The organism is Paraburkholderia sp. JPY465, from assembly GCF_050436725.1.
Lineage (GTDB): Bacteria > Pseudomonadota > Gammaproteobacteria > Burkholderiales > Burkholderiaceae > Paraburkholderia > Paraburkholderia youngii.
The window spans coordinates 1,780,780-1,838,450 of sequence record NZ_JBNDMT010000003.1 but is presented as its reverse complement, the minus strand read 5'-3'; the positions used below and the strand labels follow the sequence as shown (position 1 = coordinate 1,838,450).

The 57,671-nt window shown below is 60.6% G+C and carries 48 protein-coding genes, 5 pseudogenes and 1 other annotated feature (1 of these 54 running past the window's edge); of the genes and pseudogenes, 32 read left to right on the top strand and 21 right to left on the bottom strand.

What is annotated here, in order from left to right:
• Positions 1-95: 95 nt before the first annotated feature.
• Positions 96-350, top strand: a complete 255-nt coding sequence (locus QFZ94_RS23180; protein ID WP_429459813.1) for a hypothetical protein — start codon at positions 96-98, stop codon at positions 348-350.
• Positions 351-497: 147 nt separating this feature from the next.
• On the opposite strand, the pseudogene QFZ94_RS23175 reads toward QFZ94_RS23180, so the two are convergent.
• A pseudogene (locus tag QFZ94_RS23175) lies at positions 498-759 on the bottom strand (transposase domain-containing protein); the annotation flags it as partial.
• 124 nt (positions 760-883) lie between these two features.
• Between QFZ94_RS23175 and QFZ94_RS23170 the strand changes: the two are divergent.
• Genes QFZ94_RS23170 through QFZ94_RS23160 form a run of 3 tightly spaced genes read left to right on the top strand, consistent with a single transcriptional unit; the run spans position 884 to position 4,052 of the window.
• Positions 884-2,116 carry a site-specific integrase gene (locus QFZ94_RS23170; RefSeq protein ID WP_429459811.1) on the top strand — a complete coding sequence of 411 codons (1,233 nt, stop codon included), beginning with the start codon at positions 884-886 and terminating at the stop codon, positions 2,114-2,116.
• Complete coding sequence (locus tag QFZ94_RS23165; RefSeq protein ID WP_429459809.1) at positions 2,113-3,060, top strand: tyrosine-type recombinase/integrase; 948 nt, start codon at positions 2,113-2,115, stop codon at positions 3,058-3,060. Before QFZ94_RS23170 ends, QFZ94_RS23165 begins: the two co-directional genes overlap by 4 nt.
• Complete coding sequence (locus QFZ94_RS23160) at positions 3,057-4,052, top strand: tyrosine-type recombinase/integrase (RefSeq protein WP_429459807.1); 996 nt, start codon at positions 3,057-3,059, stop codon at positions 4,050-4,052. Before QFZ94_RS23165 ends, QFZ94_RS23160 begins: the two co-directional genes overlap by 4 nt.
• 124 nt (positions 4,053-4,176) lie before the next feature.
• Here the strand turns inward: QFZ94_RS23160 and tnpC are convergent.
• The 3 genes and pseudogenes from tnpC to tnpA form a co-directional block, all read right to left on the bottom strand.
• Positions 4,177-5,571: pseudogene (gene tnpC / locus QFZ94_RS23155) on the bottom strand (IS66 family transposase); the annotation flags it as partial.
• A 98-nt stretch (positions 5,572-5,669) separates the two neighbouring features.
• On the bottom strand, positions 5,670-6,023 hold the full coding sequence (gene tnpB / locus QFZ94_RS23150) for an IS66 family insertion sequence element accessory protein TnpB (RefSeq protein WP_069269393.1): 354 nt from the start codon (positions 6,021-6,023) through the stop codon (positions 5,670-5,672).
• The gene (gene tnpA / locus QFZ94_RS23145; protein ID WP_429459804.1) at positions 6,023-6,502 is read right to left on the bottom strand and encodes an IS66-like element accessory protein TnpA; all 480 of its coding nucleotides are present in this window, start codon (positions 6,500-6,502) and stop codon (positions 6,023-6,025) included. Before tnpA ends, tnpB begins: the two co-directional genes overlap by 1 nt.
• A gap of 194 nt (positions 6,503-6,696) precedes the next feature.
• Here tnpA and QFZ94_RS23140 point away from each other — a divergent pair.
• A pseudogene (locus tag QFZ94_RS23140) lies at positions 6,697-7,737 on the top strand (IS256 family transposase); the annotation flags it as partial.
• A 32-nt stretch (positions 7,738-7,769) separates the two neighbouring features.
• Here QFZ94_RS23140 and QFZ94_RS23135 read toward each other — a convergent pair.
• Positions 7,770-9,005, bottom strand: a complete 1,236-nt coding sequence (locus tag QFZ94_RS23135; RefSeq protein WP_429459802.1) for an IS110 family transposase — start codon at positions 9,003-9,005, stop codon at positions 7,770-7,772.
• A 246-nt stretch (positions 9,006-9,251) separates the two neighbouring features.
• Here QFZ94_RS23135 and QFZ94_RS23130 point away from each other — a divergent pair.
• Positions 9,252-9,488: pseudogene (locus QFZ94_RS23130) on the top strand (IS256 family transposase); the annotation flags it as partial.
• 238 nt (positions 9,489-9,726) lie between these two features.
• Here QFZ94_RS23130 and QFZ94_RS23125 read toward each other — a convergent pair.
• The 3 genes from QFZ94_RS23125 to fdhA all read right to left on the bottom strand — a co-directional run bounded on the left by QFZ94_RS23125 (position 9,727) and on the right by fdhA (position 12,795).
• Entirely contained in the window at positions 9,727-10,317 is a 591-nt protein-coding gene (locus QFZ94_RS23125) for a dimethylsulfonioproprionate lyase family protein (protein ID WP_429459800.1), read from the bottom strand.
• Between the two features lie 35 nt (positions 10,318-10,352).
• A complete protein-coding gene (locus tag QFZ94_RS23120; RefSeq protein WP_429459798.1) occupies positions 10,353-11,282 on the bottom strand; it encodes a DMT family transporter in 930 nt (309 codons plus the stop codon).
• 310 nt (positions 11,283-11,592) lie between these two features.
• Entirely contained in the window at positions 11,593-12,795 is a 1,203-nt protein-coding gene (gene fdhA / locus QFZ94_RS23115; protein ID WP_429459796.1) for a formaldehyde dehydrogenase, glutathione-independent, read from the bottom strand.
• 426 nt (positions 12,796-13,221) lie between these two features.
• On the opposite strand from fdhA, the gene QFZ94_RS23110 reads away from it, so the two are divergent.
• A complete protein-coding gene (locus QFZ94_RS23110; RefSeq protein ID WP_429459793.1) occupies positions 13,222-14,073 on the top strand; it encodes an N-formylglutamate amidohydrolase in 852 nt (283 codons plus the stop codon).
• A gap of 76 nt (positions 14,074-14,149) precedes the next feature.
• Positions 14,150-15,151: a LysR family transcriptional regulator gene (locus QFZ94_RS23105; protein WP_429459791.1), complete on the top strand. Its 1,002-nt coding sequence runs from the start codon at positions 14,150-14,152 to the stop codon at positions 15,149-15,151.
• A 10-nt stretch (positions 15,152-15,161) separates the two neighbouring features.
• On the opposite strand, the gene betI is transcribed toward QFZ94_RS23105, so the two are convergent.
• Positions 15,162-15,812 carry a transcriptional regulator BetI gene (betI, locus tag QFZ94_RS23100; RefSeq protein ID WP_429459789.1) on the bottom strand — a complete coding sequence of 217 codons (651 nt, stop codon included), beginning with the start codon at positions 15,810-15,812 and terminating at the stop codon, positions 15,162-15,164.
• A gap of 22 nt (positions 15,813-15,834) precedes the next feature.
• On the bottom strand, positions 15,835-16,152 hold the full coding sequence (locus QFZ94_RS23095) for a hypothetical protein (RefSeq protein WP_429459787.1): 318 nt from the start codon (positions 16,150-16,152) through the stop codon (positions 15,835-15,837).
• 294 nt (positions 16,153-16,446) lie between these two features.
• On the opposite strand from QFZ94_RS23095, the gene pruA reads away from it, so the two are divergent.
• From pruA to QFZ94_RS23060, 7 genes are all read left to right on the top strand, one after another.
• Positions 16,447-18,057 (top strand): L-glutamate gamma-semialdehyde dehydrogenase, encoded by a 1,611-nt coding sequence (gene pruA / locus QFZ94_RS23090; RefSeq protein WP_429459785.1) that lies wholly within the window; start codon positions 16,447-16,449, stop codon positions 18,055-18,057.
• A 32-nt stretch (positions 18,058-18,089) separates the two neighbouring features.
• Complete coding sequence (locus QFZ94_RS23085; protein ID WP_429459783.1) at positions 18,090-19,166, top strand: ABC transporter ATP-binding protein; 1,077 nt, start codon at positions 18,090-18,092, stop codon at positions 19,164-19,166.
• A gap of 212 nt (positions 19,167-19,378) precedes the next feature.
• Entirely contained in the window at positions 19,379-20,638 is a 1,260-nt protein-coding gene (locus tag QFZ94_RS23080) for an ABC transporter permease (protein ID WP_429459781.1), read from the top strand.
• A gap of 4 nt (positions 20,639-20,642) precedes the next feature.
• Complete coding sequence (locus QFZ94_RS23075; RefSeq protein WP_429459779.1) at positions 20,643-21,473, top strand: ABC transporter permease; 831 nt, start codon at positions 20,643-20,645, stop codon at positions 21,471-21,473.
• A gap of 91 nt (positions 21,474-21,564) precedes the next feature.
• Positions 21,565-25,320 (top strand): bifunctional proline dehydrogenase/L-glutamate gamma-semialdehyde dehydrogenase PutA, encoded by a 3,756-nt coding sequence (gene putA / locus QFZ94_RS23070; RefSeq protein ID WP_429459777.1) that lies wholly within the window; start codon positions 21,565-21,567, stop codon positions 25,318-25,320.
• 177 nt (positions 25,321-25,497) lie between these two features.
• Positions 25,498-26,643, top strand: coding sequence for a porin (locus QFZ94_RS23065; RefSeq protein ID WP_429459775.1), 1,146 nt, complete (start codon positions 25,498-25,500; stop codon positions 26,641-26,643).
• Positions 26,644-26,769: 126 nt separating this feature from the next.
• The gene (locus QFZ94_RS23060; RefSeq protein WP_429459773.1) at positions 26,770-27,726 is read left to right on the top strand and encodes an Ldh family oxidoreductase; all 957 of its coding nucleotides are present in this window, start codon (positions 26,770-26,772) and stop codon (positions 27,724-27,726) included.
• An 86-nt stretch (positions 27,727-27,812) separates the two neighbouring features.
• Here the strand turns inward: QFZ94_RS23060 and QFZ94_RS23055 are convergent, their stop codons facing one another.
• Positions 27,813-28,988, bottom strand: a complete 1,176-nt coding sequence (locus QFZ94_RS23055) for an ABC transporter substrate-binding protein (RefSeq protein ID WP_429459771.1) — start codon at positions 28,986-28,988, stop codon at positions 27,813-27,815.
• 188 nt (positions 28,989-29,176) lie between these two features.
• Between QFZ94_RS23055 and hutG the strand changes: the two genes are divergently transcribed.
• A complete protein-coding gene (hutG, locus tag QFZ94_RS23050) occupies positions 29,177-29,980 on the top strand; it encodes an N-formylglutamate deformylase (protein ID WP_429459769.1) in 804 nt (267 codons plus the stop codon).
• A gap of 150 nt (positions 29,981-30,130) precedes the next feature.
• Here the strand turns inward: hutG and QFZ94_RS23045 are convergent, their stop codons facing one another.
• The 5 genes from QFZ94_RS23045 to QFZ94_RS23025 form a co-directional block, all read right to left on the bottom strand.
• Entirely contained in the window at positions 30,131-30,424 is a 294-nt protein-coding gene (locus QFZ94_RS23045) for a DUF1330 domain-containing protein (protein WP_429459767.1), read from the bottom strand.
• A gap of 117 nt (positions 30,425-30,541) precedes the next feature.
• Positions 30,542-31,471: an electron transfer flavoprotein subunit alpha/FixB family protein gene (locus QFZ94_RS23040; RefSeq protein WP_429459765.1), complete on the bottom strand. Its 930-nt coding sequence runs from the start codon at positions 31,469-31,471 to the stop codon at positions 30,542-30,544.
• The gene (locus QFZ94_RS23035) at positions 31,472-32,221 is read right to left on the bottom strand and encodes an electron transfer flavoprotein subunit beta/FixA family protein (protein ID WP_429459763.1); all 750 of its coding nucleotides are present in this window, start codon (positions 32,219-32,221) and stop codon (positions 31,472-31,474) included.
• A 20-nt stretch (positions 32,222-32,241) separates the two neighbouring features.
• On the bottom strand, positions 32,242-32,856 hold the full coding sequence (locus QFZ94_RS23030; RefSeq protein WP_429459761.1) for a HutD/Ves family protein: 615 nt from the start codon (positions 32,854-32,856) through the stop codon (positions 32,242-32,244).
• 10 nt (positions 32,857-32,866) lie between these two features.
• The gene (locus QFZ94_RS23025) at positions 32,867-34,054 is read right to left on the bottom strand and encodes an NAD(P)/FAD-dependent oxidoreductase (RefSeq protein ID WP_429461896.1); all 1,188 of its coding nucleotides are present in this window, start codon (positions 34,052-34,054) and stop codon (positions 32,867-32,869) included.
• 311 nt (positions 34,055-34,365) lie between these two features.
• Here QFZ94_RS23025 and QFZ94_RS23020 point away from each other — a divergent pair, with 311 nt between their 5' ends.
• The 4 genes from QFZ94_RS23020 to QFZ94_RS23005 all read left to right on the top strand — a co-directional run bounded on the left by QFZ94_RS23020 (position 34,366) and on the right by QFZ94_RS23005 (position 39,166).
• Entirely contained in the window at positions 34,366-36,039 is a 1,674-nt protein-coding gene (locus QFZ94_RS23020) for a 4Fe-4S dicluster domain-containing protein (RefSeq protein WP_429459759.1), read from the top strand.
• 632 nt (positions 36,040-36,671) lie between these two features.
• Complete coding sequence (locus QFZ94_RS23015) at positions 36,672-37,691, top strand: ABC transporter substrate-binding protein (RefSeq protein WP_429461894.1); 1,020 nt, start codon at positions 36,672-36,674, stop codon at positions 37,689-37,691.
• 196 nt (positions 37,692-37,887) lie between these two features.
• Positions 37,888-38,073: a hypothetical protein gene (locus QFZ94_RS23010; protein WP_429459757.1), complete on the top strand. Its 186-nt coding sequence runs from the start codon at positions 37,888-37,890 to the stop codon at positions 38,071-38,073.
• A gap of 40 nt (positions 38,074-38,113) precedes the next feature.
• Entirely contained in the window at positions 38,114-39,166 is a 1,053-nt protein-coding gene (locus tag QFZ94_RS23005; protein WP_429459755.1) for a proline racemase family protein, read from the top strand.
• 149 nt (positions 39,167-39,315) lie between these two features.
• On the opposite strand, the gene QFZ94_RS23000 is transcribed toward QFZ94_RS23005, so the two are convergent.
• Both QFZ94_RS23000 and QFZ94_RS22995 read right to left on the bottom strand, forming a co-directional pair.
• Entirely contained in the window at positions 39,316-40,557 is a 1,242-nt protein-coding gene (locus tag QFZ94_RS23000) for a M24 family metallopeptidase (RefSeq protein WP_429459753.1), read from the bottom strand.
• A gap of 266 nt (positions 40,558-40,823) precedes the next feature.
• Positions 40,824-41,750, bottom strand: a complete 927-nt coding sequence (locus tag QFZ94_RS22995) for a LysR substrate-binding domain-containing protein (RefSeq protein WP_429459751.1) — start codon at positions 41,748-41,750, stop codon at positions 40,824-40,826.
• Positions 41,751-42,006: 256 nt separating this feature from the next.
• On the opposite strand from QFZ94_RS22995, the gene QFZ94_RS22990 reads away from it, so the two are divergent.
• The 6 genes and pseudogenes from QFZ94_RS22990 to QFZ94_RS22965 form a co-directional block, all read left to right on the top strand.
• The gene (locus tag QFZ94_RS22990) at positions 42,007-43,266 is read left to right on the top strand and encodes an aromatic ring-hydroxylating oxygenase subunit alpha (protein ID WP_429459749.1); all 1,260 of its coding nucleotides are present in this window, start codon (positions 42,007-42,009) and stop codon (positions 43,264-43,266) included.
• Positions 43,267-43,273: 7 nt separating this feature from the next.
• Positions 43,274-44,410: a 2Fe-2S iron-sulfur cluster-binding protein gene (locus QFZ94_RS22985; RefSeq protein WP_429459747.1), complete on the top strand. Its 1,137-nt coding sequence runs from the start codon at positions 43,274-43,276 to the stop codon at positions 44,408-44,410.
• Between the two features lie 452 nt (positions 44,411-44,862).
• Positions 44,863-46,215 (top strand): MFS transporter, encoded by a 1,353-nt coding sequence (locus QFZ94_RS22980; protein ID WP_429459745.1) that lies wholly within the window; start codon positions 44,863-44,865, stop codon positions 46,213-46,215.
• A gap of 141 nt (positions 46,216-46,356) precedes the next feature.
• On the top strand, positions 46,357-47,052 hold the full coding sequence (locus tag QFZ94_RS22975) for an ArgP/LysG family DNA-binding transcriptional regulator (RefSeq protein WP_429459743.1): 696 nt from the start codon (positions 46,357-46,359) through the stop codon (positions 47,050-47,052).
• 12 nt (positions 47,053-47,064) lie between these two features.
• A protein-coding gene (locus tag QFZ94_RS22970) for an IS3 family transposase (RefSeq protein ID WP_429458928.1) occupies positions 47,065-48,302 on the top strand; the annotation gives its coding sequence in 2 pieces (ribosomal slippage) (positions 47,065-47,368 and positions 47,368-48,302; 1,239 coding nt in all).
• Positions 47,355-47,471: a sequence feature (AL1L pseudoknot), on the top strand. (Overlaps the previous gene by 117 nt.)
• 26 nt (positions 48,303-48,328) lie before the next feature.
• Positions 48,329-48,598: pseudogene (locus QFZ94_RS22965) on the top strand (HTH-type transcriptional regulator ArgP); the annotation flags it as partial.
• A gap of 6 nt (positions 48,599-48,604) precedes the next feature.
• Here the strand turns inward: QFZ94_RS22965 and QFZ94_RS22960 are convergent.
• The 3 genes from QFZ94_RS22960 to QFZ94_RS22950 form a co-directional block, all read right to left on the bottom strand.
• The gene (locus QFZ94_RS22960) at positions 48,605-49,843 is read right to left on the bottom strand and encodes a sodium:solute symporter (protein WP_429459741.1); all 1,239 of its coding nucleotides are present in this window, start codon (positions 49,841-49,843) and stop codon (positions 48,605-48,607) included.
• Positions 49,840-50,787 carry a fatty acid desaturase family protein gene (locus tag QFZ94_RS22955; RefSeq protein ID WP_429459739.1) on the bottom strand — a complete coding sequence of 316 codons (948 nt, stop codon included), beginning with the start codon at positions 50,785-50,787 and terminating at the stop codon, positions 49,840-49,842. The genes QFZ94_RS22960 and QFZ94_RS22955 overlap by 4 nt, the downstream gene beginning before the upstream one ends.
• Positions 50,788-51,630: 843 nt before the next feature.
• The gene (locus QFZ94_RS22950) at positions 51,631-52,077 is read right to left on the bottom strand and encodes a helix-turn-helix domain-containing protein (protein ID WP_429459737.1); all 447 of its coding nucleotides are present in this window, start codon (positions 52,075-52,077) and stop codon (positions 51,631-51,633) included.
• A gap of 140 nt (positions 52,078-52,217) precedes the next feature.
• Between QFZ94_RS22950 and QFZ94_RS22945 the strand changes: the two genes are divergently transcribed.
• The 6 genes from QFZ94_RS22945 to QFZ94_RS22920 form a co-directional block, all read left to right on the top strand.
• Entirely contained in the window at positions 52,218-52,472 is a 255-nt protein-coding gene (locus QFZ94_RS22945) for a helix-turn-helix domain-containing protein (protein WP_429459735.1), read from the top strand.
• A 34-nt stretch (positions 52,473-52,506) separates the two neighbouring features.
• Positions 52,507-53,385, top strand: a complete 879-nt coding sequence (locus QFZ94_RS22940) for a ParA family protein (protein ID WP_429459733.1) — start codon at positions 52,507-52,509, stop codon at positions 53,383-53,385.
• Positions 53,386-53,516: 131 nt separating this feature from the next.
• Entirely contained in the window at positions 53,517-55,088 is a 1,572-nt protein-coding gene (locus QFZ94_RS22935; protein WP_429461892.1) for a chromosome partitioning protein ParB, read from the top strand.
• A complete protein-coding gene (locus QFZ94_RS22930; RefSeq protein WP_429459731.1) occupies positions 55,085-55,807 on the top strand; it encodes a hypothetical protein in 723 nt (240 codons plus the stop codon). Before QFZ94_RS22935 ends, QFZ94_RS22930 begins: the two co-directional genes overlap by 4 nt.
• Entirely contained in the window at positions 55,749-56,213 is a 465-nt protein-coding gene (locus QFZ94_RS22925; protein WP_429459729.1) for a hypothetical protein, read from the top strand. The genes QFZ94_RS22930 and QFZ94_RS22925 overlap by 59 nt, the downstream gene beginning before the upstream one ends.
• On the top strand, positions 56,210-57,671 hold the 5' portion of the coding sequence (locus QFZ94_RS22920; protein WP_429459727.1) for a hypothetical protein. It continues 104 nt past the right edge of the window; only the first 1,462 of its 1,566 coding nucleotides appear in the window; the start codon lies at positions 56,210-56,212; its stop codon lies beyond the right edge, outside the window. The genes QFZ94_RS22925 and QFZ94_RS22920 overlap by 4 nt, the downstream gene beginning before the upstream one ends.

The following is a 57,671-nucleotide window of genomic DNA, read 5'->3' as shown; positions in this document are numbered from 1 at the left end:
CTAGGTCCAACAACAATGATGCGTGGCCATCTGCTTGGCAGGCGGGAGGCCGCCGCAGCGCGTTACTACCCCCAGGAACTCGAGGCGGAAAGCGCGTGCGCGCCGATTTGGTACTCGCGCACGGACATGAGGATGTCGAGCAAGACATCAATAATCGCGTGTATGAGCAAACCGCCTCGCGCTTCGCCGCTGATGGCTGGATCGTTGGGCGTAAGAGCATGGAAAGCAGCGCAGGAGAGAGTCAGCCCTTCTCAGGACGTACTGGCACGGGACCGCGCGCCACCGACTGCGCAGACAGACAGGCGCGCAAGATCGCCGTCGCAATCGACCCCACCATAAGTTGCACGTAAGCGGTGATTTCAGCACACCGAATAAAGAATCGTTTGCGACAGACGGGCAAGCGCAGCCGTACCGCGATGGTCGGGGTCAACCGGCGATGTCCGCGTCGAGGTGATGAGCCTGCGCGTGGGCCAGCATGCCGACGCGCATTCAGTTCGTCAGCCGGTCTCTTCCTTTTCCTGTTGTTGCCGGGCGTAATTGAACGGCAGAAGGTCTGTTACATCTGCGTCCGGCGCACGCTGCGGCAAACTCGGTGAGTACGTGTAGCAGGTAGTCGTAGGGCTCGACGCCGCAGGCTCTGCACGTCAACGTCAGGCTGTACACCGTGGCGCTCGCTTTTGCGCCATCAACTGTGTCGCTGAACAGCCATGACTTTCTCGAAGTGGCAAACGGTCTGATGTCACGTTCGCAAACATTATGCCGACTCCCCGATTATGCCGCGTCATGCATGCGCGCGACGGTGGATAGGGTCGTTCGTGATTGCTGTGTCGGCATAACCGTATGATTTCTCAGGCTGGCTATCTCGCTGGCCAGGAGAGATCAAATGAAGGTGACACGCAGAGTCAGCGAATCCGGCGGGCTGCCGGCCCGTCACATTGATGCATTTCTTGACCGTCTACGCGCGGCACACTATTCCGAGGTAACGCTTCGCAAGAAACGAAGTGTCCTGTGTACGTTCTCTGGGTGGATGAGGAACAGGAACATCGACCTGATTGGTCTCGATGAGTCTGTCACGGCTCGCTTTATGAGGCGCATGATCGACGCATCACAAGACCGTGTCCAGCGTGCGCGTCCCACTTTACGGCAGTTTCTCGCCTACCTGCGCGCCGAAGCCATTCTGTGCCCGCCGACGTTAAGTGGCCAGTCGGAGATTAAGAACATCTATTGGCGATACCTGGATTATCTAAGGCAGGATTGCGGACTAGCGAAGAACTCGCTGCTTGTCTATGGGCCTTTCATTCGCGACTTTCTCGACAGCCACGCGGCCGGCGACGGAAGCAAATTGCCAGATGCATTTGACGCGGTAACGATACGGAATCATCTTCTTGCGCGCAGCAAAGGTCGATCGGCGGAGTACACGCGGCTGATGGCAGCTGCGCTTCGCTCGTTCTGCCATTTCCTCTTTCTGCGTGGCGATACGGCCCGAGACCTGCATGAGTCAGTGCCCTCGGTTCGCAAGTGGCGACAGTCGACTGTGCCGACGTTCCTCACGCCTGAGCAGCAAGAAGCGCTCATTGCATCTGCAGACCGGTCGACTCCGACTGGGCGTCGTGACTATGCAATCCTGCTTTTGTTGGCGCGACTCGGCTTACGTGCCGGAGAAATCGTCGCAATCGAGCTCGACGACATTCACTGGCGTTCGGGGGAGCTCGTCGTTCATGGCAAGGGGAATGTGGTCGAGCACGTCCCGCTGCCATCGGAGGTCGGAGAGGCAATCGCAACATATCTTCGCGATGGTCGTGGAGCGAGTGCATCGCGGCGCGTCTTCCTTCGCAGATTGGCACCTCGGGTTGGTTTGGCGGGGCCGGCGGCGATTGGCAAGATTGTTTGTCAGGCCTTCGCACGTGCCGGTTTCCGCCCCGCGTGCCGGGGCGCCGCACATCTGTTCCGTCACGGTCTGGCGACGACAATGATTTGCCACGGGGCCTCAATGGCAGAAATAGCCGAGGTCTTGCGGCACCGCTCACCGGACAGTACCGCGATCTATGCAAAGGTCGCGTTTGAGGACCTGCGTAAGGTCGCGCGCTCGTGGCCCACGGTTGGAGGTGCAATATGACTGCGATCCGCGACTCTCTCGCGCGGTACGTGGCGGCCCGCCGTGTTCTCGGGGCGTCATTCTATGAACCCGCCTTGGCACTCGGCCATTTCGTTGATCTTCTGGAACGCGAAGGCGCCGAGTTCATCACCACCGATCTGGCTCTGCGCTGGTCGACCGCGTCCGTAAATGTCGAACGTGCCACTTGGGGGCGGCGCCTTTCGCAGGTAAGAGGATTCGCCAGATGGATGAACGTCATTGACAGTCGAAACCAAGTTCCACCAGCAGGATTCCTGAGCGCCCGCAGACGGCGCAATGCCCCGCATATTTACACTGAGCATGAAATTGCCTTGCTTATGACTCAGGCTGCCCAACTGCGCTCCCGCACCGGCATGCGAGCACTGACCTATTCGACGCTCATAGGTCTGCTTGCAGCAACGGGCCTCAGGCCAGGCGAAGCGCTTCGACTCGACCGGTCTGACGTTGACCTCGTTAGCGGAATACTCTCCATCCGGGAATCGAAGTTCGGCAAGTCGCGCTTTGTTCCTGTAGCGGAGTCGACCCGGGCGGCACTCGAACATTATGCCCAGAACCGCGATCAACTCTGTCCTTTACGATTGAGCGAGGCGTTTCTGGTCAGTGAGCGCGGCAACCGACTGAAGGCCTGCAGTGCGCGAAGCATGTTCGTCAGAATGTCGCGCGCCATTGGTCTGCGACTGGCGACGGAGGATGGGCGCGATGGTTACGGCCCCCGCCTCCAGGACTTCCGGCATAGCTTCGCGACTGGGAGGCTGGTCGAGTGGTATCGCGCCGGTCTGGACGTCAGTCGGGAATTGCCGAAACTCGCCACCTACCTCGGGCATGTCAACATCGGTCTTACGTACTGGTACATCGAAGCGGTTCCTGAGTTGCTTGAACTCGCTGCAGGCTATCTCAACAAGAATTGTCCGGGAGAACGGCCGTGAGCGCCGCCAGTCTTCCCTCCCTCGTTCAAAGGTTCTTTACCCAACGCCTGCTCGAGCAGCAAGGTCTGAGTTCGCATACGGTTGCAAGTTACCGTGACACGTTCCGGCTGCTGCTAGCGTTCGCCACAAAGCATATCGGGCGCGCGCCGTCAAAACTGCGAATCGAAGACTTTGACGTGTCGTTGATCGAGAAATTCCTACAGCACCTCGAACATGACAGAGGCAATTCGGTGCGGACACGTAATACGCGGCTTGCCGCGGTGCATGCCTTCTTCCGGTTCGTCGCGGTCAGCGAACCAGCGTTGTTTCTGCAGTGTCAGCGCATTCATGCTATTCCATCTAAACGCTGCGAACACGGCCCTGTTGAGTTTCTTACTGAGAGCGAGGCCGCTGCTCTGGTAGAGGCGCCTGACGTACGAACATGGATCGGCAACCGCGATCGAACACTGCTTCTTGTAGCGGTTCAAACGGGTCTGCGCAACAGCGAATTGACCGCGCTCCGGCGTCAGGATGTGATGCTCGGCACAGGCGCCCACGTTCGTTGCCTTGGTAAAGGCAGAAAGATGAGATGCACGCCGCTGCGACCGGACGTCATTGCCGTCCTGAAAGGATGGCTGTTGTATCAACCAGGCGAACCAGGTGATCCGGTCTTCCCCAGTTCGCGCGGCGGTCATCTCAGTGCCGATGCCCTTCAGCGACTCGTGTCGCGCAACGCCGAAATCGCGCGTCTCTCGTGTCCCTCGCTGAAGAAAAAATCCGTAACGCCCCACACGCTTCGACATGCGGCGGCGATGAGCTTGTTGCATCACGGCGTAGACCTGTCCGTGATCGCGCTCTGGCTCGGTCACGAATCCTCCGAGACTACTCAGATCTATTTGCACGCCGACATGCAACTCAAGGAACGCGCGCTCGCGCACGCAACAGCGAGCGGCATCGCGCCAACACGCTACAAACCCCCAGACCAGTTACTCGCCTTCCTGGAGGCTCTCTGATAATGCCGACAATCCGACCAACGCGGAACCGGGATCCGCCCAATCGTTATGGAAGTTGATTCATGACGCGGCATAATCGGGGAGTCGGCATAATTCTTGTCATGCCGCTAGCGGCATGAAACGCATTATTATCGATGGGGGCGCAACCATTGGTGACGTAGCGGCTCAGATATTGCCACTGGTTGCGTGTATAGGCGATTGCCTTGCCGAGCAGACTCTGGGGCAGTACCTTGGGCGCCAGTTCGTCGAGCCACGCCTTGAAGGCCTCGAGCACCGGCACGCTATGCTTTTGCCGCAAGCCATATGTGTAATCAGCGCGCGTCTGGCCATCAGGCAGTTCGCCCTTGACGAGCGCCTCGACACGGTACAGGGCCTGGAAGTATTCGAGCGCTTTCGCCACACGAGCGTTAGGTATCTTCTGTTTGCCGGAGTCCGTTTTTTTCTCGGCCGCCTTGTCCGCCTTGACGAACAGCCTCCGGGCGTGCGCGACGCATCCGAAGTGCGTGGCCTTTTTGAGCGTGCGCCAGGCGCTGTAGCCGTCGCTCATCAGCATGCCGCTGTAGTCGCCGAGAAACTTCTTCGGATGTTCCTGGCCGCGCCCCGGCTGGTAGTCGAACAGCACAACGGGCTCGGCGCAGCCTTCGGCGCTGCGGTACACCCATGCATAGCTTTTGCTCTGGGCGGACCTGCCGGGCTCCTTGAGCACCTGAACCGTCGTTTCGTCACCGTGGATCAACGGCTGCGACAGCAACGTCTTGTGCAGCGCGTCGTACAGGCGGCGGTAGTGCAGTTCGCTGGGGCGGATGATCCAGTGAGCGAGCGTGCCGCGACTCACCGGAATCTGCCAGCGTGCGAGCGCGTCCTGCATCCGGTACAACGGCATGCCGTCGACGTACTTTGCGGTCGTGACCGTCGCGATCACCGACGCATCTGCATGGCTGCCCGGAATCGGCTGCACCGGCATCGGCGCAAGCACGATCCGGGTATGTTCGGCATGACACTCACAGTGCCGGCACGCCCATTTGGAACGTATGTTCTGCCGGACCGTCCACTTGACCTCGACGTGCAACTGTTCGCTGATGTCCTCGCCGATGCGATGCATCGGGTTGCCACAGTCCATGCATGCCCTCTGGTCTTCGGGCAGGTCGTATTCGACAGGTTCACGCTTCAGGTATGCCGGCAGAGGCTTGCGGCCGCCCTTGCGCCGTTCGGGCTCACTGTTTTTGGGCAGGCCGGTGTCGGGCAGCGCTGGCTGTGCGCCCTCATCCTCCTCTTCGGAGGGTTCGGTCTGGGCGATCTGCTCGGCCTCGTCGAACACTCGATCCTTGCGTTTCTCGCTCTTCGGTGCGAAGCGCTCTGCCTGCAGCAGACGGACCTGTTCCTCGAGCTGCTCGATGCGCCGGTTCAGCTCCTCGATCTGTGCGTCGCGCTGGGCAATATCCTGTGTCGCGCGCTCTTCGAGATCGCGGATGTAGCCCTTGACGACCCTGGGTACGTGCTTGAGATCAGGAGGATTCATGCGCTCCAGGATAGCGGAGCGCGCCGCGCCGTAGGTTTACGTCAATTTGTAAAAGGCACAGCCGCCGTTGTTACGCGCGACGTGCCTTGCCGGGCGGCCTAGCTGGCGTGCTGGTAACGACGCGCAGGGTGGCGGCGAAGTGCGTCAATGTCGATGCCGTCGAGCAACCAGTGAAGCTGCTGCGTTGTCAGCTCGATCACCTCCTGATGCCGCCTCGGCCACACGAAATGGTCTTCCTCAAGCCGGCGCAACATCAACCAGAAACCGGTGCGCTCGTACAGCAGGAGCTTGACGCGATCGCGTTTGCGGTTGTGGAACGCATACACGGCGCGGGCGAGCGGGTCCAGTTGCATCGACTCCGTGACCAAGGCAGCAAGGGTATTGATGCCGGCGCGGAAGTCAATCGGCTCGCGGTACAGGTAGACTTTCAGGTCATCGTCGAAGCGGAACATCAGCTCCCCCTCAACGCGTCAATCATCGTCTTGAGCAGCGCGCAATCCTGCCCGGTGCACTCGAGTTCAAGGCTCACCCCGTTGGGCAGCTGCGCCACCAGGCGCGACGGCAGCGGTGGTCGCTGTGGCGCGTGCACCCGCATCGGCGCCGCCGGTGCATCAGGTTCCGACTGCGGCGGCATCGGCGACGCCGCCCAGCTGTCATCGCTGATCGCCACCACCGGTACAAATGCCGTGGGCAGAGCCTTCGAGTCACATGGGGCGGCGGCGCCCTTCAGACGCGCCTCGTAATTCTTGATCCAGCGGCGCAACTGATTGGCGTTCACGCCCGCCTTCAGCGCCATACCCGCGATCGACACGCCCGGTTTCAGGCAGGCTTCAATCAGCCTCTGTTTGTCACGTTTGTCGAAAGTCCGCTTGCCTTCGACACCAACGTTGGTCGCACGCAAGGGCAAAAAATCTGCGCAGTTCTCGTCCATGAAGGGTGTGTCCATTAAAAAATGAACTGAACCCCAGAGGTTGGACGGTGGACGAACTATACCTTCGCAAATTGTGAGCTAAAGTCGGAAGTGGTGTACGGGGGAGTTGAGGCGGGAAGTTGAAGGCGGTGGAGGTTTCAGCTGAGAATCTGATTGTCGAAGTCGGAAACCAGCAAAAAATCAAACCATCCACCATGAGCAAGGATACGGAAAAAGCAGTCGTCGGTCTATCGGGAGTCGGGCTTGGTCTGGACGAATTGGTTCGCCAGGGCGCGCGGCAGGTGATTCAGCAAGCGATCGAAGCGGAGTTGGCAGAGCTGATGGAGCGGTTCGCGAACGTCAAGACTTTGCACGGGCAACGCGCCGTGGTACGCAACGGCTACTTGCCAGAGCGCGAGGTGTTGACGGCCGCCGGGCCGATTGCGGTGAAGGTGCCGAAGGTGCGCGATCGATCGGGGTCGGGCGTGAAGTTCAATTCGACGATCGTGCCGCCGTACGTGAGGAAGTCGCCTCGCGTGAGCGCAGCGCTGCCCTGGCTGTATCTGAAGGGCATCTCGACAGGCGACATGGGCGAAGCGTTGAGCGTGCTGCTGGGCGATGACGCCAAGGGCTTGTCGGCCAACGTGGTGAGCCGGCTGAAGGCGCAGTGGGCCGACGAGCATGTGGCTTGGAGCCGGCGTGACATGTCTGAGTCGCACTACGTCTATTGGTGGGTCGACGGCATTCACACGGGGCTGCGCAGCGAGAACTCCGATGGGCAATGCTTGCTGGTCATCATCGGCGTGAAACCGGACCGAAGCAAAGAACGTGTGGCGATCGGCGATGGGTATCGCGAGACGAAAGCGTCGTGGTTGGAGCTGCTGCTCGACCTGAAAAAGCGCGGTCTGAAGGCAGGCCCACGGCTGGCAGTCGGCGACGGCGCAATGGGCTTCTGGGCGGCGCTGGAAGAGGTGTTCCCGGCGACGCGTGGCCAGCGCTGTTGGTTTCACAAGATGGGCAACGCACTGAACGCGCTGCCCAAGTCGCAACAGGCACGCGCGAAGGCCGACATGCAATCGATCTGGATGGCCGCGACCCGCGCCGACGCGCACGCTGCGTTCGATCGTTTCGTTGCGATCTATACGGCCAAATATCCGAAGGCGACCGAGACGCTGAAGAAGGACCGGGAGAGCTTGCTCGCGTTTTACGAATTCCCTGCCGAGCACTGGCAGCATCTGCGCACGACGGATGAAATACACAAGCCCTCACGCCGTACTTCGCTCGTTCGCTATGTCCGCGCTTCCGGCCACCGTATCGGCGCGCTGTCTGATTTGGGGCGCGACTGCTTCCATCGGTTAAACAGTCTCTGATAGGTTCGCTCGGACTGCTCGGCCATGGCTCGCTCCTGCTGGCGGACGCTCTTCAGACTGTAGGCGGCAGCCGAACCTTTGCGCGAGCCATGCTGCGCCGGCATTCCAGCCTGCAGTTCCAGCGCGCGCAGCTTGTGCGCGGTTAACGCGGGACGATCCCACGCGAACGGTTCGCCACGTGTCATCACATACCAGACGATCACGGCGAGCTTGCGAGCGGTCGCTACGACGGCAATTTGTTGGCCGCGGCGATCGCGCACGCGCAGGAAGAAGGCGCGCAGTGGCCCGGGCGCCTGCGTGGCGCCCCAGGCAGCCTCGACCAGCATCGCCCGTGCGTAAGAGCGGCCGCGCTTGGTGATGTGGCCGTGCCTGGCCGGTGTTGGGCCGGATTGATAGACCGACGGATTGAGCCCGAAGTAGCTCACCAGCTTCTCCGGATTCGGAAACCGCTCGATGTCGCCGATGGCCGATAGCAGCCCGATCGCCACCGTGGTATTGACGCCGGTAATCGTCAGCATCACGCGTAGTCGCGCGTCGTCGATGGTCGCTTGCGCGAGTGCCTGCTCCACCTCACGCAGATCTTCGCCGAGGCGGTCCAGTTCGCGCAGTCGCTGCTCGATGCCCAGGCGTTCATCCAGCGGCAGCGGTTGAACGCTGAGCCATGCACGCCCCTTCCTGCCAAACAGATCGGTGGCAGGACACCGCTCGATCAGATGCGCCGCCAGCACGGCGTGAACCTCGTTCTTCAGCCGCGTGCGTTGCCGCACCAGCTGCGAACGGCGCGAGATCTGCCGACGCAACGCCAGCGTGCGCTCGTCTGGCATCCAGACTTCCGGCAGAAAGCCGCTTGCATACAGTTGTGCCAGCACGGCCGCATCGATCTTGTCCGTTTTGACGCGGGCTTCGGCGATCAGCCGGACTTGCAGCGGATTCGCAATCGCCACACGCGCGACGTGACGGCGGAGCACGTTGACGATGGCGGCAGTGTTGCCGGTTGCCTCGAGCACCACGTGATCGGTGGCACGTAGGTTCTCGGCAAAGCGTTCCAGCTGGTCGCGTCGCAACCCGGTACGGCCGCCGGCATGCATCAGGCCATTCTCCAGGTACGCGATCTCGGCCACGGAGCGCGAAACATCAAATCCCACGATTCGCATAACCGTCTCCCGTATCAGATCACTGTTGGGAGCCGGTGGGGCAGCACGACAACTACGGATTCGCGCTCACAGCGCAACCGGGCGGGTCGCAGGGGCGGCCAACTACTAACACGAGCTCGCGGCTCATCATGTAACAACGGCCTGCCCACCCGAAGTGCTCCCCAGTGCCCCTGTCCCGGATGGTCACACCATACGCTCAAACCGCTGGGCGCGGGAACGCGAGGCACCGGCTATATCATGCCGGTTACCAACGCAATTGAATCGACGTTCGCGACGGTGCGTCATCGCACGACACGTACGCGTAACTGCGTGTCGCGACCGACCTTCCTCGGACTGGCATTCAAGCTGATCGAGGAAGCCGAGAAAACCTGGCGCCGTATCAACGGCCCGGAAAAGATCAAGCTGTTGCTCGAGGGTGTTGCCTTCAAGGACGGCGAACCGGTGCAAGACGATCGACCGGTTCAGCAGAAACTCGCCGCTTGAAATCGACCGCCATCAAAATGTTCGTACACCACTATTGACGTTAGCTCTGAGGATCGTTCGGTGCGGTTTTCATCGCGGAACATGGATTCCGGATAGATTTGCGCAAGGCACGAAGACATCAGAACCAGAGGTTGCAAATCTCGGGCTGGCCATAGATTACAACTTAGCCGCCATCATAAAAATGCGATAAACCCCGTTATGTATTGATCAACTTCATGAGTAGTCAGCGGATATGTTTTTAGACGAGGAGACACCACATCGCGACTAGTGGGTCTGCCCCGGATCGCATGGCATGGACGCTATTCGACGTGTTGTGCAGGCCGCCTCCAATGCCCGGATGGAACCAATCTCCATCGCGCTGTTTGAATTCGCCTGGGCTCAGCAGTACGTAGGCTTCTTCTGGTGGGTGCTGGTGATCCGGGTATCGGGTGTTAGGCGCAAGTAAGGAAAAGCCGAGCTGAACGTCGTAGCGACTTTCCATGCCGCCAGGGCCGCAGACTATCCCGTGAACGTGCTTTTCGACGTAGTCATTGCTTCCGTTCAAACCGGAAGTGCGCCGTTGCCAGCCGATCGAGGATTCGACCGCTTTGATCGCGTGCGCCGCTAAGCCCAGATTGGACTGCTCGACAAGCAGAGGTGCGAGGGCGCAGTCGAGAAGTTCGCAGGCCGGATATCGTTTACTGTTGCGCCTGCCATCATCGGATGGTTGTGATAGACGCTCGAATACCTTGGCTGATAAATGGCGGACAGTCTCTGGAAGAGTGCTCGACTGAAACAGCGTTTGGGCAACGCGGATAATATGCTCCAAACTCTCATGTCGCTGATACATGATAGACACTCCTGGAGTTCACGACTTCTCCTTAATCAATCAAGGCTTACGACTGTTTGAAGAGGCGCCTCTTCCCGCTGAACTGTGCGTTGCCGACCCACTTCGAGCATACCGATACTGCCGAGTATCAAGAGCGTCGCCACGACTTCCAGCAATCCAACCTGCTCGCCGACCGCCCATCCGATCGAAAGCGCAATGACGGGCGTGACGTAGACCGCCCCGGCTGCGGCGACGGCGCCCAGCTCCTGCAGGAGGAAGTAGTAAAGGAGAAATGCCATGCCCGTACCCAGCAGGCCCAGACCGATCGCCACGCCCGCCGTGGCGCGCCCGTCCTGCAGTATCTGGCCGATGCCATGGCGGTCGGTCAGCGCGAGCAGCATCAGCAGCGCAAGCCCCATCTGCCAGGTCACGATCGCCAGCGCAGGGACCTTGAGAGGGGAGAGAAAGCGTCGGACGTAGATGTACGAGAGTCCGAAGACGATCGATCCCGCCATCATCCACGCGATGCCGGCGAGGCTGATCGGATCGCTGCCGCCGAGGGCGGCCCACGGGCGAGCAATGAGCGTAATGCCGACCATGCCCAGCGCCACGCCGGACACCATCAGCGAGTTCATTTTCTCGTTACGCAGGAACAGGGTCGACGCCAGGGAGGTGAAGATGGCGGGCGACCCGCCGAGCACGCCGGCAATACCGGACGGCAGGACCGCCGTGCCCTTCGCCATGGCGAAGTAGGAAAACGCGGTGGCGAGCGCGGCCATCACCGAGAAGTGATGGAGATACCGGACCTGCCCAAACCTCAGTACGCCTTTGCGCCATGCGAGCGCCGCGAGCGGGATGAAGCCGAAAAGCACCCGCAGAAGCGATATCTGACCTGGGCTGATGTACGCAGCCGCCCATTTCATGTAGATGAAATTCGATCCCCAGAACAGACCGAGGAGAATGAAGGCGGTATAGATGCGAATCAAGGTACGATCCAGACGGTATGGTCAGCTACTACGGGGCGCGCTTGATGAGGCTGCCTCGAATGGAGCAGGGCCAAAGTGTCCGTGGCCCCTTCAGCGCCGCCCATGACGGGCGAATACGTACGTGTCCAGCATAGCCGATGGGATCGACGCCCAACCGCTCTTCAGCCTTGTTTATAGATAGTAGAAGCGGGGCTTGAGAAGTGGTGATTCGTCGTTGGGGGTGCTAGGTGAGCCAAGAGAAAAGCCGGCCAAAATGGCCGGCACAAACTTCCTCGCGAATTTGTCCGGCTGGGTAACAGCCGGGTGACGCTCAGGCCGCCGCTTTAAGGCTACCGTGCGGATCAATCACAAATTTCTTCGGAACGCCGGAATCGAATTCCGCGTAGCCGCCCGGTGCCTGGTCGAGTTCGATGACTGTCACATTGACAACTTCGGCAATGTTGAGTTTGTCCCAAAGAATCGACTGCATCAGGTTACGGTTGTACTTCATGACGGGGGTCTGGCCGGTGAAGAACGAGTGCGATTTGGCCCAGCCGAGGCCGAGACGAACTGAGAGACTGCCCTTCCGGGCTGCCGGATCCACCGCGCCGGGATCGTCCGTAACGTACAACCCAGGAATACCGATCTTGCCAGCAACGCGCGTCACTTCCATCAGCGAATTGAGCACCGTCGCTGGCGCTTCGACCTGCGAGCCGGTATGACCGTGGCCGCGCGCTTCGAAGCCCACGCAATCGATGGCGCAGTCGACTTCCGGTTCGCCGAGAAGCTCTGACATCTGTTCGGCCAGCGAGGCATCTTTTGAAAGATCGACCGTTTCGAAACCCACGCGGCGGGCGTGCTCGAGACGCTTCGGGTTCACGTCGCCGATGATCGTGACGGCGGCGCCCAGGAGTCGCGCGGAGGCTGCGGCCGCGAGCCCGACCGGTCCGGCTCCGGCCACATAGACACTCGCTCCTGGCGCCACGCCGGCGGTCACGGCGCCGTGGTAGCCAGTGGGCAGGATATCGGACAGGCAGGTGAGATCGCGGATCTTCGCCATGGCGCGGTCGCGATCGGGAAATTTGAGCAGGTTGAAGTCGGCGAACGGGACCATGACATATTCGGCCTGGCCGCCGATCCAGCCACCCATGTCGACGTAGCCGTAAGCTCCGCCCGGACGCGCCGGATTGACGTTCAGGCAGACGCCGGTGTTCTGCGCCTTGCACATCGGGCAACGGCCGCAAGCCACGTTGAACGGCACCGACACCAGGTCGCCTTTCTTCAGCGTGATGACGTCGGAGCCGACCTCGATCACTTCGCCCGTGATTTCGTGACCCAGTACGAGTCCGACCGGCGCCGTGGTGCGACCGCGCACCATGTGTTGATCGGATCCACAAATGTTGGTGGCGACCACTCGCAGAATGACGCCATGGTTTGCCTTGCGGCCGGCTGGATCGGAGAGTTCGGGAAACGCGATATTTTGCACTTCCACTTTTCCAGGGCCTGTGAAAACGACACCGCGATTTCCTGACATGCTGTCTCCTGATTATATGACTTTGACGCCGTGCGAATCGCCGAGAATGGCCGGCCCGAATAGGGCCCACATCGCGATATCCGAAGCGGCTTGCGGTGAGGTGCACGCGCCGATTCGCTTTCTCGATGAGCACTGAGTATTGGATCGGGCAGAGCCCGGCGTCAATGCGCATTATTTTCACGCTGGCATGACTTCAGGTTATTCGAGCAGAGCGCGCGTGCAGCCCGCAGTCAGCAGCGCGAAAGTTCCTGGCGCGCGACTCGGCATTCCACAGCGTAAAAGTGCCGTTGTGCTTTTTTGATTAAGTTGAAGCGATGAACAATATAAACACTGATTATGGTGTGACCTGTAACCGGCAATCGATTTATGTTCGCACGCAGAGTTCGGCTTGGCGGCGGTCGCCACGCAGCGTGACGGGGAGAGTGCATGCAGAGCGAAAATTTCGGGTGGGTTGCCCGCGGTAGCAGGCCAGTGCTGGTGGTCGCGCCGCATGTTGGCGCCAGCGTACCTGCGGAATTGCTGACCAATCCTGCGTGGGCGCCAATTGATGGGCGCCTGTCCGATCCGGCAGGCGTCGCGTGGATGGCGACTGCGCGCGAACAGGGCATCTCGACGATTTCAGCGTGCATTCACCCTTGTGTGATTGACCTGAACGTGGCCGCCAACAATCGGTCGCTATCGCCGCGTTTGAACCGGGTGGGACTGTGCCGGACGCACACGTCCCGTGCCGAACCCCTTTATCCGCACGACTGCGAACCGGACGAGGAAGCCGTCGCTGCGCGGATCGCCGCCTGGTGGCTTCCGTTCCATCAGATGGTGACTGCCGAGATCGTTCGTCTCAGGGAGTTGCACAAGAATGTTGCGGTGCTTTTCTCGCACGCGAGCTCTTGGCTTTCACCGTACCGCGAACAGACCGGAGGAACCGATTTCAATCTGGGAACCCACCAGGGCACATCGTGCGACCGTCAACTGCTTTCCGTGCTCACCGATGCTGCTCAAGCGCACGGACGGTCGTGGGTCGTCAACGGGAAGCTCGGTGGTGTCTTCGCCGCGCAGCACTATGGCGTCCCTGGGAGCGGCGTTCATGCCGTTGAGATTGAGATAGCCGGAAAATGGCGCAGCGAGCTCGAGGCAAGCGGCGAAGCCGGGCGGGTTTGTGATTCACCGCAGGCCGACATGGCGGCACTTCTGGATAGCGCAGGCGCTGCGGTTCTGAAACTCCCTGCTGCGTCCGGTGACGTGCTCGGCGCGTTGGAAGCCGTGCGATGCACGGATTAACCATGGAGATCGACCGGTTGAGTGCGAACGGTGCGTCCGGGACATGCTAGATTTCGGGGAACATTCCTCTACAGCCATGAAAGACCGCGCGCCAGAAAAATATCCTGATTGGGACCTCCTTGCCAGTTGGGTGGCGGTGGTCGAGGCCGGCTCGATTTCGGATGCAGCAAGTCGCCTTGCCATTTCGCAGGCAGGCGTTTCGCAGCGGATCAAGGCGCTCGAAACGCTGCTGGATACGACCTTGCTCGACCGCGCCACGCGCCCGGCGCGGCCAACGGCGGCGGGGCAGCGCCTGTTCGAGCATGCCACCGTCCTCCTGCAAGGCGCCGACCAGATGGTCGAGAGCGTGCGCAACGTCACTCGCGCAAAGCGGGTCGTCGTGCGGCTGGGGTGTGTCGATTCCTTCGCGGCGACCATCGGTCCGATTGCCATCAAAGCGTTGTCCGGCACATCGCACCACATCCGTCTGTGGTCCGGCATCACCCCGGCACTCGACGGTCAGTTGGAGGCCCGGCAGCTCGACATGGCAGTGACGACCAGCAGCTCATCGCATGCCCCCGGCATCCGCAAAAGAAAGCTGTTCTCGGAGCCCTATGTCGTGGTCCTCCCGGGCAGCTTCGAAGTCGACCGCTATACGACGCTGACCGAGCTGAGCAACCATCTGCAGTTTATTCGCTATAGTGCGCGCTCGGTCATCGGCCAGCACGTCGACTCGTATCTTTCCTCGCTCGGTGAAAACATCGAGCGCACCTGTGAATTCGACGCTACGGACCCCATGCTTAGTCTTGTCGCGGCCGGCCTGGGCTTCGCCATCACTACGCCGTTGTGCTTGTGGCAGTCCCGCCACTACGTGCCTGACGTTCGCGTGGTTCCGTTGACGGCGTTCTCGCGACATGGGCGGCCTTATGGTCGGCTTGTCCGTTCGTTTTACCTTTCGTATCGGGAAAACGAGCTCGGACATCTTCCCACCGATCTCTACGATCTGATTCGGCGCGCGTTTGAGCGGCAAGTGGCGCGCGATATTGCCACGGCGCTCTCGCTGAAGCCCGAAGACGTGGGCGACACGGGCGACGAATAGCGCGGCCCGCTTAATGCCGGGAGGCGGCGAGGCGCTGAAAACTCGTTTTCCATCCCTGGTTGGTCGCGTTGTCGATGACGCCGTGAAAGATCGCCAGTACTTCGTCAATTGAAATCGTGCCGGCCACCCGGTGCTCGATCCATAGACCGTGAATGAGCGCCAACGCCTGGATGGCGTAGATGTTGGCCATCGGCGTGTCGCAGCCTGCCTGTCGAAAATCATGAATGAAGTTCGAGCGCAGGCGCCGCGAAAACGCCGCGCATAGACGCTGAACGTCCACTTCATGGGCCGACGAGCTCCACATGTGCGGCCAGACGTTGGCGGCCCCGGGGCTCATCACTTCGTCGCTAAAGCACATGTCGACCGTGAATTTCAGGCGCTCGACGGGATCGCTGATGTTGCGCCGGCCAGCAATTAGTTGATTGCGAACGCTCCGGATCATGTAGACGAACGTCTTGTAGACGAGATTGCTCTTGTTCTCGAAGTGGTGATGCACGAGGCCCACTGAAACGCCTGCGTGTTCACTCACTTTTCGGATCGTCAGATTTTCCAGGCCGACCTGGCCTACCACCTCCAGCGTCGCGTCGACGAGTTTCAGGCGCATGCCGTCGTATTCCACGGGCTCTTCCTTGCGGGTGTCAACCTTGACGATGTGTTCCATGTCAGAGCGCATTGTGCTGTCCTCACTCAAGAGAAAGGGCGGCATGGCGCCCTAAAAAGCTGAACATTCGTTCACAGGGAATAGAAGTATAGCGGCTTTGTTTGTCTGTAATGTCTGAACGAATGTTCATCGTCTGGCATGTCTTTGAAGATAAGCGTTTACCCTCAAACTCCTTGTAAACGCCTGAACGATGCGTGAAAACCCTAGTAAAAACTTTTTTTGACATCCGCATGAACGGATATATATTGCTGCCAGTGTCGTTTGCACTGAACATATGTTCAGTTATGTTGTGGGTGGGCTTGCTAAGGGTGTTCAGCGCGCCCGGTCGGTTCTGGCGCATACGCTGATTTGTCCCGGTGACTGGGCGACCTGCTGGCCAGGCGAAAGCCTGCGCGAATGGCGGGCATCAGTCGATCCGATGGAAATCGCCCCCAATGGCCGTTCATAACGGATAGCGATTTACAACATAAAGCGAAGTTAAGTAAGTGGTTGTTCTTTTTGCACCCTCTAGTCTGGACGCTGAGCGTTGCTGGTGCTGCAAGAACCCCGCAATCCTGCTTCTGGCAAGGGTTTTCCCGGGTTGAGCCTGGTGGCTCCTCAATGATTCGTCCAACTTTTTTGGTAAGGAGCAAGCGTGATTTCAGGTCCACAATTTCCGTTGCCGGCGAATGAAGCCGAAGTTCAATTTGGCGAAGGCACGGCATCGGGCGCCGCGCTGCGCAGCGCGCTCGATCAGCGTGAAGTCGTCGAAATTCCGACCGTTATCGGCGGCAAGCGGTATTTCTCCAACGAAGTCACCGAGGTTCGGGCTCCTCACGATACGCAGCGCGTGCTCGCGCGCATTCATCGCCCGTCGGAAGCGCAGATCAAGGAAGCGATCTCGAGTTCCAGGAGCGTTGCCCGCGAATGGGCGAGCCTGACGCACGCCAGCCGTGCCACGATTCTTCATCGCGCGGCGGATATCGTTGCGACGCGTCTGCGCGCAAGGATCAACGCCGCCACGATGCTCGGGCAAAGCAAAACGCTCGACCAGGCGGAGCCGGACAGTGCATGCGAGCTGATCGACTTCCTGCGCTTTAACGCGTACAACGCACAGCGCGTTTACGCGGAGCAGCCGATGTCGGTCCCCACCGCGGTGAACCGCGCCGACTGGCGGCCGCTCGAAGGCTTCGTCTATGCGGTTTCGCCGTTCAACTTCACCGCCATTGGCGCGAACCTGACCACGGCGCCGGCCATCATGGGCAACACGGTGCTGTGGAAGCCGTCCGAAAAGTCGGCGCTCGCAAACTACATCTTCTTCGAGGCGCTCGAAGAGGCCGGCCTGCCCCCGGGCGTGATCAACTTCGTTCCCGGCGATGCCGAACTGACGACGCGGGTGGCACTCTCGTCGCCCGATCTCGCGGGCATTCACTTCACCGGTTCGTCGGCGGTATTCCAGTCGCTCTGGAAAGGCGTGGCGTCGAAGGTCGATGCGTTCCGCACGATTCCGCGTCTCGTGGGCGAAACGGGCGGCAAGGACTTCGTGCTGGCCCATCCGTCGGCCAACGCATCCGAAGTGGCTATCGCGCTCGTGCGCGGCGCCTTCGAATATCAAGGCCAGAAGTGCAGCGCGGCCTCGCGCGCGTACATTCCGCGCAGCCTGTGGCCCGCGGTCAGCCAGCAACTGCGCGACCGTCTCGCCGAGCTCAAGGTGGGCGACGTCGCCGATTCCGGCACCTTCATGGGGGCCGTCATCTCGCAGGCTTCGCATCAGAAGCTCAGCCGCGTGATTGCCGCCGCGAAGGACGACGCCGCGGTGAAGCTCGTCTTCGGCGGCAAGACCTGGACCGAGCCGGGCTGGTTCGTCGAGCCGACCGTGTTCGAGGTGAGCGATCCCCAGCACGCGCTGATGAAGGACGAGCTCTTCGGCCCGGTGCTGTCGGTGTTCGTCTACGACGATGCGCAGTGGGACCAGACGCTCGAGATCATCGATTCGACGAGCCCGTATGCGCTCACCGGTTCGATTTTCTGTACGGACCGGTTCGCGCTGCACCAGGCCGAGGCCGTGCTCGTCAATGCGGCAGGCAACCTGTACCTGAACGACAAGCCGACAGGCGCAATGATTGGTCAGCAACCGTTCGGAGGCGGCCGCGCGAGCGGCACCAACGACAAGGCGGGTTCGTATCTGAACCTCCTGCGCTGGGCCTCGCCGCGCGTGGTGAAGGAAACGTATCTGCCGGCTCGTGACTGGAAGTTCGGCGCCTGATCACCGAGTGTGGCTTTCCCTGAGGAGTTGTGATGTCGATCATTGTTTCTTTCAAGAACGTTCAGAAGACCTACGACGGTGAAACGCTCGTGGTGAAAAACCTCAACCTCGATATTCGCGAGGGCGAGTTTCTCACGATGTTGGGACCGTCCGGATCGGGCAAGACGACCTGCCTCATGATGCTGGCTGGCTTTGAGACGGCGACGCATGGCGAGATCCTGCTTCAGGGAAAGCCGATCAACCGCATTCCGCCGGAGCGGCGCAATATCGGCATGGTGTTCCAGAGCTACGCACTGTTTCCGCATAAATCCGTGGCGGAGAACCTTGCGTTTCCACTCAAGGTCCGCAAGATCGCCAAGGATGAGATCGCACGGAAGGTCAGCCGTGCGCTATCGATGGTGAACATGGAGAAGTTCGCGAATCGCATGCCCGGGCAACTCTCCGGCGGTCAGCAGCAACGCATTGCTGTGGCGCGCGCGCTCGTGTTCGAGCCCGCCCTCGTCTTGATGGACGAGCCGCTTGGCGCGCTCGACAAGCAGTTGCGCGAACAGATGCAATACGAAATCAAGCAGATCCACGAACAAAGCGGGCTCACGGTCGTGTATGTGACTCACGACCAGAGCGAGGCCATGACGATGTCGGACCGCATTGCGGTCTTCAACAATGGCATCATTCAACAGCTCGCGCCGCCGGCCGATCTCTACGAGAAGCCCGAAAACGCCTTCGTCGCGCGCTTTATCGGCGAGAGCAACGAGCTGAAGGGCACGGTGGCCTCGGTCGAAAGCAAGGCGTGTACGGTCAAGCTCGACGGTGGGGCCACGATACGCGCGAGCGCGGGCGCGGCCATTCGCGCTTCCGGTTCGGCCTCGGTGTCGCTGCGCCCCGAGCGCGTGGCCGTGGGCGAGCACGCGCGTGCCTGTGACAACGTATTCAGCGGCGGCGTGAAGGATCTCATCTATTACGGCGATCACCTGCGCGTGGTCATGCAGGTATGCGGGCGCAACGACTTCATCGTGAAGCTGCCCAATGATGGCGCCGCACGGCAACTGCGTATTGGCGACGCCGTGGATATTGGCTGGATGGCCGACGCCTGCCGGGCCCTGCAGTAATCATAGTGTAAACAGGTTTCCGAAGCCGGGCCCTCCGGGAGATCCCGGTCAATGCCGAGGCCTGGTAGTTCAGATCGATGATTTGGATTACGTATTTATTTTGCATGGTGATGACCGGATTTCTGCTGAACCACGCACAAACGTATCTGCAGTTGTACTGATGAGGAGGGCGCGGCCGCGACCGCGGAACTACGATGATTCTACCGACTGATATGGCTATTCCGACAACCGACTCAACCCAGGTCGTCGTTTCAGACTCAAAGAGCCTCAAAGCGCGACTGCGCAGCGCAGAGCGCGCAGAGCGCACGAAGGCCATGTTGCTGGTCTTTCCGCTGTTCGCCTTCCTCCTCGTCACATTTCTCATTCCGATCGGTAGTCTTCTGACGAAGAGCGTCCGCGACCCGACGGTTTCCCAGGAACTGCCGCATGCCGCGGTGTTGTTGCGCGCATGGAACCCTGCAAGCGGACAATTGCCCGGTGAGCAGGTCTATGCTGCGTTCGGGCAGGATCTCACCGCGGCCAAGGGAACGGACGCCGTGAGCCGTGTGGCCTCCCGCCTGAACTATGACGAAAGCGGCATGCGCAGTCTCATCATGAAGACGGCACGCCACATCGACGAGAGCAGCGAGGGGGCGTGGCAGCAGCGTCTCACCGGGATCGATTCGCGTTGGGGCGATTTGAAGACGTGGTCGACGCTGAAGTACGCGTCGTCGCCGTGGACCTTTGGGTACTACCTCAAGGCGTTCGATTTCGAGCGCAACGAGCATGGCGCCATCGTGCGCGAGCCGGACGGCGAACGGCTTTATGTCAGTGTGTTTTTGCGTACAGCGTGGGTCAGTATCGCGGTGAGCCTGCTCTGCCTGCTGTTCGGTTATCCCGTGGCCTTTTTTCTGGCGAACATTCCGGCGAAGTACAGCAACCTCTTCATGATCATGGTGCTGCTGCCGTTCTGGACGTCGATTCTCGTGCGTACCACGGCGTGGGTCGTCGTGCTGCAGACTCATGGGGTCCTGAACGATATATTGATTCGTCTCGGACTCTCGAAGCATGGCGTCTCGCTCATCTATAACCGCTTCGGCGTCCTCGTGGCGATGACGCACATCCTCCTGCCGTACGCGATTCTCTCGCTCTACAGCGTGATGAAGGGCGTGCCGCACATTTACATGAAAGCCGCCCGGTCGCTCGGTGCCGGCCCGGTGCGATCGTTCTTCCAGGCTTACTTCCCGCAGACGCTGCCGGGCGTGGGCGCCGCCGGGATGCTCACGTTCATTCTGGCCGTTGGTTACTACATCACGCCGGCCATCGTAGGCGGCCCCGATGACCAGCTCGCGAGCTATTACATCGCCAATCACGTCAATACAACGTTGAACTGGGGTCTCGCGAGTGCGCTCGCGTCGATCCTGCTCATTGGCGTGCTCATCATCTACAGCCTGTTCGTGAAGCTCACGGGCGGCGGTATCAAACTGGGGTAATGACATGTTCACATTTCCTGCTTATGTGACGGTCTGGGGCCGTCTCGGACGATTCGCTCACCTGGGTATTTCGCTCGCCGTGCTGCTGTTCCTCGTGCTGCCCGTGCTCGTGGTGATGCCCCTTTCGTTCAGCTCGCAGCCATACTTCACGTACCCGTTGCCGGGATTGAGCCTGCGCTGGTACCAGGACTTCCTTGGCAGTCCCGACTGGATGCTGGCGCTAAAGAACACGCTGATCACGGCGTTCTCGTCCACGGCCATCGCCACGGTGCTGGGCGTCACGGCTTCGCTCGGGTTGACGAGCCCGCGTCTGAAGGGCAAAGCTGTGATCACCGGCCTGCTGGTCTCGCCGATGATCGTGCCGCTCATCATCACGGCCGTGGGGGTCTATTTCGCGTTTAGTCCGCTGGGCCTGACGAGTAGTCTGACCGGGCTGATTCTTGCGCACGCGTCACTCGGTGTGCCCTTCGTGGTCGTCACCGTGACGGCGACCCTGGCAGGTTTCAACGAGACGCTTTCGCGGGCGGGTCGCAGCCTCGGTGCCTCTCCACTTCGCGTGTTCCTGCAGGTCAAGCTCCCCATCATCGCGCCGGGGGTCATATCGGGGGCGCTCTTCGCATTCGCGACTTCTTTCGACGAAATCGTCGTTGCGCTGTTTCTGACCGGACCCGATCAGAAAACGATTCCGCGCCAGATGTGGTCTGGTATCCGCGAACAGCTCAGCCCGACGATTCTCGCGGTGGCGACCATTCTTGTGGTGATTTCGACACTCCTTCTCGTGACGCTCGAGCTCCTGCGCCGTAGAACCGAGCGGCTCAGAGGCTCAGCGGCGTGATGTAACAACGACGCACTCTCAGCCTGAAACGCCCAGCCTGAAACTCGCAACCCGTAGCACCCAACCCGGTCATCAAATCATGTTGTCAGAAATGAAAGTCACGCAAACGGACACGACGAATCTTGCCGTCCTGCGCCAACGCATCGCTGAGGCATCGGCGCTTCCCGAGGAGGAAGTGGTCCAGACGCTCATGCGCCGCGCGCAAATGGATGCGCCCACGCTCGCGAAAGCTCAGGATCTGGCTGCGCGTCTGGCGCAGGGAGTACGCGACGCGCGCATCGATGCGGGGGGTGTCGACCTGCTCACGCAAGAGTTCTCGCTGGACAGCCGCGAAGGCATCGCGTTGATGTGTCTTGCCGAAGCGATGCTGCGAATCCCCGACACGCAGACCCGCAACCAGCTGATTCGCGACAAGATCGTCGATGCCGACTGGCGTGCCCACCTTGGCAAGTCGCCTTCGATGTTCGTCAACGCGACGGCCTGGGGCCTGCTCGTGACGGGCAAGCTGCTTAAGCAGCCCGACGAAAAAGCGCTCGCTGAAGCGCTCACGCGCGTTGTGCGCAAGGGCGGCGAGGCAGTCGTTCGCGCTGGCGTCGCATACGCGATGCGTATGCTGGGCAAGCAGTTCGTGACTGGCCAGACCATTGAGGAAGCCATTGGCGCCGCGAAGGGGCGCGAGAGTGGTGGCTATCGCTATTCGTATGACATGTTGGGCGAAGCCGCGCTCACTGACGAGGATGCGCAGGCCTATTTTGAGTCGTATCGCCATGCGATCGAGACGATCGGCAAGGACGCTAAAGGCCGGGGGCCTATCGAGGGGCCCGGCGTTTCCGTGAAGATCTCCGGGCTCCATCCGCGCTACGAACTAGCGCAGCGCGAGCGGGTACTTGTCGAACTCTACCCGCGCCTGCTCGAACTCGCGCAACTGGCGAAGAAGTACGGCATTGGTTTCCATCTGGACCAGGAAGAGTCCGCGCGTTTCGAACTGACGCTCGAGATGCTAGAACTGCTTTGCAACGACCCGTCGCTGCGCGGCTGGAACGGCATCGGCATTTCGCTGCAGGCCTACCAGAAGCGCGGCCATGCTGTCGCGGACTGGATCGTCGCGCTCGCACGCTCGACCGGCCGCCGCATCAACATTCGCCTCGTGAAGGGCGCTTACTGGGATACGGAAATCAAGCTCGCACAGGACGCGGGCTTGCAGGGTTATCCGGTATTCACGCGTAAGGTGCATTCCGACGTGAGCTACATCGCGTGCGCGAAGGTGTTGCTGGACGCGCCGGACGCGATCTTTCCGCAATTCGCGTCGCACAACGCCTTCACCATCGCCGCAGTGCATACGCTGGCTGGCAACAAGGAATACGAGTTCCAGTGTCTGCACGGCATGGGTGAGACTGTTTATGACCAGGTGGTCGGCGCCGCGAAGCTCGGCCGCCCGTGCCGGATCTATGCGCCCGTCGGCCCGCATGCCACTCTACTCGCGTATCTGGTGCGCCGCCTGCTGGAGAATGGTGCGAATTCGTCTTTCGTGAACCAGATCGTCGATCCGGCCGTGAGCATTGCCGATATCGTCGAGGATCCTGTTGCCAAAGCCGCGCGCACCGATGGCAAGCCGCATGCGGGCATTGCGACGCCGGTCAATGTGCTCCCCGGCCGCGTGAATGCAGCGGCCGTTTCGTACGGCAATTCTGCGGAATTTGATGCCGCGGTGAGCGCGATCCGTTCGAACCGCCTTGCGGCCCAATCGCTGGTGGCCGACAGCGGTGACATCGAATCCGATTCGACGCATCTCGTCTATAGTGCGGGCGACACGACCGAAATCGTGGGCAGCGTTTCGTTCTGCCGCGCAGGCGCCGTTGCGCAGGCTATCGCCGCGGCGAAGGACGTGTCCGCGAACTGGGCGCGTGTCGGCGCCAGCCAGCGCGCAGACATGCTCGAGAGGATGTCCGCAGGACTCGAAACGGTGAGCAATCACCTAGGCGCGCTGCTGGTCCTCGAGAATGGCGCAACGCTTGCCGAGGCCGCGGAAGAAGTTCGCACGGCCGTCAATCTGTGCCGTCTCTATGCCATGCAGGTGAAGTCGGACGCCAGGCTGCGCGCGCGCAGCGGCGTTGGCATCGTCGCGAGCGTCACGCCGGTGTCGTCGCCGCTGGCGACGTTTGTCGGGCACGTCGCGGCGGCGCTTGCAGCAGGCAATGTCGTGATCGCGAAGCCTTCGTCGAAGGCGTCGCTCGTCGCTTACGAGGCGGCGCGCGCTTTCTATCGTAGCGGCCTGCCCAAGGACGTACTGCAGTTGCTGCTCGGCTCGGGCGCCGCGATCGGGCGCGCGTTGCTGGCCTCCGAGGAGGTCGGGGGCGTCCTGTTTGCCGGCGCCGCCGAGTCGGCCAGGACGATCGGTGTGCTGCTCGCAAAGCGTGCGCGCCCGCCGAAGCTGCTGGCACAGGTGGGCAGCGTCAACGCGATGATCGTCGATAGCTCGGCGCTCCCGGAGCAGGTCATCTCAGACGCCACGGTATCGGCATTCAGTTGTGCTGGGCAGAGCGCTTCGTCACTGCGATTGCTCTGTCTGCAGGACTCGACGGCAGAGAAAGTGCTGAAGATGCTTAAAGGGATGCTAAGCGAGCGCAATACCGGCAATCCGCTTTTCGTGGGAACCGATATTGGGCCGCTCGCGACGCGCGAGATGAAGGATCGCGCTGAAGCGTATATCGAGCAGATGCGCCTCCTCGGCTACGCGGTGACGCGTGGAAAACTCTCCGCTGACCAGGCGAAAGGCAACTTCGTCGCTCCTGCGATCGTCGACATTCGCGATCTCGGTGCGCTCTCGGCGATCAACGCGACGCTCCCCGGACCGGTGCTGCATGTCGTCCGGTACAAGACCGGCGAGATGGATGCATTGCTGTCGACCCTGAACGTAATCGGGTGCGGCGTACAGGGGCTGCATACGCGTATCAATGAGGCAGCCGGCAAGCTGCTCTCGGCGTCGAATGCCAATAGCGTTTGCGTGAACCGCTCGATGCACAGCACGGTGCCGGGCATGCAGCCGTTCGGCGGCGCGGGCGCCTGCGGAACGGGCCCGATGTTTGGCGGTCCGCTTGTGCTGTACGCGCTCACGTCGGCGCCGGCGCCCGCTTTCAACGCCGACGCAGGACCCTTCGCCCAGACGGCCCGCGCCGTGAGTGAGAAGTTCTTCGAATTTCCGGTTGAGTCGGCCAGCGGGAGACTCCAGAGCCGTCGCGGGGAAATGACCCATGAAAAGAGGGCACGCCTCGATAAGGTGAATGCGCTGTTTGCCCTCGCTACGGCGCAGAACACGGACGCCGCCTGGCGCACCGCACTCGGAAAACGCAAGCAAGGCCTCGACGAACTGGTCAATCGGACGACGACCATTAGCCTGCCTGCACTCACCGGGGAAGAGAACACGGTGGAGCTCCTGCCGCGCGGGCAGATCCTCTGTGCCGGTGAGTCGCCGGCCATTGTCCTCGAACAGGCAATGGTGGCTAGCGCGTTCGGCAACACGGTGCTTGTGTTCAAGTCCGCCGTGTCGGACGACATTGCTCATGTACTGGGTGCAGCGTGCCGGGTGGCGGATATCTCCGACTTCGCGGTACTGATCCGCGGCGAAGTTGTGGGCATGAAGCCCGACGCAGTCATGGTGGAGGCGAACGACTTCGCGCTTACGGGCCTGCGCGTTGCAGCGGCCGAGCACATGACAGTGCTGGTACAGCCCGGTGCGGATGGGCAATACGACTGGACGCAACTCGTGCGCGAACGCGTCACGACAGTGAACGCGAGCGCTGCGGGTGGCAACACGCAGTTGATGGTGTTGAGCGAAGACGCGGCATGAACCATGCCCTTGGCCCGCAGAAGGCGCGGGCTTGGGGCAGACGGTCGCGCGGGTGGCACATGAACACTAGCAGATTGCCGCTCATGCGTGCACACGGCGCTGCCCCGGCCTAGCGGCGGGGGCGGCCCGCTCTTTAGAAACGGGAAATATTAAAACCCTACTGGTTTGGAGACCTTAATGAAGAAGAAGCTTGTCGCCGCCTCCGTACTGTCTGTTGTGGTGGCTCCCGCCATGGCCCAAAGCTCCGTGACCCTCTACGGGGTGATCGATGAGGGGTTCAACTATACGAACAATGTTACCGGCCATCCGGTCTACGAGCTCCAGAGCGGTTGGGCGCAAGGCAGCCGCTGGGGTCTGAAGGGTGCGGAAGACCTTGGTGGTGGACTGAAGGTCGTCTTCCAGCTGGAGAACGGATTCAACGCGAGTAACGGCAAACTGGGGCAAGGCGGCCTGATGTTTGGCCGGCAGGCGTACGTCGGTATCGCGAGCGATCAGTTCGGCACGTTCACGCTGGGACGCCAATACGACTCTGTAGTGGACTACCTCGCACAAACGACCGCCAACGGTAGCTGGGCTGGTTACATGTTCTCGCATCCGTACGATAACGACAATACGGACAACACTTTCCGCGTGAACAACACGGTGAAGTATGCAAGCCCGGTCTTCGCTGGCTTCCAGTTCGGCGGTACCTACGGCTTCAGCAACAGCACGAACTTCGGGGACAACCGTCAATACAGTGTGGGCGGTCAATACACCAATGGCGGCCTGTTGATTGCGGCAGCGTATCTCCAGGCGAATAACCCGTCGTCGAACGCGGTTGGTGCGATCACGAACGGTGGGGACGAAAACTTCCTCGCCAACCGGCTGAGGATTTTCGGCGCGGGTGTCAATTACACGTTTGGCAGCGCGACACTCGGCTTTGCCTATACGAATACACTGGTTGACCAGCCCGTCAGTTCGGCGTACGTCGGGGCCATTACGCCTGCAGGCGGGACGCTCTCGAGCCTGCGGTTCCAGAACTTCGAGGTCAACGGAAAATATCAGTTCACGCCAGCCTTCTATGCGGGCGCAATGTACACCTATACGCGGGCAAGCTTTAATGCAACCGACGGCAAGGAGCATCCAAACTATCAGACCGTTGGCTTGATGGCCGACTACAATCTTTCGAAGCGCACTGATATCTACGTGCAGGGTGCATACCAGCACGTTGGTGGCGGCAAGACGGGAACGGTGCTCGACCTTGCGTATATCCCTGGTGCGGACGACGTTTCGTCGAATCAAAATCAGTTTACTGCGCGCGTGGCCATTCGCCATAAGTTCTGACCAGTCGTTCGTTGCGGCCCGGGGGTAGGTGTTGCCCCCGTGGCACGTGTTCGCGGGCGCGCATAGCGGTGCAGCGACGAACGTAGATCGATTGCAAATTCAACGCATCAATTGAGGGAAGTGACCGTGCGTCTTGAAACACACGAAGCCCACGATATCGCCCGTCGAGCCGCGGTAAGAGCTGGCGCCAGCGATGAAGTCGCCAATGCGCTCGCGAAAGCGGTGGTGTCCGCCGAATGGGCCGGCAGTCGGGCGGTGGGGTTCGCCCACCTGTTCGATTATCTGGATGGCTTCGTCAAGGGGCGCATCGCGAAGGACGCGAAGCCCGAGGTGAGCTTTCCCGCGCCGGCCGCGGTCGCCATCGATGCGAAATACGGCATCGCCCAACTCGGCTTCGACATGGCATTCGACGAACTCGTGCAGCGCGCGAGGACTTACGGCGTGACGGTGCTGCTGCAGTCGAACAGCTTCACGGTGGGCGAGCTTGGGTATTACACGCGCCGTCTGGCGGAGGCCGGTCTGGTTGCCATCGCAACGACGAACGCAACGGCGCAGATGACGACGCTGGAGAGCCGAAAGGCGGTCTACGGCACGAATCCTTTGTCGTTCGGCGCACCGCGCGCGGGTGCGAAGCCGTTCGTGATCGATCAGGCCTCGAGCGCAACGGCATTCGTGAACGTACGCCAGGCCGCGGAGCGCGGCGATCCCATTCCCGAGGGGTGGGCGGTCGATGCGCAAGGCAACCCCACGACGGACGCGCGGGAAGCGGTGAAGGGGCTTTTACTCGCCTTTGGTGGGGCGCGCGGCGCCAACATTGCGATGATGCTCGAATTCCTGGTGGCAGGGATGGCCGGGAGCAACTGGTCGATGGACGCACCGGGTTTCGCCGAAGGCACCGAGTCGCCCGGCGTGGGACTGTTCGTTCTTGCGATCAAGCCGGATCTTGTGGTCCAGGACTTCACCGCCCGTCTGTCTTCTCAGATCGAGCGCCTGGCCGAGCAAGGCGTGCGCATTCCCGGCAGTCACCTTAACGTGACGGAAATCGACGTGCCGGAGGAACTGCTCAAAAAGCTCGAAGGCTAGGAAACCGCGGAGCCTGCCGCACCGGATCTTCGGGAGGCAGGCTTTTATTTTTAGTAATGGCGTCGGTTATAGCCTCGCTTCTGGCCTTAGTTCTGGCCAAGCCAGACGGCGAATCGCTGGTTCAGATCGTCGGCATGATCGGCCCAGAAGGCCACGTCGGTGTCGATCGCGCCATTTTGGTTAACGGGCGCGGTCGGCAGGTAGGGCAGGAGCTTCGGCGGGATCATCGAAATCGCCGATTTGCGGGTCGGGCCGTAGGCGGTCAGCGGCGCCAGCTTCGCCAGCACATCGGGTTGCGTCGCATAGCGCACGAAGTCCTGGGCAGCCTTCAGATTCTTCGTCCCCTTGACGATGGCATAGCCTTCCAGGTATTTGACCTGGCCATCCCAGATGAAACCGAAGGGCTTTTTGTCGTCGGCGATTGCGCTGTAGATGCGGCCGTTGTATGCGCTGCTCATTGTCACCTCGCCGTCGGCGAGAAGCTGCGCCGGTTGAGCGCCGGTTTCCCACCACACGATGGACGACTTGATTGTGTCGAGTTTCTTGAACGCGCGGTCGACGCCCGCGGACGTGGCGAGCACCTTGTAGACGTCAGACGGTGCGACGCCATCAGCAAGTAGTGCCCATTCGAGCGCGCCTTCCGGCGACTTGCGCAGACCGCGCTTGCCCGGGAATTTCTTCAGATCGAAGAAGTCGGCAATCTTCGTCGGCTCGTGACCTTTGAATTTGTCGCGGTTGAAGGTGATAAGAGATGACCAGACGATGTTTCCCGCCATGCAACTGGACACCGCACCCGGCACATAGTCCTGCTTCGCTGGGGTGCCGTCCGGGGCAGGGGCAAGCGACGCGGGATCGATCTTTTCGAGCAGGCCTTCGTCGCAGGCACGCGTCACGTCAGACAGTTGCAGGTCGACCACGTCCCACGTGACATTTCTGGTTTCGACCTGGCTGCGAATCTGTGCAATGCCGCCGTTATAGGAGTCGTTCTTGACCTGAATGCCCTTGGCGGCAGCGAACGGTGCGACTGTGGTCTTGTCTTGCGACGCCTGGTACGAACCGCCCCACGAGACGAAGGTGATTTGCGAAGCGACGGCAGAGACGCTTATCACGCTGCAGGCCAGCAGCATGCCAATATTGGTTGACGTTTTCATTTTTTCAATGGATTCAAGGGTTGAACAGGTTTGCTGCCGAAGCGCCCGGCGAGCAACGAGCCTGGCGGCACAGCTATGCGCATCCCGTAGCGCAGGAGCTACCCCGAGCACACCACGACTCGGGAATGGAGACTGACCTGGACAAAATTCGCGGCTGCCAAAATCAGGAACACTTATGAAGAGGCTAAGTGCCGATAATGTTCGCGCAGCTACGAGGTTGAATCACTATGTTTGAGGGAGGTAGCCGAAGCATTGTGTGCATGGCATCGGCCCCGGATTTTTGCTTCAGGAGATAGAAATTGAACAGCGCGGTATACGAATTCCATGAAGGCACGCTTCCCCTGCTCGTATCGATCCCCCACCTGGGGACCGAAATACCAGGCGATGTGCGCGGGCAACTGACCGATGTTGCCGGCGTAGTGGCAGATACCGACTGGCATCTGGACAGGCTTTATGACTTTGCTCGCAGCGCGGGCGCGTCGGTGCTCGGGGCGACCATCTCCCGGTACGTGATCGATCTGAATCGCCCGTCGACGGGGGAGAGTCTCTATCCGGGGCAGACGACGACGGGACTGTGCCCGACCGAGACCTTTCGCGGAGAGCCGCTGTACCGGAACGGCACGGGCCCCTCGGAAGCGGACAAGGCGCAGCGGCTCGAGCGGTATTGGCAGCCGTATCACGCGAAGCTCCAGGCGGAACTGGCGCGCCTGAAAAGCCTCCACGGTCACGTGCTGCTATGGGAGGCGCACTCGATCGCGAGCCTCCTTCCGCGCCTCTTTGACGGCAAGTTGCCCGACCTGAATCTGGGCACGCATTCGAGGCGTAGCTGCGATCCGCGCATCGTGGATGCGGTGACGGCGAGCCTGGCGGATCAGCCCTTTACCTGGGTCCATAACGGGCGCTTCAAGGGCGGCTTCATCACGCGTGAATACGGCCAGCCCGAGCACGGCGTGTATGCGATTCAGCTGGAAATGTGCCAGTCGACCTACATGAATGAAGCCGCACCGTTCGAGTACCGGCCCGATCTGGCGGCGAAGGTGAAGCCGGTCGTGCAGGGGATGCTTGATGCGGCGTTGGGTGCGCTTCGGAGTTTGCCGCGATAGCGCCGGGCTCAGCGAGATGCGGGTGCAGAGTGGCGCTTGGCGCGCGTATCGCGTAACGCCGCTCCTCTGTTGCCTCGAAGCAGAGCACGCTGCGTCTCGCACCTCGTTGAGCCAGACGCGGGCAAGGGTGCGTTACTGATACTCCGCGTACTATGCGAAGTCGCCCTCGACGATAAGCAGTTCCCGCTTTGATGCCTTGAGCGCATGCTGTTTGGCTTCTTCGTAGGCCGGGTCTGCATAGCAGGCCAAGGCCCGCTCATACGAAGCAAACTCGACGACCACGACACGCCGGGTCGTCTGCGCCTCCTTGAGAGCGGCTCCAGAGTCAAGCGACTTGAGTTTCGCGCCAAATTTTTCGGCGATGGGGGCCCACAGTTTTCCATAGGCCCGCTGCGCTTCGGGGTCGGTTACGTCCGAGCCTAGAATAATCCAGTATCCTTTCACCTGACATGCTCCTGCTTGAATGAAGCGACGAAAAAAAGCCGCCAGAGCGCAATTTCTCGCACGAGGCGGCAAAGTACTGCTGAGAATCCAATGGCCTGCTTGAGGCCGCAATCTTGTTCAGATTGCCTTTACCATTTCTGGCACCGCGTCGAACAGGTCGCCCACGAGGCCATAATCGGCAACGCCGAAGATAGGTGCTTCGGCGTCCTTGTTGATGGCGACGATGACCTTCGAATCCTTCATGCCCGCGAGATGCTGGATCGCGCCGGAAATGCCCACGGCCACATAGAGCTCCGGTGCCACGATCTTGCCGGTCTGACCGACTTGCAGGTCATTGGCCGCGAAGCCGGAATCCACGGCCGCGCGTGATGCGCCAATGGCCGCCCCCAGCTTTTCCGCGAGCGGGTCGAGGATCGCGAAGTTCTCGGCGCTGCCGAGGCCGCGGCCGCCGGAAACGACCACGCGCGCGGCCGTGAGGTCGGGGCGATTGCTTGTCGCGATTTCGCGGCGGATGAATCTCGAACGGCCCGTATCAGCAACGGCAGGCGCTTCCGAGATTTCGGCGTTGCCGCCGGTTACCGCCGCAGCGTCGAACGCCGTCGTGCGTATCGTCGCGACTTTCACCGCGTCCGGCGATTGCACGGTGGCAATCGCATTGCCGGCATAAATGGGACGCTGGAACGTGTCGGCTGAGTCGATCGCGATGACGTCGGAAATCTGCGCGGAATCGAGCTTCGCGGCTACGCGCGGAGCCGCGTTTTTGCCCGCCGCCGTTGCCGGGAAGAGCAGGTGCGAGTAATCCCTGGCCAGCGCCGTGACCTGGGCTGCGACGTTCTCGGCCAGAGCGTCGGCGAAATGCGGCGCGTCGACGAAGATGACCTTGTCCACCCCGGCCACCTTGCTGGCTGCTTCCGCCACGGCGCGAGCGCCGCTGCCCACGACGAGCACATGCACGCCATTGGCGAGTTGCCGGGCGGCACTGATGGTGTGAAGAGTGGCAGCCTTGAGCTGCGCGTTGTCATGTTCGGCAATAACAAGAGTCGTCATTTAGATCACCTTCGCTTCGTTTTTCAGTTTCTCGACGAGCGTCGCGACGTCCGGAACGATAACGCCCGCCTTGCGCGCGGCCGGCTCGACCACCTTGAGCGTCTTCAGCCGCGGGGCCGGGTCGACACCGAGCGACGCAGGCGTAACGGTTTCGAGCGGCTTTTTCTTGGCCTTCATGATGTTCGGCAGCGTTACGTAGCGCGGCTCGTTCAGGCGCAGGTCGGTCGTGATGATGGCCGGCAGTTGCAGGGCGATCACTTCGAGCCCGCCATCGACTTCGCGCGTGACGGTGGCCGTCGAGCCATCGATTTCGATGTGGCTGGCGAAGGTCGCTTGCGGCCAGTCGAGGAGTGCCGCGAGCAACTGGCCTGTCTGGCCAGCGTCGTCGTCGATGGCCTGTTTGCCGAGGATAACCAGTTGCGGTTGCTCCTTCTCGATCACGGCCTTGAGCAGCTTCGCGACGGCCAGCGGCTGGAGTTCGGCGTCGGTCTCGACCAGCACGCCGCGGTCGGCGCCGATGGCGAGCGCGGTGCGCAGGGTTTCCTGGCTTTGGGCAACGCCGCACGAAACGGCCACCACTTCGGTTGCCTTGCCGGCTTCCTTCAGGCGCGTCGCGGCTTCGGTGGCGATTTCGTCGAACGGATTCATCGACATCTTCACGTTGCCAATGTCGACGCCGGTGTGATCGGACTTCACGCGTACTTTGACGTTGTAGTCGACGACGCGCTTCACTGCGGTAAGGACTTTCATCTCATCTTCCTCAAATTCAATCACTCGTGCGTACTGGCTGACTCAATGGTCACCAGCACAGGAAGCTGTGGGCTTACGGACTCGTTGACGGTATGGTTGATGGCTGGAGCAGTCGGCGAGAACCGGATCGCGCGATCGAGGGAATTCGTGATCAGGAACTGTCCTGCTTCAATAGCCCCCGATACGGCGCCCTCGGCGTCGCTCCAGGCGCAGCCGCCGTGAAGCGCTACAACAGCCACGAGGCAACCGGACTGCACGGTGAGCGGCTCCAGAATGTTCCGGATGCGTGCGCGGTAGCGCCCTCTGGAGGTCATCGCGTTGAGCACGGTCACCGGGCCATCGACGAGTGTTGCGTTCCATTGTGCGTCGCCGTCGTACCCGGCCGCCTCGAACGGCCTGAGCTGTACGGTCGAGCGCTCGTCGCGCAGCGTCACGCCGGCGCCGCGCAGGACGAGCGATATCCGGTCGATGCCCTCGAATCGCGAGTAAGGCCCATTGCGTTCCACTTCGGCGAGGCTGATGCGCCATTGCGACTCACCCGAGGCATCCGATGCGATCGTCCGTGTGACGCCACCGCCGTTGCGCCAGCGCTCCACGGGGAGCGCGGCGATTGAGCGAACTTCGATTGCCGGCATGCCCGACCTCTCACGACACCGCGCCGAGGCCGTATTTGCCCGTCAGGAGCTCGCCGGTTTCGAAGCGTTCGATCGAATACGGCTTGAGCGACACATCGGTCGGCAAGCCGAGCGCTTCCTGTGCGAGCACGCGGCCCACGGTGGGCGACAGCTTGAAACCATGACCGGAGAACCCATAGCCCACGACCAGACCTTCGATGCCGGGCAGCTTGCCGAGCACCGGATTCCAGTCTGGCGTCACGTCGTATACGCCCGTCCAGGAAGACGCAATGCCTGCCGTCTCATATTCGGGGAACCGTTCGGCAACCTGCGCGCCCACTTCGACGACGTAGTCCATCGGAATGTCGCCCTGCTCGGTTTCCGCCGTGTTCAGCTTCTCGCCCACCACGCCTTCACTCACGAGCATCTGGCTGCCGCCATAGCTACGGTAGTACAGCATGCCGGTAGAAGCGAGATCTTTGAAGACCGGCATCGTGAAGGTGTATTTGGCCGCGTCGCATTCGAGCGCCAGCACGGCGTGCCGCTCCGGCATGATCGGCAGCTTGCGGCCAGTCCAGCGCGCGAGCTCGGGCGTCCAGATATTCTGCGTGCTGATGACTATCGACGTCGCGAAGTCGCCAATACTCGTCGAGACGCCGACGACCTTGTTACCTTCGAACAGAATCTTGTTGACAGTCGCGTTCTCGCGGATGGTCACACCGCCACGGCGTGCGGCGCGTGCGAAGCTCGTCGCTACCAGATAGGCGTCCGCGAAGCCGGCCTCGGGCTCGTAGCCGATCAGCGCGGCATCATCGAACCGGGCGATAGGCAGGAGCTCCCTGGCCTGCTGGGCGTTGAGCAGTTCAAGCGGAATGCCTTGCTCCTTCTGCTGATTGAGCGACGCGCGCAGCGGCTCGAGCTTGTCGCCTTCGCTCGCGACAATCATGTAGCCGCACTTCACGAGGCCGCACGAGGCCTCTTCATCGCCCAGATAGCTGGCGAAGTGGTTGAAAACATCCCATGATTTGCGCGCCAGCTCCACATTCTCCTTGACGGAGTAGTGCGTGCGCAGGATCCCTGACGACTGCGAGGTCGTTCCGGCCCCAATCGTCCCGCGGTCAAGCACCAGAACGTTCTTCGCGCCGAGCTTCGAAAGCTGGAACGCTACCGAACTGCCGATTACTCCCGCGCCAATCACAACCACATCGTATGAGTTCACGATTCCGCTTCCTTCGTTGGTCAAGTCACAGGCGCAGTTTGACCGCAGGAAATCACGAGGGCGTAAATATAAGTACGGGCGATTTTTAGCAAAAGAGCGCATCAGTATCAGGCCACGAGGGTGCCCCGCAGGGATAGCGGTTTCATCCGGCAAATGCAACTTCCGGTTGTGTGGAGCATAAGCACGCGTTATTTCACCGGGCTTCGAAAACATTCGGTCTTACGATGCGTTGCACGTGACGCATCGTGCGTCGCCCAGTCCAAGGGGCGGCCTCATGAAGGCCGCCAGGTTGCCCGTAAACGGTTATTGACATGAATACACAGTCCCTCGTTGAGCAATACGGTCCGCGCGAATCCATGGAATACGACGTCATCATCGTAGGCGGTGGTCCAGCGGGGTTGTCGTCGGCGATTCGTTTGAAGCAGTTGGCGCACGAGCAAGGCAAGGAGGTGAGCGTTTGCGTGCTCGAGAAAGGCTCCGAGGTGGGGGCGCATATTCTCTCGGGCGCGGTCATGGATCCCAGAGCGCTGACTGAGCTCATTCCCGACTGGAAGGAGCAGGGCGCGCCTTTGAATGTCGAGGTAACAGAGGATCGCTTTCTCTTTCTCTCGAAGGAGCGGGCGAGGCGCGTGCCCAACTGGCTGTTGCCCGATAACTTCAAGAATCACGGCAACTATGTCGTAAGCCTCGGCAATGTCACGCGATGGCTGGGACAGAAGGCCGAGGAACTGGGCGTGGAAATTTTTGCGGGCTTTGCGGCGGCCGAAGTGCTTTATGGCGAGCGCGGCGAGGTGCGGGGCGTGGCCACGGGAAACATGGGCATCGGCAAGGACGGCAAGCCGGGCGACGCTTTTCAGCTCGGGATGGAACTCCACGCAAAGTACACGCTGTTCGCCGAGGGCGCGCGCGGCCACCTGGGACGGCAGCTCATGGACCGGTATGAGCTGCGCAAGGACTCGGACCCGCAGGTCTATGGCCTTGGCATCAAGGAGCTCTGGGAAATCGACCCCAAGCGCCATCAGCCCGGTCTGGTGATTCATACAGCGGGTTGGCCGCTCGAACGCGACACCTATGGCGGCTCGTTCCTTTACCACCTCGACAACAACCAGGTCGTGGTGGGATTCGTGGTCGGTCTGGGCTACACGAACCCCTACCTCTCGCCGTTCGAGGAATTCCAGCGCTACAAGACGCATCCCGAGATTCGCCAATTTCTCGAAGGCGGCAAGCGCCTGTCCTATGGCGCGCGGGCCATTACCGCAGGCGGGCTGATGTCCTTGCCCAAGCTGGCTTTTCCGGGCGGCGCGCTTATCGGCTGCGAGGCGGGGTTTCTGAACGCATCGCGTATCAAGGGGAGTCACGCGGCCATCGCGAGCGGCAAGATGGCGGCGGAAGCGGCTTTCGGTGCCTTGTGCGGCGCTCGCCAGAATGACACGTTGGTCGAATATCCCGAAGCCTTCGAGCGCTCGTGGCTCAAGGACGAGCTATACCGGGCCCGCAACTTCAAGCAATGGATGAGCAAGGGCTTGTTCACCGGCACGGTGATGGTGGGCCTGGAGCAAAAGGTATTGGGCGGTCGGGCGCCATGGACCCTGCATCACAAGCACGCCGATCACCAGACCTTGCGCCCCGCCACGCGGTGCAAGGAGATCGTCTATCCGAAGCCGGACGGGAAGCTGACGTTCGACCGGCTTTCTTCGGTGTTCCTGTCCAATACGAATCACGAGGAAAACCAGCCGGCGCACCTCACGTTGAAAGATGCATCGGTGCCGGTGCGGGTCAACCTCGACATCTATGGCGGACCGGAGTCACGCTTCTGCCCGGCAGGGGTATACGAGTTCACAGAAAACGCGCCCGGTGAGAGTCGATTGGTCATCAACGCGCAAAACTGCGTCCATTGCAAAACCTGCGACATCAAGGATCCCACGCAAAACATTGTCTGGGTGACGCCGGAGGGCGGAGGCGGACCCAACTATCCGAACATGTGAACGCATTGAGGCTAGGGCCCGCGCACTGCATCGTGCGCGGCTTTATTCCCGCAGCGGTGCCGGGTTGGTCGCCTCGGCCGTAGAGACGATGCAGCGCCATCTTCGGATACCGGGAATGACGCGGCCCACCACAGGTTCATAACTGATGGTGATGCTCAATATAAATGACTTGAACATATGTTCAGCGCATTTTCAGATTTAGCCTCGTGATTTTCCCTAGGTTCCGGTCAAAAACAGCAAATTGGGTAGAGATTGCTCTTCCCATACATTTTTGACCGGCTACCATGCTGTTCAGACGCTTCTTGGACGCTCATGGAATTGAACTGATGTTCAGTGTTCTTGGTAAAAAGGGATGGATACCAAAGCTCGTTCTGGCGAGAACTCAGTCCAGCTCCTGCTGGTGTGCGGGCGATCAGGCGGGAACGAAGCTCGGGCAGTCTCACCCCGCGGGGGTAAGTAAGCGAAATAATTAGTAAGGGATGCGAAATAGTTTCGGCGTAAGCAGAAGTTTGTTTTTAAACCTGAAGAAGACTGACGCGAAGTGCGTCATTTGACATCGTCAAGGAGTGGATGGAATGGAACTGCACAAGAAGTTGACCCCGAAGATTGTGGCTCTTGCGGCAGTCGCCACGATGAGCACCGCCGCCTGCGCAAGTAACCTCATGTTCGCTTCCTGGGGCGGGTCCTATCAGGACACACAGGTGGCCACTGCAACCAAGCCGTTCTCTGCAAAGACGGGAACGAACGTTCAGGTCGACACCTACAACGGCGGCATCGCCCAGATTCGCAGTCAGGTGCAAACGAACAATGTGACGTGGGATGTGGTCGACATGCAGTTGGCAGATGCGGCAAGAGCCTGCGATGAGGGGCTGCTGGAAAAAATCAATCCGGCAATGCTGCCGCCGGGCAAATCGGGCGTGCCGGCGAAGTCCGATTTCCTTCCCGGAGGCTTGTCCGACTGCATGGTGGGCAACGTCGCATGGTCGACCATGATCACGTATAACAAGAACGCATTCAAGGGCGGAGAGCCGACCTCGATCTCCGACTTTTTCGACCTCAAGAAATTCCCGGGCAAGCGTGGCCTCAAGAAGTCGCCCGAAGGCGCACTTGAATGGGCGCTGCTTGCTGACGGCGTGAAGCCCGCCGATGTCTACAAGGTGCTCTCGACTCCCGCGGGCGTGGACCGCGCGTTCAAGAAGCTCGACACCATCAAGTCTTCCATCGTGTGGTGGGAAGCGGGTGCCCAGCCCCCGCAGCTTCTCGCCGATCGCGAAGTGACGATGACCAGCGCATATCCGAACCGGATCTGGGTTGCCGTCGAGCAGGACAAGAAGCCCTTTGGCTTTCTTTGGGATGGCGAGGTGAAGAACATCGAAGGCTACGCGATCGTCAAGGGGACCAAAAACCTGAAGGCGGCCGAAGACTTCGTCAAGTTCGCCACGTCGACGGATCAGCTTGCGAAGCTCTCTACCGACACGGCACTGGGACCGATGCGCAAATCGGCGATCCCGTTGGTCGATCCCGCTGTTACGCCCTATTTGCCGACGAATCCGGCGAACGAGAAGAATGCGGTTGATGTGGACGTCAACTTCTGGGCCGATCACGGTGACGATCTGAACCAGAAGTTTGCGGTTTGGCTCGCTGGAAAGTAACTCGAGAGGAGTAGGTCGAGCCAGGGAGAGTTAGTCGGACACCTGAGCCGCTCCGGGGCTAACTCATCCTTATGGAAAATAGAAGAGACGCTGAATTTGCCGGGACATGGTTGCGCCTGGTCTATCTTGTTGTTTATCCCCGGTGCGTCGCGCCGGGAGTATCCACACTCATTTGCTAGTCATTACAGGTTCAATCATGCCCGTGAAAGTTAGCGTCAATGAAAGTCATACCCGTCTGGATGCCGCGAATGCACGCATGGAGGTCGTCGTCGAGCACCCGGGCAGTTATCGGGCGCTCTTGCAGGAGCCGATGGCTTCGCTGGTGCGCTCTCTGGAAGGCGATCCGCATAGTGAAAGTGCTGCTGTACTGGGCTATAACTGATTGGGCGGTCTGACGCCGCGCTGATGCTTCAGAGAGAATCATGACCTTTAAACGCACATTTCATGCAGTCGAGACACACGCCGGTGAACCCATGCGGGTGATTACCGGCGGGGTGCCTCACATTCCGGGCAATACGGTCTACGAGCAGATGAAGTGGCTCGAAAAGAACGACGACCAAATCCGCAAGCTCATGCTGCGCGAGCCGCGTGGCTATCCTCCGCTGTGCTGTAATCTGGTCGTGCCAGCGAAACATCCGGACGCCGCGGCAGGATACATCATCATGGAGCAGGTCGAGTATCCTGTGATGAGCGGCGGAAACACGATCTCCGTTGCGACGGTGCTGCTCGAGACTGGGATGCTTCCGATGCAGGAGCCTGTTACCGAATTTCAGCTCGAGGCGCCGGCGGGCTTGATTGGCATTCGGGCTGAATGCGCCAATGGCAAGGTGACCCAGGTTACCTTCAAGAACGTGCCGGCTTTCGCTCCCTATGTTGACACGGTGATCGATGTGCCGCACCTCGGTAAGGTCACGGTCGATGTCGGCTGGGGAGGTATGTTCTATGTCATCGCCGACGTGCGGCAATTCAAGGGGCTGGAGCTCATTCCGGAGCACGGCCGGGAAATCACCCGGATTTCGGCGCTCATTCTCAAAGCGGCCCAGGAGCAACTGCCGGTTCAGCACCCGCACTATCCGGGCTACGGCATTACGATTGCACAGCTTTCGGGGCCGACCTCGAACGCGAATGCAGACTGGAAGAACGCGGTCACGGTTGCCAGCGGCGAGATCGATTTCGATAATCCGGCCACCTGGACTGGCGCGATTGATCGGTGCCCATGCGGAACCGGAACGTCTGCAAAGATGGCTACGCTTTTCGCCAAGGGGCAACTCGATCTGAATCAGCCGTTCCGTCACGAGGGCATACTCGGGACCGTATTCACAGGGCGTCTCGTGGAGCAGGTCACCATCGAGGGAATCCAGGCCGTCGTGCCGACCATATCGGGACGTTCGTGGATTTACGGCTACAACACGTATGTCCTCGATCCAGACGATCCCTTCATCAATGGTTTCACGGTCGGTGATATCTGGGCCTGACCTAACAGCCTGATCGTATGAACACGTAGCCCTGCGCGAGCGGACATTGAGTTTGGCGCAGGGCTTTTTTTCGACTCCAAATGAGTGCGAGACAACCGGCAAGGCGCGCCCACTTCATTGGAAGAGGACGCGAGCCAGCGGACAGGTGTTTATAGCCAGTCTGTTTCGAAACGGAACGTCGACAACGGAGTGCAACCCGAATCGGTCAGGAGAACCTGCTGCTCGAGTTTCACGCCTTCTTGGCCACCTTCTTCGCCAATGTAGCTCTCAATGCAGAGTGTCATGCCGCTTTCGAACATGCCGTCATAGCCGCCGTCTGCCCAGTCCTTGAAGTAGGCAATGGACGGATACTCATCCACGAGCCCGATGCCGTGCGCGAGGCAACTGTACCGGTTGCGGAAGAACTTGCCGGGCATGTTCCAGCTGCGCTCCGAGAACTCCCTGAAGGTCATGCCGGGCCGGATGAGGGCCATGTTCGTTTGCAACTGTTCATGCGCCGCGGCGTAGAGTTGCCGCTGCTGGTCGGTGGGACGAACATGGCCGACCGTCCACGTGCGGGAGATGTCAGCGCAGTAGCCGTAGGGACCGACGAGATCGGTGTCGAACGCAATGAGTTCGCCCTGCTTCATGACGCGAGGGCTGCATTCCTGCATCCACGGGTTGGTGCGCGCGCCCGATGCAAGCAGCCGCGTCTCGATCCACTCGCCGCCCAGCCGGATGTTTTCATAGTGCAGGTGAGCCCATAGCTCCTGCTCGGTCATGCCCGGTCGCAGTACGCTGTGCATGCGTTCAATGCCCGTTTCGCAGACCGCGATTGCTGCCTTCATCACGGTGAGTTCGTCGGCCGATTTAATCTTACGCGCCTGCTCCATGAGAGCCTGGCCGTCGATCAATTCGATGCCTTCCTCGCGCAGTGCGTATGTCCCTTCGGGATCGAGCCGATCCACGGCAATGCGATTTTCGGATGGTGCGTGTTCGCGCAGCAAATCCGCGATTTCGCGCGCCCACTGCCGTGCTTTGGTGGCGGCTTCCGGGCCGGCGTTGAAGTAGTTCCAGCAGGTCGCACCGCGGATTTCCGCTTTGACAGTAACGTCGTTCCAGACATGCTCGCAGTTGTGAAACTCGAACGCAACGATGGGGCCATCGGCGAACACAACGACATATCGCGTCGGGTTGCGTCCCGTCCACACCTGCATGTTCGACGTATCCGTTGCGTACCGGATGTTCACGGGGTCATACATGATGATAGCGGGCACATGCTGCAAGCGAAGTTGCTGCTGCACCCTTCTCAAGCGGTACTCTCGGACGCGGTCGAGCACGCCTGCGGGAAGAAGGTCGACGCCTTCCGTCGCTTCGGGTGCGACCGCGTGAATGGTGGAAACCACCGACATGGTTCATCTCCTGAGGTGGCTCGCGACGCGAGGCGCCACATAAGGTTACGTGGCGGTTTCGTCGGGGCGAGCGGAAATATTCAAGGCATGGAAATCGCGAGGTGAGCGCGGCGCTATGGCCGTGTCTTGCCGTCCCCGTGACGCAGTATCGAAACGCCGAAATACGCGGTCAACTGCCTATCTTTTCATGCTCGCATGACTTTAAGTCATTCGTCGAGCTGACCCCGGATGGCCTGAGGAGGAGGGCGAGCGTTTCCCGCTTGAAGTCAGCGTCGCGCAGGGTCCCCGCGCAACCACTCGATCAACTGCGAAATGACCGGCGTAATGGTCCGGCCGTGGGGCACCACCACGAAATAGGCGTCGCTTGGTCGGAAGGTCGCGAGGTCGATCGGGATCAACTCTCCCGTGCGCAGCAGATCCTCGACCAGGCGGCTCCACCCCAGGGCGATGCCTTGTCCATATCTCGCCGCCTGTATGGCGTCGGTGTAGAGGCTGCATCGCAAGACGGTGTTCAGCCGTGAAGGGCGGTATCCGACGGCCCGGAACCACTCGTTCCAGCCCATCCAGCCTTCGGACGTTGCATCCGACTCGACGAGGGGCATCCTGGCCAGTTCGTCGAGCGAGGAAGGCGTACCGTACTCCTGCAGAAAGGCCGGCGAGCAGACGGGAAAGACCTCGACGTCGAAGAGCAGGGTTGAGGTGCCGTCCGGCCAGTTGCCGTCGCCGTAGCGTACGGCGACGTCGACCTCGACGTGTCGAAGGTCGGCGGTAAACATGTCGGTCGATAGCCGCAGTTGCAAAGGGGGATCGAGCTTCTTGAGCTTGGCGAGCCGCGGCAATAGCCGGAATTGCGAAAAAGCGGCTGTTGCGGCGAGCACGAGTTCGCGTTGCTCGGTTCCTGTGACCAGGCGATCGAATACCCCGGCGATTTTCTGCATGGACTCGGCGACGACCATGTACAGCGCCTGGCCCTCACTGGTGAGCTCAATAGAGCGATGCAGCCTGTGAAAGAGCCGCACGCCCAGCGTTTCTTCGAGAAACCTGACCTGCCTGCTCACGGCGGACTGGGTGACGCCCAGTTCGCTTGCGGCGTAGGTGAAACTTCCGAGACGAGCCACGGCCTCGAACTCGACAAGGGCGGTAAGCGAGGGAACGATCCGGCGATACCCTTTCATTGCCTTGGTGGTTTTCATTCGCTATCACGTTTATCTGTGAGGACAACAAGGGGGTGAGCCCGTGCGATCGGCCATCGGCTTTCAGGGAAAACCCGCGCCCGTGCACGGGCCGCGAGGCGTGCTTTTTGGAGCTAAGCCCCGTGCGTATTTTCGCATGATTTAAACGAATGTGATTGAGCTTATAAAGCGCGTTGACGGCGCATTTTGGTAGTCCAATACTCGACGCCATATCAGTGCCGCAGGCGCTATTAAACGTTCTCATCAAGAGGTCCCCATGTCTGAAGTTCACATTCAAACGCACCGCGAACTCATCGATAGCCGCAAGAAAGGACACGGCATGCCCGGGGAATTATTCGGGCGCCAGGACGTGTTCGAAGCGGACGTCGACGTGTTCTTTCACAAGCTCTGGATTCTGGTTGGCGTGACGGCTGACGTTCCCGAGCCGGGCGATGTTCATACGGTGGACATCGGCAAGGCGTCGGTCATTATCGTGCGCGACGACGACGAGAACATCCGTGCGTATCGCAATGTTTGCCGTCATCGCGGCTCGCGCATCATGAAGAAGGCCGGCAAGGCGAGTGTGGGGATGCTTGTCTGTCCGTACCATCAGTGGACGTACGACCTGGACGGCAGCCTCAAGCATTCGACGCATATGGGTAAGGACTTCGACGCCGGCTGCCACAGCCTGATTCCCGTCCACGTGAAGACCGTGGGCGCGCATATCTTCATTTGCCTTGCCGACGAACCGCCGGCCGACTTCGAAAAGCTCGAAAGGACGATGACTCCGCGCTTCGCACCGTACGATCTGACGCACACGAAGATCGCTCACGAAATGGAGATCGTCGAGAACGGCAACTGGAAACTCGTGATGGAAAATAACCGCGAGTGCTATCACTGCGCGGGCACCCATCCGGAACTGACGAATTCGTTTCTCGCCGAAGACTTCGGCTTTTGTCCGGATGGCCAGAGCGAAGAGGCGCTCCAGGGCTATGATGACTATCTGAAGCGCAACGCGCAATGCCGCGAGAATTGGGAAAAAGACGGCCTCGTTTGCGCCCCCTTCGAGTCGCTTGATGAAAGCGTGGACACCAACTTCAGGACCCAGCGACTCGTCATCGCGGGCGCAAATGAATCCCAGACGATGGATACGAAGGTAGCCTGCACGAAATTGCTGGGCGACGTCAAGCGGCGCGATCTCGGTGACGTACATATGTGGGGCCATCATTCATGGACCCATGTGATGAGCGATCACGCAGTGATCGCCTATATTCTGCCCCTTGCGCCGGACAAGACGGTCGTGCGTACCGTCTGGCTGGTCCATGAAGACGCTGTCGAAGGCGTGGACTATGACCTGAAGAAGCTGACCGAAGTCTGGATCGCGACGACGAACCAGGATGCGGAGCTCGTCGCGAACACGCACGCGGGGACGCAGGATCCCGCCTACATTCCGGGGCCTTACTCGAACTATACCGAAGCACCGTTGGACCAGTTTGCACGCTGGTACGACGCCAAGCTGAAGGCACAGGGCGTTTGAGGTTGCCATGAACGTAGCCGCAGATTCATGCTTTATCCGGCAGGGAAGTGAAATGGTTGATCGCTTTAGCAGCACGAGCACGTGGGAACGCGCCGACGCGCAGTGGCCGAATCACGAGCAGCGCACACTCATCTGCGCTCGCGTCTCAGACGAGACTCAGGATGTTCGGACGTTCGTATTTCACACGCCGGACGGCCGGCTCTTCAGCTTCGAGCCTGGCCAGTTCATTACCGTGTCGGCCGAAATCGATGGCAAGGAGGTGAGCCGCTGCTACACGATCTCCTCGCCGCCGACGCGCCCCTATGCGCTTTCCATCACGGTCAAGCGTACGCCGGGGGGCGTGATGTCGAACTGGCTGCACGAGAATATGAAGGCGGGTGTAGAGCTAAAGGCGTTCGGGCCGTCGGGTGTATTCACGCCCTCGTCGGGGCCGGCACTCAAGAGCCTTTATCTTTCGGCGGGTTCGGGCGTGACGCCGTTGATGTCGATGACGCGCACGGCGTTCGATCTGGGACCGAACCGCGATATCGTGTTCATCCATAGCGCGAGAACGCCGAAAGACATTATCTTCCGCCGGGAGCTTTCTACCTTGTGCGGCCTCTCGGATCAGCTTCGTGTGATTCACGTATGCGAAGCGCGGGGAAATGAACCTGACTGGTCAGGTCCGGTGGGGCGGCTCGATCTGGAACTCCTGAAGGAACACGTGCCGGACTTCCGGGAACGGGAAGTGTTCATCTGCGGCCCGGCGGGCTACATGGACGCATCGAGAACGATGCTGCGCGAGGGCGGGCATGATCCCTCCCGGTACCATCAGGAGAGCTTTAATTTCGCGGAAACCGTGGAGTGTGTGGAAGAGCCGGCGTCGGGCTCTGCCGCACAGGTCGGATATACGGTGCGTCTCGCGCGCTCGGGTCGGGTGTTCACCATGGACGCGTCACAGACGGTGCTCGCCGCTGCGCGAAAGGCCGGCGTGCCGCTGCCTTCGTCGTGTAGCCAGGGGATATGCGGAACCTGCAAGACCAGAGTGATCGAAGGCAGCGTCGAGATGAAGCACAACGGTGGTATTCGTCCGCGTGAAATCGAAAAGGGCATGCGGTTGATGTGCTGCAGTCGTCCCACTTCGGACCTCGTTCTCGATTTGTAGTATGACCCGCAACAAGGCTTCAGATGCATCGGCGATGCCCTGCGGGCCTCGGCCTCTCGTTGAAGTTTGACAGGGGTTTGGCAGTACGTCACAGGCAAGCAGCCATTGAGCGCATTTTGTTTTGATTTGCTTGATCCCCTCGCATCAGCGCCATGACCTCAGCGTCATGGCGCAACATGAAATTCGCGGACGCCGCATTCCTGCGGCGTCAATCAACCGGTCGCCACCACGTGTGCAGTTGACGGCCGGTACGCGCTCGCCGATGCCGCGGCGGTCGGCCATTCCCATATGAACATGCATATCCGCGGTGCCATATGCGTCCTGGCAGCGAGGGAGACAGCTAATAGAATTTAAATCGCAGCGCTTCCCGAGCGGAGTGGACGACCGCCGCCAGCTCCAGACGGCGATGTGAAATCGATTGTTCGAATCAAAGAAAATAAGGAGACGTCCCCGTGTCAAAAACGATTGTGAGTGGCGCATCGATACCAGCGCATTCACCGACGAGACTATCAACGAAACACCGCAGATTCATTGCGAATCTGACCCTTTTGATATCGGCCGGCATGTTTATTGATGGCTTCATCCTGGGAAGCATCGGGATTGTCATGCCCGCCATTACCCACGATCTGGCTCTTTCTGCGGCATGGCAGGGTCTGGTTGGGGCATCGGCCCTAATCGGGATTTTCATCGGCGGCCCGCTGGGAGGGTGGTTGGCCGACAAGGTGGGGCGTCGCCCCATGTTCACTGTCGACCTTGCTATTTTTCTGGTCGGCTCAGTCGCCCAGTTCTTCGTGGGCGAGGCGTGGCAACTCTTTCTGGTGCGCGTGTTGATGGGCATCGCCATCGGCGCCGACTATTCGATTGGCTGGCCCTTGCTTGCGGAATTTTCACCGGCGCGGCTGCGTGGAAAGTTGCTCGCGGTGCTCGAACTTGCGTGGTACGTGGGTTACCTGATTTCCTATGCGTTGGGCTGGGTCCTGACCATTTCGTCCGCGGCTGGATGGCACGTCATTCTGGGTTTGAGCACGCTCCCGACGGTCATCGTCTTTCTGATGCGCCTGGGCACGCCGGAGTCTCCACGCTGGTTGGTTAGCCGCGGGCGGCATGAAGAAGCAAAGCGACTGGCCGCAGAGCACATGAGCCACGAGGAGCAGCGCGACTTGCATGCACCCAGTCGCGCCGGGCAGCAAGGATTCGGACGGCTCTTTTCCCGCGACTACCTGAAGACGACGTTCTTTGTGTCGACCTTTTGGGTTTGCAATGTAACGCCGTACTTCGCCATTGGTGCGTTTTCTCCCATCGTCTTGCGACAACTGGGTCTCAAGGAAGGGTTGACGGGCGGTATGGTGCTGAATGCCTTCGCGGTCCTCGGGACAGCGCTCGCCGTAATTTTCATCGAGCGGGTCGGGCGGCGCAAGCTCGCGATTCCGCCGTTCTTTATCTCAGCGGTTGCGTTGATCTGCGTTGCGCTGTTTTCGCACATTTCCACGACCGTAGTCCTCATCTGCTTCTTTGCTTTTTCGCTGGTCAATGCGGTGTCCACGACGCTCTGCGGCGTTTATCCAGGCGAGGTATTCCCGACAGAGATTCGAGGTATTGGTGTCGGCTTCGCTACTGCCGTTTCGCGTGTTGGTGCAGCGTTGGGCACGTTTCTCCTGCCTATGGCAATGAATTCGCTGGGCATCGGGAGCACCATGCTCATTGCGGCCGCCATCTGTCTTGTTGGCGGCATCGTGTCCCAGCTTTTGGCCCCTGAGACACAAGGGAAACTGCTGAGCGAGGCGTCGGCTCCGAGTGGAAAGTAGAGTATCGAATCGTTGAATTGACGCGCCGGTGGCGTTCGGATACGACTCATGAGGTCAAACCGAAGGGCGCTCGGACTAATATTTTAGCTTTTCATTGTGTTTGACCGACCACTTCCGCAAGCTAATACTGAGAAAACCGTCATGCTGGATCGTCAGCAACTGGAAACCTTTGCCACAGTCTTGGAGTGCCAGAATTTCAGGAAGGCGGCATCAATACTCAATATATCACCCGGTGCTGTGACTGCGCGGGTCAAGAGCTTGGAAGCCGCAGTCGGCGTAACACTGCTGTTGCGCGATCCCACCGTGACGCCGACTCACGCGGGCGAAGTGATCCTGCGGCACGTCATGGCCGTGCGGCTGTTTGAGGAGGAGGCGTTTCGGGTCATCAAGCCCGGCGAATTCCCGCCTGTCAACATTGCTGTCGCTGTCAATGCTGACTCACTTGCGACCTGGTTTGAGCCGGTTTCGTGGCAACTTGCAGCGCAGCACATCGGGCTCGAAATCATCGTTGACGATCAGGACCATACGGTAACTTCCCTAGTCCGTGGCGACGTGAAGGGTTGCATCTCGACACAACGCGAATCCAGCCTTGGATTCCAGGCCGATTTTGCTGGAGGGATGCGCTACCGCTGTGTCGCGACGCCTGCGTTCGTTGAAGCGCATCTGCCCAAGGGCATGACGCTGCCAGCGATACTGGATGTTCCCGCAATCCTGTTTGATCGCAAGGATGCGATTCACGACAGATTCCTTTCCACATTCTTCCGGGTGAGTGTGGACAGGTACCGTAAGCATTATTTTCTGAACCGCCCCGGGTTTTCCGGAGACTCCACTTCTTGAGAAAATGGAGCTATGGAAAACACGAAGAAGAAATCCCCAAGATACTCGCCGGAAGTGCGTGAGCGGGCTGTGCGAATGGTGCTGGAACATCAAGGCGACCGGGAATCGCAATGGAAAGTGATCGCGTCGATTGCGGCGAAGTTTGGCTGCTCGGGCGAGACGCTGCGTAGCTGGGTGCGCAAGGAGGAGCGGGATCGGGGTTTGCGCCCGGGCACGAGTACGCAGGAGCAGGATCGGCTCAAGGAACTGGAGCGGGAAGTACGTGAGCTTCGGCAGGTCAATGAAATCCTGCGCAAGGCGTCAGCGTATTTCGCACAGGCGGAGCTCGACCGCCGACCGAAGTGATGATCACGTTCATCGATGATCACCGGCACGTCTACGGGGTCGAGCCGATCTGCAGGGTGCTGCCAATCGCACCGTCGACGTACTACACCCATGTGGCTCGCCGCGCCAATCCTGACCTGGTGCCGCCGCGGGCCCAGCGTGACAGGATGCTCAAGGATGAGATCCGGCGCGCGTGGGAAGAAAACTTCCAGGTCTATGGCGCAGACAAGGTCTGGACGCAATTGAAGCGCGAAGGCATTGTCGTGGCGCGCTGCACGGTCGAGCGGCTGATGAAGCAGATGGGCCTGCGCGGCGTGGTGCGGGGCAAGACGGTACGTACGACAGTGAGCGATGGTTCGACGCCGTGCCCGAAGGATCTGGTGAAGCGGCAATTCACGGCCGAACGGCCCAATGCGCTGTGGGTTTCAGATTTTACCTATGTATCGAGCTGGCAGGGCTTCGTCTATGTCGCGTTCATCATCGACGTGTTCGCCCGACGCATTGTCGGCTGGCGCGTGTCGAGCTCGGCGCGCACGGACTTCGTTCTGGACGCACTGGAGCAGGCCTTGTACGAACGACAGCCGGCGCAGCAGGACGGGCTGATCCATCACAGCGACCGCGGCGTGCAATACGTATCGATCCGCTATACGGATCGGCTGGTCGAGGCGGGCATCGAGCCGTCGGTGGGCAGCGTGGGCGACTCCTACGATAACGCACTGGCTGAAACGATCAACGGCTTGTACAAGGCAGAGGTCATCCATCGCCTCGGACCGTGGCGCAATCTGCAGGCCGTTGAAATGGCGACGCTCGAATGGGTGGACTGGTTCAACAATCGTCGGCTCTTCGGCCCCATCGGCAACATTCCACCCGCGCAGGCCGAAGCCGCTTATTATGCAAATCTCGCTGGGTCTGCCGCCGTGGCATGACTCAAGCAAAATAGTCTCCGGGAAACCCGGGGCGGTTCATTCCGTCACCGACCGCATTGCTGAACGCGATTCTGAATGGACTTGGTTACGGACTGGTGCCGGAGATGCAAATTGGAGCGTTGCTGGAATCGGGTGCGCTCGTAGATCTCGCGCCGGGACACGGTCTTCTGCTCGAACTCTACTGGCACCACTGGGAATCGGAGCCCGAGCCGCTTGCTAAGATCACCGCACTGGTTATGGATTACTCCCGCCGCAGTCTTGTTCAGGAAATTCAACGCATTGGTGGAAACGCTTGAGTATGGTCACGAACGAATACCATGTTGGGTGGAACTGAGGTACGAGGCGAGCACCGGTGCGACAGAGGCGAGCAGTCCTGTAGTCAGCGAGATCCAGTCAGGCAAGTGGGCGATGTGCGCCCAGGACAGTATTGCAACGAACAGGGAAGACATGCCACCGGAGACCATTATCGCGAAAGCGCAGCGTGGCGTAGTGGGGTGTCCAGTCTGATCCAATACAAACAGTACTCCGACTGCTGAAATGTAAATGGCATTCAGGGAAACAATGGTTGAGACGATTGAGTGCCCGTCGATAGCGATAACACAGCAGGTCGCGATGATGAGACATTTCGAGGTGAGTTCGTGGCGGCGGATGACGGGGCGCAAGTCCATCAATGCACTGCTCATCGCACGCGTGATGGCTGTTCCCGATCCGAGCGCGGCCAGCGCGACAATGCCGAGGCAGATCGGGCCTGCACGTCCGCTGGTGTGGAGCATGATCCATGGGATTGCACTGGCGTAGTCATTCAGGCCAGACAGTTGCCCGCCGCGTAGTGCTGCCACAACCGTAGCGGCGGGTAAGAATCCGGCAGCGATAAGGAAAATGCCCGCGAGGACGCAGCCAAGCCAGGCATCCACCGGTCGACGCGCGGCGATGACGAACTGCTGATAATCGGATCCGGTGAGTACAAGGAATCCGATGGCGATCACCGTGATAAGCGTTTCAACGGGAGGTACCGTCTGCACTTCGTGGACGAATGACGGCCACGCGTGCAGGTAGACCGGCAGTCCTCCCGACAGGACGAGAGCATGCAGCAATATCAGATTGCTCGCGAGCAAACCCAGCGTGAAGAGCAAGGCCGCGACGCCGAGGTCGACCGAGGAGATTGCCAAAAGGGCAGCGGAAGTCGCCAGCGCTGAATGAAATGTCTTGAATCCCACAGTTGCGAGGACGGCGATGCTGCCGTGAATCTGCGCCGCGAGTACGCCTGACATCCATACAAGCGAGAGAAGCGCGACGGCCTTTCGTACGGCTGGGCCATATTGGTTTCCAAGGATCTCCCAGATTGGTTCGCCGACAACCCAGAGCTTTCGTGCGACGAGCCCGAGCGCGAACATGCCAAACGCGGTCACGATGGCGTAAAGACTGCCCGCCATGCCGGAATGAATGGCCATTTCTCCAGAGCCGAGCAGGAAAGCGATTCCACAGCTTGCGGAGACGAGGAGTGCGGCGACATGAATGGGACCCAGCCTATGACGTGTCATGGCTTTTCTCCACCGGAAATTTCCCATTCCCGCACCACCGCATCGGATCCTGAAAAGTAGGCGTGGGATACGCGTGCGGTGCGGGCGAAGGCCGGTAGCGCGAGCAGCCTTCCCTGTGCCTTGGGCAGGCGGTGATAAGGAACCGAGGGCATCAAGTGATGCGTAAGGTGGTAGCCATTGTTGTGCGGGTGAATGACCCAGCGCCAGACGCTGCGCGGGGAAATGTCGCGCGTGTAATTGAACACGCCACCGGGTTGCCGACCGAAATGGTCGCAGAATTCCCGAAAAGTGGTAATTGCATGGAACACGGTGGCCCTGGCGAGTATCCACAGGCCGATAAATGCGGCCGCTGCGTGGAGTCCCAAGATAACCGTCATGGTGCCTAGTACGGCGATCCACCAGACGAAGATACCTGCTTTTCGCGAGAATGTGACCTGTCGGGCGTGCAGATGTCCGAAGATCGAGGCCGCCCACGCGCGCGGCGTCACCAGGACCGCGAGGTAGGGATGCCACCAGCTATCGCCGGGCGCTGGACGAACATCAATGTAGTCAGGGTCGGCCTTTGGGTCACCGAGCCATGCATGGTGACGCGCGTGGGATTCACGATAGGCGCTCAGACTGTTGAAGAGCGGCGGCGCAATCAAGAGCCTGGCGATTGCGTCGTTGAGTTGACGCGAGTTCGCAAGATTCCGGTGCGCTGCGTCGTGAAGAAGATTGCCGAGTGCACGCTGCCTGTTACCGATCCACGCGATAGCTGCGGGTGCAGCATACCATCCGAAGCGATGAAAGAGCAGCATCGCCCCCACTATGCTCAGCCAGTCGAAGGCGATATCTGCGAACACCCGCGATGGGTTCGGGGCGGTCATGGCCTGATGTACCCCATCCCACTCGGGAAACGCGGAGCGAATCAGATTCTGATCGTGGATGATGGCGCGATTCGTCATGGATAGCCTCGCCTGAAAACCAATCGTGAAAGCGTCAGCTGGAGCGTGCGGTTTTCACACGCACTGCAGGGACCAACGGGACTTTCATCTTAGGAAACCAAGAGAGGTCGTACAGTCTGTTCAGCAAATTTGCATGACGTTCAACCGTCTGTAACGGGAAAGGAGGACAGGCGCCAGCGGCGTGGGGGACGTTCAGCGCGGTCAGTCAAGCCTGGACCCAGTGAAATTGGAGAGTATGGCAATCATGTGGCCTGCAAACGCTGATATCAGGCATATCGTGACCCAAAGAAGATTTGTTAGGATATCTATCCATATAGAGGTCCTGTCATCGAATGAATGGATGGGGAACCCAAGCGTATTGTGACCTGTGGACCGGTGTCGCGGGTCTAAGATGTGTAAAACGTTCGGACCGTTTATGAAGCGGGCCGATGCGCGTGAATTCCTTGCGAATTTGCGCTGGTCGGGTCTGAGTCGCAGATGTTTCGGGTGAATGTACCAGGCGTGTGAGGCTATCGGCGTTTGTGGCTGTAATCCTGTTGAATTGAAAGCTTGAGGCGTACGCGGAGGTCTCCGGACACGACCTGGATACAGACTTTAGGAGCAGACGGGACCTTGGCGCCAGTTGCGGGATGGCGTCGCGCGCGACGCGCGTCTCGCTCGATGTCTTTGCAGAGTTGTTCGATTTCCTTTCGTACCTCTTTCAGACGACCCATGATCTTCCTCGCTGCGGATGCGCGATGCAAGCCGAGGGGCACCGCGTGTGCAATAGAACCATCACGTCTGAAGATTAGCCGCCAACGTAGTTCACCGAACTCCGTTCAGTATTTTTGCGCGTCGCTCACGTTAACGCGACGGCCGGGTCAGACGATCGACCCGCGCATCACCGAGAATGTCGTCGGCGTCCTCGCCGAGCAGCTGACATTGCTCGTAAAGCAGCCCGATGAGCCGGGCCTTTTTTTTCGTTGCGAGCGGTGAATCAAGTCTTTTTTCGATCCGTTCGACCGTTTCGGTGACGGCCTCCAGCGTCCGCTGGTCAAGACGGAACCGCACATCGCGGTCGAGCAGCATGCTGCCTTCGCCAGTGAGCAGCCACACAGGATCGACGGCACACTTTTCATACAGGATACGGACAACGTCGATCGGGATGGCGCGCTCGCCCCGTTCGTAATTCGCGTAGGCGCGCAGTGATGTCCCGAGACGTCCCGCCATCTTTTCCTGGGACAGTTCAAGGTATTCGCGCACGTGCGCGAGGCGTTGATGGTAGTCAGCGGAATCAACGGCGCTTGACATGTCTGTCCTGCCTTTCTAGAGTGAATCCGTGCCTTGATTATAGGCACCATTGAGTACTGGACAAGTCTGGACGTACCTGGCTTGGGAAGGGAAGTAATGGACAGGTCGAGTATCTGTTGTACTGCCAGGAGGCATCGACGGTGACGCGTTTCTATACGCTGGAGGAAATTGCACACGAGTTGCATATCGCGCCAGCCACCGCGCGCAACCGGCTCACGCTGCGGCAACCGATGCCTCCATCCATCCGCATCGGGCGGCGGCGACTCTTTCCGGTCGACGGATTCGAGAGGTGGATTGCGTCGCAAATGACGCAGTCTGATGCTGGTGAAACATCGCCGGCAGACGAGGTGCCAGACATTTCCGTATCACGCTGTACTTCAACACGCGAGTCCTGAGTTCACGTCATGACGTTGCACTGGAATCTCCACTGTGCCAGTTGTTATCTCCTTCGTTTCCACCAAGGGCGGCGTCGGTAAGACGACCGTTGCCGCCAACCTGGGCGGCCTGCTCGCAGCCTTCGGCATGAAGGTCCTCGCGATCGATGCAGATGTCCAGCCGAGTCTAAGCAAGTTCTTTCCCGTCCATTACCGTTCACCACGTGGTCTGAGTGCTGTCGTGACGTCAGGCGGCAATCCCTCTGTGGACTGCGTCAGCCGGACCATCTTCTCGAACCTCGATCTCATCTATTCGGACACGCCAGACGCCGAACTGCAGTCGTGGCTCAACCGCCGTGAGGACCGGCTGATGATCATGCGCCGGGCGATGCGAAGCCCGCTGCTGGAGACCTACGACGCCGTGCTGATCGATACGCAGGGCGCGGTGGGTGAGCTGCAGAAGTCCGCCGCGATGGCGGCCGACTTCATGGTGTCGCCGGTGGTGCCGGACGTGCTCAGCGCAGGGGAGTTCGCCACCGGTACCCTCGCCATGCTTGATGAGCTGAACCGGCTGGCCGATTTCGGCGAGTCATTCCGCTCCGGTGATCTACTCGCGCTGATCAATGCGCATGAACGGACCGTCAACGCAAGGGTACTGGCCGCCGTACTTCGACAACGCTTCGCGGATCATCGGCGAGTCAGGGTGCTGGACACGGTCGTGCCGTCGGCTGCCGCGTACGCAGCAGCCGCGACAGCGCGCGTTCCCGTGCATGATTTCGACCGTCGCAGGCGGTTCGGCAATTCAGCCTGGAACGTCATGCATCGTCTGGCCTGGGAACTGTTCCCGGCGCTGGCCAATGTCTATGCGGGGGCACCGGGACCGATGGCGGATGGCGTCGATACCGCCGACAGCACGCGAGGGGCGGTGGCATGAACGCGTCAGGCGCTGCGACCGATCCGGCGCGGGAACTTGCGGCTGCGCGACGGCTGGACGTTCCTGCACCGGGGCCAGAGGCACGCGAACCAGAACTTGTGTCGGTCATACGGCTAAGGATCACTGAGGTGATGGTCTACGAACGCAATCCGCGGCGGGTTTCCCATGAGCGCATCGTTGAGTTGAAGGAGTCGATCCGCACCAACGGCATCGAGCAGATCGTAACCGTGACGCGCCGACCCAGCGAAACCCGGTACGTCGTCGCGAAGGGCGGGAATTCACGTGTGACAGCGGCAACGGCACTCTACGATGAGACCGGCGACGAGCGATTCCTCTACTACGATTTCGTCTGCGTTCCGTATCCCGGGGAGGCCAGACTGCTCGCCGCCCATCTGCGCGAGAACGACCAGCGCGCGGACCTGTGTTTCTGGGACAAGGCGAATGGATATCTCGCGCTCAAAGCGGATATGGAAAAGGAGCGGGGTACCACGCTGTCATTGCGCGAGTTTTCGAGGTTGCTCGAGGAAGAGGGCACACCCGTCAGTCACGTCCTGCTTTCACTGTTCCAGTTTGCCGTCGATCGACTTTCCGCACTGGGTCCCGCTACGGAATACCTGAGCCGGCGCGCGCTCGTTGACGTGATCCAGCCGGCGATGGGCGCACTGATACGGCTCACGCGTCGCTTGGGATTCGATGATGCGTGGCTCCAGCACCATGTGGTCGATCCGGGACTTCTGCAGGTTGCGGCGGATTTTACGCCGGAGACGATGCAGGATCACCATCCAGCGGCCCTCGATGCAGGGAATCTCATTCGAGGCTTTCGATCGCGCTGCGCGGTTGGGCTGGGAGTTTCCCTGGAAGGTCTGGACCGAATGAGTCATCTTCTTGACCATGCTCCCGATGTCGACGCGGATGAGTTGCGGCGAGCCGGGGAGCATCCCGCAATTGAAGGCAGCGAGGTGAAAGGCGAAGCGGAGCGATCGCCCCGACATTCGCTGCGCGCGGATGCGAAGCCGGAACCCGTGTCCTCACCGCGCATTCCAGTTGAGCCGCGTGCAGACGAGATTGCCACGCCCGGTGTCGTTGTTCAGGACAGTGAGCAGCGTGCTTCGCCGAACGATGAACGCCTGGCGAGCGAATCGATCAACCGGTCGTTGTTGTCGGCTGGTTCGCTGGCGGGCGCAGAGCTTGCCACCGCGGCCTTTCGCGAGGCATTGACCGCATTTGCGTGCACGTGCGGGCTCGAAGGATGTGTGCGGGATGCGCCTGGCCTGCCGTATGGTTTCATGGTCGAGCCGCCGGCGCCGGAGCCTTCGCAGCCATCGCTGGATGATCAGGCACGCCTGGATGCTGACGGGCTGAACCGGTATCTCGGCTGGTGGTGGCTGGTCAGCCTGTCGCGACAGAACACGGCATCCGGCCTTGACCACGTACCGGAGCAAAGCGTGTATGCGCGCATGGCGCGCGATGAAGATTACTGGGCGCGGATCTGTGATGCCTGCGTCGGGGAGCCCCTGCTGGGTGACCGCATGGATGTGATGTTTGCCGCCATGCTCAACCCCGACAGATCCATCGGACTGTGGTGGTCCGAACTCGTGCACGCCGCCCGTGCGTTCCGGGTTGCCTGTCCCGAGCGCTTCTGCCCACCGCGATGGAACGAACTGGATGCGGTCGAGCGGCTACTGCGTGGAGAGGGAGCATGAGGCCGGCGTTCTTTCCCGTGGCGGATACCGCCATCGGGCACATCGTGCTACTGGAACTGATACGGCTGTCACGCATGGACAGCAACGGATTTCACTGTATTGATATGGACTGCAAAGTTTCATGTGAAACATCGAATGGTGAAGAAAGGAAAGCAGGAAATGGTCTGCCTGTCTCCATCCGGCGCGTGCTTGCCGACGCACGTACCGGGGCACTGATCGATGTGCTGGTTGCTTCTGGTGCGCTGCGCGTACTCGTCGACCTCGATGTTCTGCAGCGACGCTGCGAACTGATTGCGCGGCAGTGGCACGACGAGCGCCTGCTCCATGCGTTTGTCCGGGCGCAGGCGAGCGCGCCGATGATCCGGCGGTTCTTTCGTACCGCGACGCGCTCCTCCATCTCCCGCCTGCGCACGGAGATGAATGTACCTGCACCCGCCAAACCACGCATGCCGGCAGCCCGCGAGACCGACACGTTGTTGTCGCGCTGGTACAGCCTGCGGGACATCACCGATGTCCGTGAGCGTTATCTGGCGTTGCATCGCGAGTGCGATGGAGCGTGGTCGCTTGCCTCGCTCTTTGCCGCACTGGATAGCGCGGCGAACCCGGACGCGGCCTCATCAGTCCGCGCCCGTCCTTCTCCGAACTCAAGGGAGTCTCACCATGTACGACATGCGCCGCGACCCGAAGGGCAACCTGTTGCCGGGCAAAAGCTGGGATGATCCGCCTGGTCCGCCACCTGCGGAAACGGAACTGATGCTGTCGATGCTCGACATGCCCGTCACCATCGACCGCTGCTTCGTCGAGATCTGCCGAGACATGCCGGCAGCAGCGGTATTGACCGAGCTGTCGACGATCGAGAGCGAGACCGGCTGTCGCGACCAGTGGCTGACGGTCACGCCCGGCGAACTGGAACGACGCCTCGCGCTGTCCGAGCGGCAACAGCGGGCTGCCTGTCGCGTGCTGCGTGTGAGGGGCCTGATTGGACACAGGAGAAGAGGGCCGGGGCCTGCGGATGAGTCCCGTCTGCTCTGGCCGGCGATCATGGCCCAGTTGCGGCAGAAGGCCGCCGAGCGCACGGCGCACATCGCATGGCCGCCGCGGCGGCCGGAAGGAGTGCAGCCATGATGCAAGGATCGCCGCCCTATCTGGAGGACTTCGAGGACTTGTGGTTTGCCCTCAAGCCGTACCGGCCCATCGCGTTCGGGACACGTCTTGCGCGTATCACGGGCCATCCGAAAGATGCCATGCTGCTCTCGCAGCTCGTCTACTGGACACGCCGCGGGCGCGACGTCGGTGGTAACGGCGGCTGGGTCCACAAGACCCGGGAACACTGGTTCGCCGAAATGGGGCTGTCGCGTGAGGAGCAGGAGAATGCGAGGCGCCGTCTGCGCGACAGGAACCTGGTCATGGAATGGCGGGGCGGGCGCCCGGCGTGCCTGCACTACCGCCTGGATGTCCAGGCGATGTCGATGGCGGTGCGAACCAGTTGCCGGATGGTCGGACCGCTGCCCGCGTCGATCGAGGCGATCCGTACGGACGAGGGGGCGATGCAGGAACTGCTCGGGCCGACAGTGGCCTTCCGGCGGGTCTTCGTCGATCTCGTGGGGAACGTCAACGCCGCGCTGCTGCTCTCGCGTATGGTGCAGCTTCAGCGCCGGGAAGCAGACCAGCAGGCTACGTGGTTCACACAGAGCGGGCTCGAATGGCAGCGCTCGCTCGGGCTGAACCGCGTGCAGCAGGAGAATGCCCGGCGCCGGCTGGTCCGGCAGGGCCTGATTCGCGAGCTGACGCGCCCGAACACCGGCAAACGGGTGTTCACGCAGATCAACGCGACGGAGTTACGGCATCAGCTCGAGCGGCTGGTCTCCCGCATCGATGTTCGTGACCGGCTCGCAACCCGCAAGTCGCTGATCGCGCGTGGTGCACGGGAAGCGGGCCCGGTGCCAGGCGCAGAGGCACTCATTGCTGTTACCCCAGGTAACAGCCCGGCAGGGGCGGTGCACGTGCCCGTCTTCGGCCCCGTGGTCGCGTTTCGAAACCCGCCGACCCGAAGTCCCCAACCCGGTCGGGAATCAGGGATGCAGTTACCGTCGGAGAGTTTGATGCGTTACCGATGGCGACAATCGTACGGTTCCAACGCGCGCGCGTATACGAGGATTACATATTCGACTACGACAACCACTGGCTTTGCCCCTGGAAGCGGCTGCGCATGCCCGGTCGTTGTGGGGACGAAGCGATATGTCGATGTCGTTGCGGACGACGCCAGCGGCGACGGCCTCTTCTGGCCCGCCATGCTGCACGCGGCGGAGCGCCCGCTGGTCGCAGCGCACCTCGAACGCGTTCCTGTCCGGGACCGTCAGGTGCTGCTCGACGAAATGGCCGCCTGCCATCGGCACCGGCCCGTGCAGTCGCCGGTCGCCTACATCGCCGGACTGGTGCGCTGCTGTCTTGCAGGCGACTTCGTGCCGGCGCGGGCCCATCTCGAATGCTCCGCGCGTGAGCGTGCACGCGCAGATGAGGGCGCGGTGACTGCCCAGTGCGACCACCGCTGCGACCACGACGGATCCGGGGACGGGCATGGGC

What these genes read in the sequence shown, in the direction of transcription:
- tnpB (WP_069269393.1), bottom strand. Translation starts at nt 6,023, where the DNA reads ATGTTCCGCTTCGACGATGACCTGAAAGTCTACCTGTACCGCGAGCCG.
- QFZ94_RS23000 (WP_429459753.1), bottom strand. Translation starts at nt 40,557, where the DNA reads ATGTCGGTGGTTTCCACCATTCACGCGGTCGCACCCGAAGCGACGGAA.
- betI (WP_429459789.1), bottom strand. Translation starts at nt 15,812, where the DNA reads ATGGAACACATCGTCAAGGTTGACACCCGCAAGGAAGAGCCCGTGGAA.
- QFZ94_RS22935 (WP_429461892.1), top strand. Translation starts at nt 53,517, where the DNA reads ATGGTCTACGAACGCAATCCGCGGCGGGTTTCCCATGAGCGCATCGTT.
- QFZ94_RS23035 (WP_429459763.1), bottom strand. Translation starts at nt 32,221, where the DNA reads ATGAAAGTCCTTACCGCAGTGAAGCGCGTCGTCGACTACAACGTCAAA.
- QFZ94_RS23170 (WP_429459811.1), top strand. Translation starts at nt 884, where the DNA reads ATGAAGGTGACACGCAGAGTCAGCGAATCCGGCGGGCTGCCGGCCCGT.
- QFZ94_RS22990 (WP_429459749.1), top strand. Translation starts at nt 42,007, where the DNA reads ATGTCTGAAGTTCACATTCAAACGCACCGCGAACTCATCGATAGCCGC.
- QFZ94_RS23005 (WP_429459755.1), top strand. Translation starts at nt 38,114, where the DNA reads ATGACCTTTAAACGCACATTTCATGCAGTCGAGACACACGCCGGTGAA.
- QFZ94_RS23040 (WP_429459765.1), bottom strand. Translation starts at nt 31,471, where the DNA reads ATGACGACTCTTGTTATTGCCGAACATGACAACGCGCAGCTCAAGGCT.
- tnpA (WP_429459804.1), bottom strand. Translation starts at nt 6,502, where the DNA reads ATGGACGAGAACTGCGCAGATTTTTTGCCCTTGCGTGCGACCAACGTT.
- QFZ94_RS23075 (WP_429459779.1), top strand. Translation starts at nt 20,643, where the DNA reads ATGTTCACATTTCCTGCTTATGTGACGGTCTGGGGCCGTCTCGGACGA.
- QFZ94_RS23105 (WP_429459791.1), top strand. Translation starts at nt 14,150, where the DNA reads ATGAAAGACCGCGCGCCAGAAAAATATCCTGATTGGGACCTCCTTGCC.
- QFZ94_RS22960 (WP_429459741.1), bottom strand. Translation starts at nt 49,843, where the DNA reads ATGACACGTCATAGGCTGGGTCCCATTCATGTCGCCGCACTCCTCGTC.
- QFZ94_RS22995 (WP_429459751.1), bottom strand. Translation starts at nt 41,750, where the DNA reads ATGAAAACCACCAAGGCAATGAAAGGGTATCGCCGGATCGTTCCCTCG.
- putA (WP_429459777.1), top strand. Translation starts at nt 21,565, where the DNA reads ATGAAAGTCACGCAAACGGACACGACGAATCTTGCCGTCCTGCGCCAA.
- QFZ94_RS22955 (WP_429459739.1), bottom strand. Translation starts at nt 50,787, where the DNA reads ATGACGAATCGCGCCATCATCCACGATCAGAATCTGATTCGCTCCGCG.
- QFZ94_RS23020 (WP_429459759.1), top strand. Translation starts at nt 34,366, where the DNA reads ATGAATACACAGTCCCTCGTTGAGCAATACGGTCCGCGCGAATCCATG.
- QFZ94_RS23110 (WP_429459793.1), top strand. Translation starts at nt 13,222, where the DNA reads ATGCAGAGCGAAAATTTCGGGTGGGTTGCCCGCGGTAGCAGGCCAGTG.
- QFZ94_RS22925 (WP_429459729.1), top strand. Translation starts at nt 55,749, where the DNA reads ATGTACGACATGCGCCGCGACCCGAAGGGCAACCTGTTGCCGGGCAAA.
- QFZ94_RS23065 (WP_429459775.1), top strand. Translation starts at nt 25,498, where the DNA reads ATGAAGAAGAAGCTTGTCGCCGCCTCCGTACTGTCTGTTGTGGTGGCT.
- QFZ94_RS22930 (WP_429459731.1), top strand. Translation starts at nt 55,085, where the DNA reads ATGAGGCCGGCGTTCTTTCCCGTGGCGGATACCGCCATCGGGCACATC.
- QFZ94_RS23085 (WP_429459783.1), top strand. Translation starts at nt 18,090, where the DNA reads ATGTCGATCATTGTTTCTTTCAAGAACGTTCAGAAGACCTACGACGGT.
- QFZ94_RS23080 (WP_429459781.1), top strand. Translation starts at nt 19,379, where the DNA reads ATGGCTATTCCGACAACCGACTCAACCCAGGTCGTCGTTTCAGACTCA.
- fdhA (WP_429459796.1), bottom strand. Translation starts at nt 12,795, where the DNA reads ATGTCAGGAAATCGCGGTGTCGTTTTCACAGGCCCTGGAAAAGTGGAA.
- QFZ94_RS23010 (WP_429459757.1), top strand. Translation starts at nt 37,888, where the DNA reads ATGCCCGTGAAAGTTAGCGTCAATGAAAGTCATACCCGTCTGGATGCC.
- QFZ94_RS23015 (WP_429461894.1), top strand. Translation starts at nt 36,672, where the DNA reads ATGAGCACCGCCGCCTGCGCAAGTAACCTCATGTTCGCTTCCTGGGGC.
- QFZ94_RS23095 (WP_429459787.1), bottom strand. Translation starts at nt 16,152, where the DNA reads ATGCGCCAGAACCGACCGGGCGCGCTGAACACCCTTAGCAAGCCCACC.
- QFZ94_RS22950 (WP_429459737.1), bottom strand. Translation starts at nt 52,077, where the DNA reads ATGTCAAGCGCCGTTGATTCCGCTGACTACCATCAACGCCTCGCGCAC.
- QFZ94_RS23125 (WP_429459800.1), bottom strand. Translation starts at nt 10,317, where the DNA reads ATGTATCAGCGACATGAGAGTTTGGAGCATATTATCCGCGTTGCCCAA.
- QFZ94_RS23135 (WP_429459802.1), bottom strand. Translation starts at nt 9,005, where the DNA reads ATGCGAATCGTGGGATTTGATGTTTCGCGCTCCGTGGCCGAGATCGCG.
- QFZ94_RS23165 (WP_429459809.1), top strand. Translation starts at nt 2,113, where the DNA reads ATGACTGCGATCCGCGACTCTCTCGCGCGGTACGTGGCGGCCCGCCGT.
- QFZ94_RS22975 (WP_429459743.1), top strand. Translation starts at nt 46,357, where the DNA reads ATGCTGGATCGTCAGCAACTGGAAACCTTTGCCACAGTCTTGGAGTGC.
- QFZ94_RS23030 (WP_429459761.1), bottom strand. Translation starts at nt 32,856, where the DNA reads ATGCCGGCAATCGAAGTTCGCTCAATCGCCGCGCTCCCCGTGGAGCGC.
- QFZ94_RS22985 (WP_429459747.1), top strand. Translation starts at nt 43,274, where the DNA reads ATGAACGTAGCCGCAGATTCATGCTTTATCCGGCAGGGAAGTGAAATG.